The 56,677-nt window shown below is 65.1% G+C and carries 53 protein-coding genes (1 of these 53 cut by a window edge); 21 read left to right on the plus strand and 32 right to left on the minus strand.

The features are described 5' to 3' along the window. Positions 1–94: 94 nt before the first annotated feature. From AC5Y7V_RS23130 to AC5Y7V_RS23155, 6 genes are all read right to left on the minus strand, one after another. Positions 95–1,798, minus strand: coding sequence for a phytoene desaturase family protein (locus AC5Y7V_RS23130; protein ID WP_499882363.1), 1,704 nt, complete (start codon positions 1,796–1,798; stop codon positions 95–97). 265 nt (positions 1,799–2,063) lie between these two features. After that, positions 2,064–3,086, minus strand: coding sequence for an acyl-CoA dehydrogenase family protein (locus tag AC5Y7V_RS23135; RefSeq protein ID WP_499882364.1), 1,023 nt, complete (start codon positions 3,084–3,086; stop codon positions 2,064–2,066). Continuing rightward, complete coding sequence (locus AC5Y7V_RS23140) at positions 3,083–3,850, minus strand: SDR family NAD(P)-dependent oxidoreductase (RefSeq protein WP_499882365.1); 768 nt, start codon at positions 3,848–3,850, stop codon at positions 3,083–3,085. The genes AC5Y7V_RS23135 and AC5Y7V_RS23140 overlap by 4 nt, the downstream gene beginning before the upstream one ends. Positions 3,851–3,874: 24 nt before the next feature. Continuing rightward, positions 3,875–5,068 (minus strand): thiolase family protein, encoded by a 1,194-nt coding sequence (locus AC5Y7V_RS23145; RefSeq protein WP_499882366.1) that lies wholly within the window; start codon positions 5,066–5,068, stop codon positions 3,875–3,877. A 29-nt stretch (positions 5,069–5,097) separates the two neighbouring features. Beyond that, the gene (locus AC5Y7V_RS23150; protein WP_499882367.1) at positions 5,098–5,517 is read right to left on the minus strand and encodes a nuclear transport factor 2 family protein; all 420 of its coding nucleotides are present in this window, start codon (positions 5,515–5,517) and stop codon (positions 5,098–5,100) included. A gap of 52 nt (positions 5,518–5,569) precedes the next feature. Then, the gene (locus AC5Y7V_RS23155) at positions 5,570–6,043 is read right to left on the minus strand and encodes a PaaI family thioesterase (RefSeq protein ID WP_499882368.1); all 474 of its coding nucleotides are present in this window, start codon (positions 6,041–6,043) and stop codon (positions 5,570–5,572) included. A gap of 193 nt (positions 6,044–6,236) precedes the next feature. Between AC5Y7V_RS23155 and AC5Y7V_RS23160 the strand changes: the two genes are divergently transcribed. The 4 genes from AC5Y7V_RS23160 (at position 6,237) to AC5Y7V_RS23175 (ending at position 10,865) form a co-directional block, all read left to right on the plus strand. Beyond that, complete coding sequence (locus AC5Y7V_RS23160) at positions 6,237–7,067, plus strand: mycofactocin-coupled SDR family oxidoreductase (RefSeq protein ID WP_499882532.1); 831 nt, start codon at positions 6,237–6,239, stop codon at positions 7,065–7,067. Positions 7,068–7,091: 24 nt separating this feature from the next. Beyond that, on the plus strand, positions 7,092–8,267 hold the full coding sequence (locus AC5Y7V_RS23165) for a spirocyclase AveC family protein (protein ID WP_499882369.1): 1,176 nt from the start codon (positions 7,092–7,094) through the stop codon (positions 8,265–8,267). A 67-nt stretch (positions 8,268–8,334) separates the two neighbouring features. Then, a complete protein-coding gene (locus AC5Y7V_RS23170; RefSeq protein WP_499882370.1) occupies positions 8,335–10,026 on the plus strand; it encodes a nitric oxide reductase activation protein NorD in 1,692 nt (563 codons plus the stop codon). 14 nt (positions 10,027–10,040) lie between these two features. Continuing rightward, positions 10,041–10,865, plus strand: coding sequence for a CbbQ/NirQ/NorQ/GpvN family protein (locus AC5Y7V_RS23175; protein WP_499882371.1), 825 nt, complete (start codon positions 10,041–10,043; stop codon positions 10,863–10,865). A gap of 10 nt (positions 10,866–10,875) precedes the next feature. Here AC5Y7V_RS23175 and AC5Y7V_RS23180 read toward each other — a convergent pair whose 3' ends face one another. Further along, a complete protein-coding gene (locus AC5Y7V_RS23180; protein WP_499882372.1) occupies positions 10,876–11,502 on the minus strand; it encodes a TetR/AcrR family transcriptional regulator in 627 nt (208 codons plus the stop codon). A gap of 68 nt (positions 11,503–11,570) precedes the next feature. Between AC5Y7V_RS23180 and AC5Y7V_RS23185 the strand changes: the two genes are divergently transcribed. From AC5Y7V_RS23185 to AC5Y7V_RS23215, 7 genes are all read left to right on the plus strand, one after another. Continuing rightward, positions 11,571–12,917, plus strand: a complete 1,347-nt coding sequence (locus AC5Y7V_RS23185) for a protoporphyrinogen/coproporphyrinogen oxidase (RefSeq protein ID WP_499882373.1) — start codon at positions 11,571–11,573, stop codon at positions 12,915–12,917. Continuing rightward, positions 12,914–13,990: a spirocyclase AveC family protein gene (locus tag AC5Y7V_RS23190; protein WP_499882374.1), complete on the plus strand. Its 1,077-nt coding sequence runs from the start codon at positions 12,914–12,916 to the stop codon at positions 13,988–13,990. The genes AC5Y7V_RS23185 and AC5Y7V_RS23190 overlap by 4 nt, the downstream gene beginning before the upstream one ends. Continuing rightward, positions 13,978–15,063 carry a spirocyclase AveC family protein gene (locus AC5Y7V_RS23195; RefSeq protein ID WP_499882375.1) on the plus strand — a complete coding sequence of 362 codons (1,086 nt, stop codon included), beginning with the start codon at positions 13,978–13,980 and terminating at the stop codon, positions 15,061–15,063. Before AC5Y7V_RS23190 ends, AC5Y7V_RS23195 begins: the two co-directional genes overlap by 13 nt. Positions 15,064–15,067: 4 nt before the next feature. Continuing rightward, entirely contained in the window at positions 15,068–15,859 is a 792-nt protein-coding gene (locus tag AC5Y7V_RS23200) for a hypothetical protein (RefSeq protein WP_499882376.1), read from the plus strand. Then, the gene (locus AC5Y7V_RS23205) at positions 15,856–16,977 is read left to right on the plus strand and encodes a spirocyclase AveC family protein (RefSeq protein WP_499882377.1); all 1,122 of its coding nucleotides are present in this window, start codon (positions 15,856–15,858) and stop codon (positions 16,975–16,977) included. Before AC5Y7V_RS23200 ends, AC5Y7V_RS23205 begins: the two co-directional genes overlap by 4 nt. Before the next feature lie 186 nt (positions 16,978–17,163). Next, positions 17,164–18,474: a protoporphyrinogen/coproporphyrinogen oxidase gene (locus tag AC5Y7V_RS23210; RefSeq protein ID WP_499882378.1), complete on the plus strand. Its 1,311-nt coding sequence runs from the start codon at positions 17,164–17,166 to the stop codon at positions 18,472–18,474. A gap of 264 nt (positions 18,475–18,738) precedes the next feature. Further along, positions 18,739–19,344, plus strand: a complete 606-nt coding sequence (locus tag AC5Y7V_RS23215) for a TetR/AcrR family transcriptional regulator (RefSeq protein ID WP_499882379.1) — start codon at positions 18,739–18,741, stop codon at positions 19,342–19,344. 37 nt (positions 19,345–19,381) lie between these two features. Here the strand turns inward: AC5Y7V_RS23215 and AC5Y7V_RS23220 are convergent, their stop codons facing one another. From AC5Y7V_RS23220 to AC5Y7V_RS23230, 3 genes are read right to left on the minus strand one after another with little or no spacing between them, the layout of a single operon-like run. Beyond that, positions 19,382–20,521: an acyl-CoA dehydrogenase family protein gene (locus AC5Y7V_RS23220; RefSeq protein WP_499882380.1), complete on the minus strand. Its 1,140-nt coding sequence runs from the start codon at positions 20,519–20,521 to the stop codon at positions 19,382–19,384. Continuing rightward, the gene (locus AC5Y7V_RS23225) at positions 20,518–21,681 is read right to left on the minus strand and encodes an acyl-CoA dehydrogenase family protein (RefSeq protein ID WP_499882381.1); all 1,164 of its coding nucleotides are present in this window, start codon (positions 21,679–21,681) and stop codon (positions 20,518–20,520) included. The genes AC5Y7V_RS23220 and AC5Y7V_RS23225 overlap by 4 nt, the downstream gene beginning before the upstream one ends. Next, positions 21,682–23,256: an AMP-binding protein gene (locus AC5Y7V_RS23230; RefSeq protein ID WP_499882382.1), complete on the minus strand. Its 1,575-nt coding sequence runs from the start codon at positions 23,254–23,256 to the stop codon at positions 21,682–21,684. It lies immediately after the preceding gene. Between the two features lie 444 nt (positions 23,257–23,700). On the opposite strand from AC5Y7V_RS23230, the gene AC5Y7V_RS23235 reads away from it, so the two are divergent. Beyond that, entirely contained in the window at positions 23,701–24,864 is a 1,164-nt protein-coding gene (locus AC5Y7V_RS23235; RefSeq protein ID WP_499882383.1) for a cytochrome P450, read from the plus strand. Here the strand turns inward: AC5Y7V_RS23235 and AC5Y7V_RS23240 are convergent. The 6 genes from AC5Y7V_RS23240 to AC5Y7V_RS23265 all read right to left on the minus strand — a co-directional run bounded on the left by AC5Y7V_RS23240 (position 24,779) and on the right by AC5Y7V_RS23265 (position 32,077). After that, positions 24,779–26,239, minus strand: a complete 1,461-nt coding sequence (locus AC5Y7V_RS23240) for a protoporphyrinogen/coproporphyrinogen oxidase (RefSeq protein ID WP_499882384.1) — start codon at positions 26,237–26,239, stop codon at positions 24,779–24,781. The two genes, AC5Y7V_RS23235 and AC5Y7V_RS23240, sit on opposite strands and share 86 nt — an antisense overlap. Further along, positions 26,236–27,012: a hypothetical protein gene (locus AC5Y7V_RS23245; protein WP_499882385.1), complete on the minus strand. Its 777-nt coding sequence runs from the start codon at positions 27,010–27,012 to the stop codon at positions 26,236–26,238. The genes AC5Y7V_RS23240 and AC5Y7V_RS23245 overlap by 4 nt, the downstream gene beginning before the upstream one ends. Positions 27,013–27,052: 40 nt before the next feature. Continuing rightward, a complete protein-coding gene (locus AC5Y7V_RS23250; RefSeq protein WP_499882386.1) occupies positions 27,053–28,624 on the minus strand; it encodes a phytoene desaturase family protein in 1,572 nt (523 codons plus the stop codon). Positions 28,625–28,759: 135 nt separating this feature from the next. Further along, the gene (locus AC5Y7V_RS23255; RefSeq protein WP_499882387.1) at positions 28,760–29,581 is read right to left on the minus strand and encodes a hypothetical protein; all 822 of its coding nucleotides are present in this window, start codon (positions 29,579–29,581) and stop codon (positions 28,760–28,762) included. A gap of 37 nt (positions 29,582–29,618) precedes the next feature. Next, on the minus strand, positions 29,619–30,971 hold the full coding sequence (locus AC5Y7V_RS23260; protein ID WP_499882388.1) for a protoporphyrinogen/coproporphyrinogen oxidase: 1,353 nt from the start codon (positions 30,969–30,971) through the stop codon (positions 29,619–29,621). After that, positions 30,968–32,077: a spirocyclase AveC family protein gene (locus AC5Y7V_RS23265; protein ID WP_499882389.1), complete on the minus strand. Its 1,110-nt coding sequence runs from the start codon at positions 32,075–32,077 to the stop codon at positions 30,968–30,970. Before AC5Y7V_RS23265 ends, AC5Y7V_RS23260 begins: the two co-directional genes overlap by 4 nt. 78 nt (positions 32,078–32,155) lie before the next feature. Between AC5Y7V_RS23265 and AC5Y7V_RS23270 the strand changes: the two genes are divergently transcribed. Then, complete coding sequence (locus AC5Y7V_RS23270; protein ID WP_499882390.1) at positions 32,156–32,776, plus strand: TetR/AcrR family transcriptional regulator; 621 nt, start codon at positions 32,156–32,158, stop codon at positions 32,774–32,776. Here the strand turns inward: AC5Y7V_RS23270 and AC5Y7V_RS23275 are convergent. From AC5Y7V_RS23275 to AC5Y7V_RS23300, 6 genes are all read right to left on the minus strand, one after another. After that, positions 32,733–33,992 (minus strand): phosphotransferase, encoded by a 1,260-nt coding sequence (locus AC5Y7V_RS23275; protein ID WP_499882391.1) that lies wholly within the window; start codon positions 33,990–33,992, stop codon positions 32,733–32,735. The two genes, AC5Y7V_RS23270 and AC5Y7V_RS23275, sit on opposite strands and share 44 nt — an antisense overlap. Before the next feature lie 99 nt (positions 33,993–34,091). After that, positions 34,092–34,844 carry a hypothetical protein gene (locus AC5Y7V_RS23280; protein ID WP_499882392.1) on the minus strand — a complete coding sequence of 251 codons (753 nt, stop codon included), beginning with the start codon at positions 34,842–34,844 and terminating at the stop codon, positions 34,092–34,094. Positions 34,845–34,960: 116 nt separating this feature from the next. Beyond that, a complete protein-coding gene (locus AC5Y7V_RS23285; RefSeq protein WP_499882393.1) occupies positions 34,961–35,584 on the minus strand; it encodes a TetR/AcrR family transcriptional regulator in 624 nt (207 codons plus the stop codon). Between the two features lie 68 nt (positions 35,585–35,652). Then, complete coding sequence (locus AC5Y7V_RS23290) at positions 35,653–36,474, minus strand: enoyl-CoA hydratase/isomerase family protein (RefSeq protein ID WP_499882394.1); 822 nt, start codon at positions 36,472–36,474, stop codon at positions 35,653–35,655. A gap of 4 nt (positions 36,475–36,478) precedes the next feature. After that, complete coding sequence (locus tag AC5Y7V_RS23295; RefSeq protein WP_499882533.1) at positions 36,479–37,495, minus strand: DUF7064 domain-containing protein; 1,017 nt, start codon at positions 37,493–37,495, stop codon at positions 36,479–36,481. Positions 37,496–37,508: 13 nt separating this feature from the next. Beyond that, positions 37,509–38,573 (minus strand): phosphotransferase family protein, encoded by a 1,065-nt coding sequence (locus AC5Y7V_RS23300; RefSeq protein WP_499882395.1) that lies wholly within the window; start codon positions 38,571–38,573, stop codon positions 37,509–37,511. Between the two features lie 394 nt (positions 38,574–38,967). Between AC5Y7V_RS23300 and AC5Y7V_RS23305 the strand changes: the two genes are divergently transcribed. Beyond that, the gene (locus tag AC5Y7V_RS23305) at positions 38,968–40,302 is read left to right on the plus strand and encodes a protoporphyrinogen/coproporphyrinogen oxidase (RefSeq protein ID WP_499882396.1); all 1,335 of its coding nucleotides are present in this window, start codon (positions 38,968–38,970) and stop codon (positions 40,300–40,302) included. Position 40,303: 1 nt separating this feature from the next. Here AC5Y7V_RS23305 and AC5Y7V_RS23310 read toward each other — a convergent pair whose 3' ends face one another. Continuing rightward, positions 40,304–41,725, minus strand: a complete 1,422-nt coding sequence (locus AC5Y7V_RS23310) for a cytochrome P450 (protein WP_499882397.1) — start codon at positions 41,723–41,725, stop codon at positions 40,304–40,306. 228 nt (positions 41,726–41,953) lie between these two features. Between AC5Y7V_RS23310 and AC5Y7V_RS23315 the strand changes: the two genes are divergently transcribed. Further along, on the plus strand, positions 41,954–42,706 hold the full coding sequence (locus tag AC5Y7V_RS23315; protein ID WP_499882398.1) for a hypothetical protein: 753 nt from the start codon (positions 41,954–41,956) through the stop codon (positions 42,704–42,706). A gap of 27 nt (positions 42,707–42,733) precedes the next feature. Here the strand turns inward: AC5Y7V_RS23315 and AC5Y7V_RS23320 are convergent, their stop codons facing one another. Together AC5Y7V_RS23320 and AC5Y7V_RS23325 are read right to left on the minus strand one after the other, a co-directional pair. Further along, a complete protein-coding gene (locus AC5Y7V_RS23320; protein ID WP_499882399.1) occupies positions 42,734–44,290 on the minus strand; it encodes a phytoene desaturase family protein in 1,557 nt (518 codons plus the stop codon). Between the two features lies 1 nt (position 44,291). Further along, positions 44,292–45,185: a DUF1295 domain-containing protein gene (locus AC5Y7V_RS23325; RefSeq protein WP_499882400.1), complete on the minus strand. Its 894-nt coding sequence runs from the start codon at positions 45,183–45,185 to the stop codon at positions 44,292–44,294. 137 nt (positions 45,186–45,322) lie between these two features. On the opposite strand from AC5Y7V_RS23325, the gene AC5Y7V_RS23330 reads away from it, so the two are divergent. The 5 genes from AC5Y7V_RS23330 (at position 45,323) to AC5Y7V_RS23350 (ending at position 50,254) form a co-directional block, all read left to right on the plus strand. Then, entirely contained in the window at positions 45,323–46,366 is a 1,044-nt protein-coding gene (locus AC5Y7V_RS23330) for an LLM class flavin-dependent oxidoreductase (protein ID WP_499882401.1), read from the plus strand. A 30-nt stretch (positions 46,367–46,396) separates the two neighbouring features. After that, positions 46,397–47,395 carry an LLM class flavin-dependent oxidoreductase gene (locus AC5Y7V_RS23335; protein ID WP_499882534.1) on the plus strand — a complete coding sequence of 333 codons (999 nt, stop codon included), beginning with the start codon at positions 46,397–46,399 and terminating at the stop codon, positions 47,393–47,395. A gap of 7 nt (positions 47,396–47,402) precedes the next feature. Continuing rightward, positions 47,403–48,725, plus strand: coding sequence for a protoporphyrinogen/coproporphyrinogen oxidase (locus AC5Y7V_RS23340; protein WP_499882402.1), 1,323 nt, complete (start codon positions 47,403–47,405; stop codon positions 48,723–48,725). Positions 48,726–48,861: 136 nt separating this feature from the next. Next, positions 48,862–49,479: a hypothetical protein gene (locus tag AC5Y7V_RS23345; RefSeq protein WP_499882403.1), complete on the plus strand. Its 618-nt coding sequence runs from the start codon at positions 48,862–48,864 to the stop codon at positions 49,477–49,479. Between the two features lie 133 nt (positions 49,480–49,612). Next, complete coding sequence (locus AC5Y7V_RS23350; protein WP_499882404.1) at positions 49,613–50,254, plus strand: TetR family transcriptional regulator; 642 nt, start codon at positions 49,613–49,615, stop codon at positions 50,252–50,254. Here AC5Y7V_RS23350 and AC5Y7V_RS23355 read toward each other — a convergent pair. The 4 genes from AC5Y7V_RS23355 to AC5Y7V_RS23370 form a co-directional block, all read right to left on the minus strand. After that, positions 50,251–51,033: a hypothetical protein gene (locus AC5Y7V_RS23355; protein ID WP_499882405.1), complete on the minus strand. Its 783-nt coding sequence runs from the start codon at positions 51,031–51,033 to the stop codon at positions 50,251–50,253. The genes AC5Y7V_RS23350 and AC5Y7V_RS23355 overlap by 4 nt on opposite strands. Then, complete coding sequence (locus tag AC5Y7V_RS23360) at positions 51,030–51,299, minus strand: cytochrome C oxidase subunit IV family protein (RefSeq protein WP_499882406.1); 270 nt, start codon at positions 51,297–51,299, stop codon at positions 51,030–51,032. Before AC5Y7V_RS23360 ends, AC5Y7V_RS23355 begins: the two co-directional genes overlap by 4 nt. Positions 51,300–51,304: 5 nt before the next feature. Further along, on the minus strand, positions 51,305–51,907 hold the full coding sequence (locus tag AC5Y7V_RS23365) for a cytochrome c oxidase subunit 3 (RefSeq protein ID WP_499882407.1): 603 nt from the start codon (positions 51,905–51,907) through the stop codon (positions 51,305–51,307). An 85-nt stretch (positions 51,908–51,992) separates the two neighbouring features. After that, positions 51,993–52,736, minus strand: a complete 744-nt coding sequence (locus AC5Y7V_RS23370) for a hypothetical protein (RefSeq protein WP_499882408.1) — start codon at positions 52,734–52,736, stop codon at positions 51,993–51,995. 191 nt (positions 52,737–52,927) lie between these two features. On the opposite strand from AC5Y7V_RS23370, the gene AC5Y7V_RS23375 reads away from it, so the two are divergent. Further along, on the plus strand, positions 52,928–53,590 hold the full coding sequence (locus tag AC5Y7V_RS23375; protein ID WP_499882409.1) for a TetR/AcrR family transcriptional regulator: 663 nt from the start codon (positions 52,928–52,930) through the stop codon (positions 53,588–53,590). A gap of 4 nt (positions 53,591–53,594) precedes the next feature. Here AC5Y7V_RS23375 and AC5Y7V_RS23380 read toward each other — a convergent pair whose 3' ends face one another. The 3 genes in view from AC5Y7V_RS23380 to AC5Y7V_RS23390 are tightly spaced (at most 24 nt apart) and all read right to left on the minus strand, a layout consistent with a single transcriptional unit that may run on beyond the window. Continuing rightward, positions 53,595–54,251, minus strand: coding sequence for a TetR/AcrR family transcriptional regulator (locus tag AC5Y7V_RS23380; protein WP_499882410.1), 657 nt, complete (start codon positions 54,249–54,251; stop codon positions 53,595–53,597). Continuing rightward, positions 54,217–55,743 carry a class I adenylate-forming enzyme family protein gene (locus AC5Y7V_RS23385; protein WP_499882411.1) on the minus strand — a complete coding sequence of 509 codons (1,527 nt, stop codon included), beginning with the start codon at positions 55,741–55,743 and terminating at the stop codon, positions 54,217–54,219. Before AC5Y7V_RS23385 ends, AC5Y7V_RS23380 begins: the two co-directional genes overlap by 35 nt. A 24-nt stretch (positions 55,744–55,767) precedes the next feature. Further along, a protein-coding gene (locus tag AC5Y7V_RS23390) for a thiolase C-terminal domain-containing protein (RefSeq protein ID WP_499882412.1) crosses the window boundary here: on the minus strand, positions 55,768–56,677 show its 3' portion. Its footprint extends 257 nt past the window's final position; the window shows 910 of its 1,167 coding nt (coding positions 258–1,167); its start codon lies beyond the right edge, outside the window — the gene reads right to left on this strand; it ends in the stop codon at positions 55,768–55,770.

Consider the following 56,677-nt stretch of genomic DNA (forward strand, 5'->3'; position numbering starts at 1 on the left):
GATCGTTTTGTGTACATATCCCCCACACCCGACGCAGTTTCGATTTGCGCCGATCACTCGGTCGACCGAAGGACTTCCGGACCGATCGGCCCGATCAGAGATCGGCGGGGAAGGGGTCGTTCTGCCCGCTCGAGTACGGGTCCGCATCGGCCTTCTTGCGGCGCGTCACCAGCTCCTTGAGCATGCCGAGCCGGCCACCCTTGTCCTCGAGGTGGAAGTGCTTGAGCATGGTGCGGGCGGCGTTCTGTCCGGGCATGCCGCTGATGCCGGCGACGGGGTGGGTGCCCGACCCGGTGAGGTAGAGGCCCTCGACCGGGGTCTTGTAGCCGGCAAAACCGGCCACCGGCTTGTTCGGGCCGAACCGGCTGATGGTGGGGTCGACGTGGTAGACCGAACCGTCGATGGCCCAGAACCGTTCCTCGATGTCGGGCAGTACCAACGGGCGGACGGCGACTTGCAGGTCCTCGACGCCCTTGTAGTACATGTCCGCGTCTTTGAGGACGCTGTCGGTGATCTTCTTGCGCGCCACATCCCAGCCGTCCTCGGGGAAGGACGGGGTCAGGCCGGTCCAGAACCACCACAGGTCTTTGCCGGGGGGCGACATCGACGGATCGAACGAGTTGGTCACTTGGGCCAGACCGGGAATCGCGTCGGGCACCTTGCCGCGCACACACGCCCGCGCCGCCTCTAGCGCCTGCTCATAGGTGTGATAGCAGTTGCACGCTTGCCGCATGTCGATGCCGTCGCCGCGCCACTTTTCATGCTTTGACATGTCCACCCGCCCCGACAGCGCGACGTTCACCTTGGCGTCGGCAATACCGCGCTTGCGGGTCGGAATGTGGTCGGCGGCGTTCTGCTTCTTGGGCTCGAGCACACCGCGGGGCAGCAGCCTGGTCAATGTGGTTTTCGGGCTGCACGCCGTCAAAACCGCACGGCGAGCCCGGATTTCGGCGCCACCCTTGATCCGGACACCGGTGCAGCGGTTGTTGGTGACGATCAGCTCCTCGACCGGCGAACTGGTGATCACGTCGCCGTGGTTGTCCTTGATGACACCGATCAACGCCTTGGGCAGCGATCCGGTGCCGCCGTGGAACATCGCCACGCCATACTTGCTCAGCACGCCGAGGTAGATCAGCGACCAGCCCGACATGTCGGCATCGAACGGCATGAACGGCAGACTGGCCAGCATCGGCGCGCGGATCATGTCGTGCTCGAAGCTTTCCTCGACCGCTTCGGCCTGCGAACTCGACATCCAGCGGCCGAGAGCGGCCATTTGCTTACGGTTTTTGACGACCGCGCGCGCCGACTTGAGGATGTTCTTGATCTCGGGCTCCACCACATTGGTCTGCATCATCGGCAGGCCGATTTCCACCGCGGCGTCGATCACTTCGTAGAGCTCGAGCAGCGCGCGGGCGTCCTTCTTGGAGAAGTACTCCAGCTCGGCGGCGGTCTTGCGCGGGTCACGCCACAGGCCGAGGGACGCGCCGTCGGCGGCGAGCTGGAAGTGGGCGGGGTCGATGACCGTCTGGCGCAGCCCGTAGTGACGCGACAGCCCGAGGTCGCGGTCGATCGTGGTCGTTCGGAACAGCGACGCCTGGATCGACGCCTCGTTGATCTTGTACTCCGGTGCCTCGGGCGCAAAGGAATTCGTCGACGTCATGCCACCGGCGGTCGGGGAAGCCTCGACCACGAGCACGTCGAGCCCGGCCTTGGCCAAATAGGCAGCTGCGACCAGCCCGTTGTGTCCGGATCCGACGACGACGACGTCGGCTTCACGCGGCGGGGAAGCGACCTTCATGACCAGCCCTTCGAGCACGCGAGCGAGCGCCGCTCGCCTGGGATTAATCTAACTGTCGTTAAAATCCTATCGGAACGAATCGGCAATGTCGATGATCCTGTGGCCAAACTCGGTCGCTCGGCGACGCCTGGAACCGCGCAGACCACCCGCCCGTCTTACTTGTGCAGTATTTAACGTCAATTAGATTTAGCTCGCTCACCTCGTGATGCGGTCGCCTGCGGCGCGTGCCCACCGGCGATGACCCGAGTTCGATCTCCTCACGCGGCTAAACAGCCCCGGCCGATACCAGCGTCTCGCGGGGGTCGGAGTAGGCCGAGGCCATCACCTGAAGGAAGCGGGCGTCGGCGAATGCATGCGAGACGGGGTATTCACGCATGTAGCCGTATCCACCATGCAGCTGCAGGGACTGGTCGACGGCCTGCTCGCAGACCCGGCCGGCGGTGAGGCGGGCGGCCGCCGCGTCGGCGACCTCGAGCGCGCCGCTGCCGCGCGCGTGCACGCAGGAATCGACGAACGCGGTCAGGCCGGCCAGCTCGGCCCAGAGCTCGGCCAGCCGGAACCGGGTGTTTTCGAACTCTGCCAGCGGACGGCCGAACACCTTCCTGGCGTGCACGTAGTCGACCGCCAAGCCCATCGCGTTGTGCGCGCTGGCCAGCGCCAGCACGGCGAACCACAGATCGAGGTCGCGACGCAAGGCCGGGGAGGCCACGGCGGTATCCGCGTCGACCCCGCCGAGTGATACGTCGGCCAGGCCGGCGTCGCGTCCGGCCAGGTTCTGATCGATCGGTGTGACGGTGACGCCCGATTGGTCGAGCGGCACCAGGGCAAAACCGTCGCTGTCGGGCACCAGCAGCGCATCGGCGATGCGCGCGGCGGCGACGTTCGACAAGGTGGCGGGTGCGGGGACGGCAATCAACTCACCGGCGCTGAGCCCGGGTAGCCACTGCTGTTTTTGCGCCGCCGTGCCGTGTTCTAGCAAGAACGGGATTGTGACACCGGCCTGCAGCGCCCAGATCAGCGCGAGGCCGGTCGCCCCGGCCGCGATCGTCTCCTCGATCAGGACGGCGAGGAAGCCGAGATCGTCGGTGCCCCCGCCGCCATACTCTTCGGGAACCGCGGCGCCGAGGAACCCGGCGCCGCCGGCGGCCACGATGATGCCGCGCGGCACGCCATCCGCGCGCCGCCATTCGTCAAGGTTCGGCGCGACTTCCGTCGCGATGAATCGCCTGACGCTGTCGCGGAAGGCGTCGTGGTCGTCGCCGTAGATACGCCGACGGCTCGAAATCACCTGGGTGCCATCCTGATTGCGCCGTCGAGCCGAATCGTCTCGCCGTTGAGCATGCCGTTGTCGATGATGGACAGTGCCAGCCGGGCGAACTCGTCTGGCAGGCCCAGCCGGCTCGGGTGCGGCACGGTCTTCGCCAATGACGCCCGCACCTCGTCGGAAACCTTTGCCAGCAACGGTGTGTCGAACGTGCCGGGGGCGATGGTGCACACGCGGATCGCCTTGGACGCGAGATCCCGCGCGGCGACGATGGTCATGCCGACGATGCCGGCTTTGGATGACGCGTAAGGGATCTGACCGATCTGGCCCTCGAATGCGGCCACCGACGCGGTCAGGATCACCACGCCGCGGTCGCCGTCCAGCGGCTCGTTGGTGGCCATCTGCGCGGCGGCCAGCCGCAGCACGTTGAACGAGCCGATCAGGTTGATACCGATGACCTCGGAATAGGTCTCCAGCGAGCCGGGTGAGCCGTCCTTGTTGACCACGCGGACCGGTCCGCCGCGCCCGGCGCAGTGCACCACCGCCCGAAGCGGCCCAGACTCGGTGGCGGCGTTGATCGCCGCGGTGACATCCTCGGGGCTGCGAACGTCGGCGGCGACGAACTGCACGGTGTCGCCGAGTTCCTTGGCCACCGTCTCGCCGTCGGAGGACGGCAGGTCGGCGATGACCACCTTGGCGGCGCCCCCTCCGACCAGGCGTTCGACCGTCGCGCGCCCGAGTCCGGACGCACCTCCGGTAACGACCGCAGTGATTCCCTCAATCTGCATGCGCTGCTTATCCTTTCGCGGGCTTCATAGCCGTTCGATGATGGTGGCGTTGGCCATCCCGCCGGCCTCGCACATGGTCTGCAGCCCGTAGCGACCCCCGGTTGCCTCCAGTGCGTACAACATCGTGGTGAGCAGCCGGGCGCCCGAGGCCCCCAGCGGATGGCCGAGTGCGATGGCGCCGCCGCGAGGGTTGAGCCTGGCCGGATCGGCCCCGAAATGCTGCGCCCAGGCCATCGGCACCGGGGCGAAGGCCTCGTTGACCTCATAGTGGTCGATGTCGGCCAGCGAAAGTCGCGATCGCCGAAGGACCCGCTCGGTCGCCGGGATCGGACCGGTCAGCATCGTGATCGGATCATCGGCGGCCAGGCCGAACGCGTGGAAGCGCGCCCGCGGGGTCAGGCCCAGCTCGTCGGCGACATCGTCCGCCATGATCAACACCGCCGCCGCGCCGTCGGCGAGTTGCGACGAATTGCCCGCGGTGATGTGCCAGTCGGCGATCTCGGGGAACCGCGCCGCCATCTCGGGGGAGTAGAACGATGACTTGAGCGAGCCCAGTCCCTCGACCGTGGTGGACGGCCGGACGGTCTCATCGGTGATCATAACCGCGCCGTCCGGCGTGGTGATCGGCACGATCTCGGGGGTGAAGTCGGCACGGGCGGCGTTCGTGTGTGACCGGGCGGAGAACTCGTCGATGGACTCGCGGTCGAGTTTCCACCGGGCGGCCACCAATTCGGCCGAGACACCCTGGGGCACAAGCCCGGGCGCATACCGTTCGGTCACCGACGGCCCGTAGGGGTCCTGGCCGATCCGCGCGGTGAACATCGGGATGCGGCTCATCGATTCGACACCGGCCGCCACGACGATGTCGCACGCACCCGCAATAACCGCCTGTGCGGCGAAGTCGGCGGCCTGCTGGCTGGACCCGCAGGCACGATGCACCGCTACGGACGGCACGCTCTCGGGCAGCCCCGCTGACAGCCATGCCCAGCGCCCAACCGGGCCGGACTGCTCGCCGACCTGACTCACGCAGCCGGCGATCACATCGTCGACCCGAGCGGGGTCAACGTCGTTGCGGGCCATCAGCTGGGCGATTACCTGGCCCAGCAGCTCCACCGGATGCACGCCACTCAGGGCGCCGCCGGGGCGCCCGTCCTTGGGTGGCTTGCCCTTCGCCATCGGCGAGCGAACGGCATCGATAATGACTGCGCTGCGCGACATTTGGGTTCTCCTCGAGGCTTCTTGTGGCGTCAGGCCTGCTGCGGCTGAGTGATCGCCGCGGCATCCCAATAGAACGCGCGGATTTCGTGTACCAGACCGTCGGCGAACGACCACACCTCTAGGGCGGAGTTGGGAACGACGTCGTCGGAGCCGGGGTTCTTCCAATCAAAGGTGATCCAGGCGACCACGTGATCGCCGTCGCCGATCGTCCGCAACAGCTTCAGGTTCGTGGCGCCGGCCTGGTTACCCGCCTTAGCGATCCCCGTGAACAGCCCGCGCAGCCGACGGCTTCCTTCGACCCGCCCGCCGTGTGGCAGCGAGGGCGGCCACTCGATCGCGACGTCTTCGGCGAAGTGGGCGTCGATGGCCGCCGCCACCGCATCGGGGTCGGCGCCGGCGAGCGCGGCATAGAAGTCGGCGACGATCTGGGCATTCGGGCGCTGCGACATCGGGCACCTCACTGTTCGGGGTCGGGGAACAATTTAGAACCTTATCGTCTCATTAAGTGCTCGGCAACGGCGGTCCCGACGAGCCGCCGGCGATCATCGTGCCCTGGCTCGTGGCGCAGCGATCGCCGTTGCGGTCCTCAACGACCACTTCGACGAACTTGGTCCGCCGGCCACCGCCCAGCACGGTGGCGCGGAACGTGAGAGGGGCCCCGGCGGGCCGGTGAAACTGGATGTGTAGCGAGCCGGTCGCGGGCAACAGGCCCTTGTCGCTCTGCCGCATGGTAAGCGCGCCCATGATCTGGTCGGCCGCGGCGGCCACGGTACCGCCGTTCACGGCGCCGTTCGGGTTGGGCGTCAGGGTCGAACGTTCCATCCGGAAGGTCGCCGAATCCGCATTCAACTCGACACACACGAGGCCGAGGTCCCGGCAGTATGGCAGGGAGTTGGCCCAGGTCAGCCAGTCGAGCTCCGCGTCAGAGGCTGGGTGCCACCACGCCGTCTCGGGCGCGGTACCGTCGTGGGACATGGTCGGCTCCAATTCCTCGGGTTTCCTTTGCAAATGTAAACGATCGTTTATGCAGCGATGACCGCCGCCCCGGGTGGATGTGACCATTGACACAAATGCGCCGATCGGCAATTATGAGACGTTGAACCTTAAAAAGGTGACCCGTCGGCAGAACGTCCGTTCGGGAGGGACTGAAGACAAGGACAGCTGGGTTATGGGACTCGCCGACAACAAGGTCGCCTTCATTTCCGGGGTGGCGCGGGGTCAGGGCCGTTCGCACGCGGTGCGGCTCGCCGAGGAAGGCGCCGACATCATCGGCTTCGACATCTGCGCCAACGACGACGCGGTTGAATACCCTCTTGCCACCCGCGACGATCTCGATGAGACGGGCAAGCTGATCGAGAAGTTCGGGCGCAAGGCGCTGCTGTCGGTTGTCGACGTTCGTGATTTCGAGGCCGTCAAGCGGGTCGTCGACGACGGCGTGGCCGAATTGGGTCGGTTGGACATCGTCTTGGCGAATGCCGGCGTCATGGCCATCACCGGCCAGCAGCGGCTGCAGCGCGAGGCCTTCCTGGCCGGGATCGACATCATGCTCGTCGGCGTGTTCAACACGGTCATGCCCGCGATCCCGCACCTGCGGGCCGGCGGGCGCGGTGGGTCGATCGTGATCACCAGCTCCACCGCGGGCTTGGTCGGCGGGCTTGGGGACGGGTCGCCGGGCGTGCTGGGTTACACCGCCTCCAAACACGGCGTGGTCGGCCTGATGCGGGCCTGGGCCAATGTGCTGGCGCCGGAGAACATTCGGGTCAACACGGTCCACCCGACGGGCGTCAACTCGCCGATGATCGCCAACGAAGCCTTCGGGCGCTATGTGCAGGAGTTTCCGACGATCGCCCAGAACCTGCAGAACCCGTTGCCGGTGCCCAACGGATTGCTTGAGCCGCAAGACGTTACGGATTCGATCATGCACCTGGTCTCCGACGCGGGCCGCTACATCACCGGCACCACCTACGTGATGGACGCCGGGTTCACCAACAACCGCTAGTCGCTCGTCGAAAGGGGGTCGACGATGACCCAGATGGTCGAAAGGTTGGACCACGCGAGGCATTCGCCGGTTCTGCGCCCAGTCGATGCGACGCCCCGAGCGTCGACGCCGGTGAAGTGGTGGGCGGCCGTCGGCGCCGCCTACCTGGTGTTCATGGTGGCTGTGCTGACCGCGTGGGTGCTGAGCCCGTTGTTCAAGACCGTGCCGGCGGGTCCGACGCCAGTGCCGACATTCATGAAGGTCGCGGTCATTTTTTTCGAGGTCATCTCGATTCCGGCCGTGCTGGCTTGCCTCTATTTCCTGGTCGTGCGGCCCTGGCGGCGTGAGGGCAAGCTCAGCGTGGACGGGGCGCTGACGATCGCGTTCGCGACGGTCTGGTTCCAGGATCCGCTGTCCACCTACAGCGGCACCTGGTTCACCTACAACGCGTGGGCGCTGAACTACGGTTCTTGGACGAACAGCATTCCCTTCGCCACGGGCAAGGCCGCACCCGGTGCGATGCTCGTCGAACCGATCCTGATCGTTCCCGGGGCCTATGTGTATTGCTTTGTTGTCGCGATGTTCGCCGGATCCTGGGTGATGCGCGCCGCGCGCAACCGCTGGCCGCAGATGAGCGCGGTCAAACTCGCCGCCATCTGCGTCGTCGCGATGTGGGGCTTCGACGTCGTGCTAGAGGGCGTCATGTTCATGCCGTTGGGCATCTGGGAGTACGCGGGCGGGCACTTCAACATCTTCCCGAACACGTACCACAAGTTCCCGCTGACCGAGATGATCACGGCCGGTTCGGCGTTCGCGGCCGTCGCTATCTTGCGCTTCTTCAAGAACGACCGCGGCGAAACGCTCGCCGACCGCGGTCTGGAATCGCTGAAGGTGTCGGATCTGCGCAAGAGTGTGTTGCGAGCGCTGGCAATCATCGGTTTCGTCAACATGTTGTTCTTCGTCCTGTACAACGTGCTCAACACGTGGACCGCGACGCGCCAGGCCGAATGGCCGGCGGACTTCCAGAAGCGCTCGTATTTCACCAACGGTCTCTGCGGCGAGGGAACCGACCAAATGTGCCCCGGGCCGGCTGTTCCCCAGTTCCGCAACAATAACCACGACCCCAGCGGTGGATCGGCGCACCTGGACCCCAACGGAAACCTGGTCGTGTCCCCGAACACCGCGCTGCCGAACGTGGTGCCCTTCGACCGCGGGAAGTAGTGCGAGGCGCGACATTTCATCCATCGGTAGGTTCGCAGTCCTCGCGTCCGCAATAGCTTCACGTCCGTTGGCCGTTGAGGAGACGCATACCGAACCCACCCATACCGACGGGCGGAAGGTATTCGTCCCCGCGGGCCTGGATGCCGCGGACGCGCGCGACGCGATCGCGGCGCAGGCCGCGCTGCTGGGCGGCGGCGCGCTGCGCAAAGACCTGATGACGAGGCTTGCACGGCATCGCCCGCGTGTCGCGCAGCGTTACCTCGCCCTGGAACTGGGCCGTATCGCCGAGCGACTCGACCATGTGTTGCCGGCTGCGACGGCACGTCGCATGAAAACCGCTGGGGTGCAGCCGGTCCCGAGCTGCAGCGAAGAGTCATTCGATCGGGCGCTCGGCCACGAGCGCATTCCGTCGTTACCGGAATGGGTCGGCGTGTTGAGGCCGTCCCGGCTGCGCCGGGTGCGCGCCGAAGAACTTCGTGCCTCCCCGACCGACCGGGACCTGGAACGCCTGGGCCAGTTGGAAGAAGATTCCCAGGAGGACGACGAATCGGCGGACGAAACCGACGAGAGCAAGATCATCAACCTGCTCTCGGCCCCCGGGATACCCAACCCTCTTGGCGACGCCCTCCAGAAGCTGCTCGGGATGGGCCGCAGCGGTCTGGACAAGAACCAGGGCTCGGCCGAAATCCCCGTCGCGAAGCAACGCTTCGGGCCGGTGGGGCCCAACGCCACGAAGCGTCGGCTCGGCCAGATCCTTTCCGCGGCGCTGGCGCCGGCTCCGGCGGCGGGCATCCGGTATCCGGAGTGGGACTGCCACAAGGGGACTTACCGTCCGGACTGGTGCGCGGTCAACGAGTACGACCCCGCCGACGTCGAGTCCGCGTCCGAGCGCGTGGCCATCGCGGGGCCGTCGTTGCAGCGGCCGCTGGCGCGGGTCGGAATCGAGCCGGAACGCCACCGCCGACAAGCCGACGGTGACTCGCTGGATCTGTCGGCCCTCTTGGACTACGAGACCGACCGCCGGCACGGCGACAACCCCGACCCGTACATCTATGAAAGCAGCCGCCTGACCAAACGTGACCTGTCGGTTCTCGTCCTGCTGGACTGTTCCGGCTCAACTGCGGAAGCCTCAGGCGGTCACGTCGTCTTCGAAGAGGAACGACGACTGGCCGGCGACGTCACGGTGGCCTTGGAAAGGCTGGGCGACCGGGTCGGGACCTACGGGTTCTATTCGCGCGGCAAGGACGCGGTGCGCTTCTTGAGGATCAAGGGTTTCAACGCGCGGTTCGACACCGCCGCCAAGCGTCGCCTGCAGTCGGTTCAACCGTCCGGCTTCACCCGGATCGGGGCCGCGATCCGGCACGCCACCCATGTTTTGGAGTCGCAGGCGCTGGCAAAGAATATGGTGCTATTGGTGATCGGTGACGGACTGCCCTACGACGACGGCTACGAGGACCGCTACGCGCGCGCGGACGCCCGGCAGGCGATCCAAGAGGCCGTGCGGCGCGGCATCGGGGTCGCCGGAATCGGCATCCGATCGTCGACCGAGGCCCAGGTACTGGAGGACGTGTGGTCGGACGCGTCGTTTCGGGTGATCGGACAAAGCGAAGACATCCGCCGTCACCTGCGCGGGCTCTTGATCAATGCGCTGAGTGCGACGCGTAGCAACGGTCGCCGCCGCGAGCACCTGACCGAAGAACACCACGCCCACCTGCGGTCCCATGCGGCCAGGCGCGGCGCCATGAATACGTACAGTTGAACCGCGAGGTGGGAATGAGCGAATTGACGACGGACCAAACGGATTTGACGCGAGAAGGTGACCGAGAGCAACACGGGTACATACCCGTCGGCGACGAGGTTGAGGTCTTTACCGCCGCGTGGCGGTCCGGTCTTCCGGTCATGCTGAAGGGCCCGACCGGTTGCGGCAAGACCCGGCTGGTCGAGCACGTGGCAAAGCAAGTTGGCGTGCCGCTCTTCACGGTGTGCTGTCACGAGGACATGACGTCGTCGGATCTGTTGGGCCGGTTCGTGCTGCGCGATTCCCACACCGACTGGGTGGATGGCCCGTTGACGCAGGCGGTGCGCCAGGGGGGGATCTGCTATCTCGACGAGGTGGTGGAGGCCCGGCAGGACGCGATCGTCGCGGTCCATTCGCTGTCCGATCACCGCAGGGAGCTGAACATCGAGCGCCTCGGCGGGCTCAAAATCCATGCGGCGCCGGGATTCCAGCTTGTCGTGTCGTACAACCCCGGGTACCAGAGCATCCTGAAGGACCTCAAGATGTCGACGCGGCAGCGCCTGGTGGGCATCGACCTCGGTTTTCCACCGCCGGACATCGAGCGCGAGATTCTGCGGCAGGAAAGCCGGCTGGACTCCGACGTGCTGGAGGACATCATCCGGCTCGGTCAGGCGATCCGGCGCCTCGACGACGCCGCGCTGCGCGAGACCGCATCCACCCGGGCGCTGGTCGCGACCGCCACCCTGGTCCGTGCCGGTTTGCGCCCGCGCGCGGCTGCCGTCTCGGCCATCGCAAGTCCGCTGACCGATGACCCGGAGACCCGTGAGCGGTTGGCCGTGTTGATCGAGTCGTATATCTGAAGGCGACGCCTCAGGACTTGGCGCTAGCCGCGCGAACATACCGCGCGGCGCGCCGCGGCGGCACCCCTGCCATTCGCAGCAACACTTCCGCGCACGCCAGATCGGCCCGGTCGCCGAGCCGCCCGTCGACGATGCCGTGGATCACCTCGAAGGCCGCCGCCATGGACATCGTCAGCGTGGTCTCCAGGTCGTCGATGGCGAAAACACCCTCGGCCACGCCGCGCTCCAGCAATGCGCCGGCCTGGGGGCGGATGATTCGCTCGAAGCGCGCCTCGGCTTGGCTGAGGTTCACCAATAGCCTTGCCAGATCGGGGTCTTCGTAGGCGATCCGCACGATCGCCAGCGTCGACGCGACGTGCGCCTCCGCGGGGTCGGCGAATGCGGGGGAGTCGGCGATCGAGTTCGCCAGGCCGACGAGGGTATCCGCGACGACGGCCTCGACGATGTCGTCTTTGGTCTTGAACTGGTTGTAGAAGGTGCCGAACGCCACGTCGGCGCGTTCGGTTACCTCGCTCACCCGCAGGCTCTCCAGCCCCCGCTCGGCGATGATCTCGCGCGCGGCCCTGATCAGGTCCGCCCTCGTCTTGGCCTGCCTGCGCGCCGTGCGGGACATGCCGGACGCCGTTTCGGTTGTCACAAGGCGAGTCTAGATCTGATTTTGAAATCATTCTTGAATAACGGATCATGAATCGCTACGGTGAAGCGGTGAGCTTCGAGGGGCGGACCGCGATCGTCGGCGCGGGCATAGCCGGCCTGGGCGCGGCGCGGCGAATCCAGCAGTCGGGTGGCACGCCGGTGGTGTTCGACGCGGAGGACCGAGTTGGCGGACGCATCAAGACGATTCGGCGTGACGGCTTCGTCTTCGACGTGGGTGCGTTCATCTATCTCGGCAGCTACGCCGAGGCGGCGCAGGAGATGCGGGACGTCGGACTCGGTCCACAAATGCACAAATTCGACGCATTCGGCGCGATGCCTCGCGGCGGAGAGCTCAACTTCCTCGACCTGAGCAAGCCACTGAGCCTGCTGGGGACCCGTTACGTGTCCGGTCGCGCCAAGCTGAAGCTTGCCAAGCTGCTGTTCTTCCTCGCCCGACACTGGAAGGACCTCAACTACGCCGACGCGTCGGGCGTCGCGGCGATCGACACCGACACGGTCACCTCGTACAGCCGGCGCGAACTCAGCGAGGAACTCTTAGATTACGTTGCGGCCGTGGTGGTCCGGGGACCGTGGCTGTCCGACCCGGCATACGCGTCGGTCGGCCAGCTGCTGTGGACGCTGAAGAACTTCTTCAAGCCCTACTTCTACGGCCTCGACGACGGCATGGACGCCCTGCCGCGGGCGATGGCGGCGCGGCTGAGCGACGTGCGGCTGGCCACGCCCGTCACCAACGTCACCGACGCCGGCGACCGGGTCGAGGTGACGTTCGTCGAATCCGGCCAGGAGCGGACCGAGGAATTCGCCAACGTTGTCATCACCACCCCGACCGGAACCGCGCTGCGCATCTACCCACAGCTGTCCGGATTCGCGCGGGAATACTACGAAAACACCGATTACATCTGCAGCGTCAACTGCCATATCGCGCTGTCGGAACGGCCGTCGAATCCGGCGACCTACATCATGTGTTCGCCGCGCGAGCAGCCCGACCTGTGCGGCGTGATCGTCGACCACCTAAAGGCCGCCAACCGCTGCCCGCCTGACAAGGGTCTGCTGACGACGTTCTGTCGCCATGAGTGGTGCCTGGATAACCTGGACAGCCCCGACGACAAGATCATCGACAGCGTGTTGCAATTTATCGCGCCTTACTACGGCGACTTGAGTTCGCAGATAGTCGATTACGAAATCGGCCGCTGGCGCGACGTCGTGCCGATCATGCGGCAGGGACGGTTCCGCGCGGTTAATCGCTTCATGCGCGAGGTCGACCCGACCGCACGCGTCCAGCTCGCCGGCGACATCGGGCCCATTCCCGGCGTCAACGGGGCCTTGGTGTCCGGGCAGGCGGCCGGTGATCGGATCGTTGACCAGCTGGCCGCAATCAGGAGCGTGGTGGTATGAGTGCCCTTCCGATCAGCCAGGCCACACCGCGGCAGGCGCCCCCCGGGGTGGACGACGAGGTGTCACGTCCCTGGCGCCCCGTGCTCGCGTGGGCGTCCGCCGGGGCGGTGCTGCTGGTCTTCGAAACGGTGGTGCTGGCGCGGTGGGTGTTGGGGCCCAACTTCAAATCCACGCCGCCCGGACCCGATCAGATTTCCGCGGGCCAGCAGGCACTCTTCACCGTGCTGCAGATCGCTGTGCCGCTCGCCGCCGTTGTCGCCCTGTACTTTTGGGTGTTTCGTCCCTGGCGGCGCGAAGGACGGCTGACCACCGACGGCATGCTCACCTTGAGCGCCGGCATGGTCTTCTTCTGGGACATGTCGATGAACTACACGTCGGTGTCGCTGCTGTACAACTCGCACCTGGTCAACCGCGGTGCGTGGGCGAACGGATCGTGGCCGGGGTGGGTCAGTCCCAACGCCAATTACCTGCCGGAGTCGCTGTTCATCACCATCCCTGGGTACGTCGCGTTGGTGTTCTCGCAAGTCGTCCTCGTGTTGTGGATCCTGCGCAAGATCAAGGCGCGGCGGCCACGCCTCGGCGTGGGCGCAAGCGTCGCGATCATCTTCTTCGGCCTGATCCTCGTCGACACGATGATCGAAACCTTGCTGTTGCGCAGCGAAATATACGCCTATCCCGGAGGGATCCGGACCATCACATTGTTCGCCGGCCACACCTACCAGGTTCCCCTGTCGGAGACGGTGCTGTTCGGGGGAGTGGCGCTCGGCGCGATCGCGTGCCTCAGCCACTTCCGCGACGACCGCGGTCAAACGATTGTCGAGCGCGGCCTCGACAAGCTGCGCGTCGGCACGAAGTCCAAACAGCTGATCAAGTTTCTCGCCATCTTCGGCACCGTCCACCTGGCGTTCCTGGTGCTGTACATGGTTCCGCAGCAGTGGTTTGCGGTCCATTCCGGTCCGTTCCCCGCCGGATACAAGTCCTACATGATCAACAACATGTGCGCTGCGGGCGGCGACGGAACAACCTGCCCGGGTCCCGGCGTGCCCATGCCGAGGGGACCATGGCGACCCTAGATCGCGGTCCCTTGGTCGATCGCCAAGTCGCCCAACGCAACACAGCGACCCTGTGGGTTTCCCACGGCGCGCTCTGGTTCGGGCTGATCTGCTATTGCTGGACGGCCTGGGTGGTCAGCGGCGACTTCAAGACCAACACGCTCGGGCGCGGCCAGGAGCCCGGCTGGTACGTGGTATTGATGCGCGGCTGGGAGGTCTTCGCGCTCGTCGTCACCGTTGCCATCCTGTGGGTCTTCGTGATCCGGCCCAAACTTCGAGACGGCCGCCTGTCCTTCGACGGCTTGTTCGTGCTCGCATGCGGCTTGATGTTCTTCCAGGAGCCGTGGATCAACTGGACGAGTTACCAATTCCTATACAGCACCACCTCGATCAACTTCGGCAGCTGGCTGGGCCACATCCCGGGCTGGAGCTCGCCGAACGCCGCGTTGATACCCGTGTCCATGTGGGCGGGCACGGCGTACTTCTGGCTGGTTGCGATCCCCGCGATGGCCGGTTCGCGACTCATGGGCTGGCTGACCCGCCGCACCCCGGGCATCAGCAAGCTGCGCCTGATCGTGTTGACGTACCTGGCGTTTTGCGCATTCGATCTCGTGCTGGAAGCCTTCATCACCAGAACCAATCTGTTCAGCTACGCCAGCGTCATCCCTCAGCTGAGCCTCTTCGCCGGAACGGATCACCAATTTCCGGTGTACGAGACGATCAGCTGGGCGGGCACATACGTGTTCCTATCCAGCGTCCATTTCTTCCGCGACGATCACGGCCGTTCGCTACCCGAACGCGGGATCGACGCCTTTCGGGTCGGTGGTGACCGGCTGAGGACCTTCTTTCGCTTCCTCGCGATCGTCGGCATGTGCCAGCTGTCGATCCTGCTGACCTACAACATCCCTTACCAGCTGTATGCGCTGCATTCGGACATGTCCAGCGTTTACCTGAAGCAACCGTGGCGGCTCGGCGGCGTGTGCGGTCCGAACACCGACTTCGATTGCCCAGGGCCCGGCGTCCCGATCCCGCGGCGGGACAGCAGGACCAACCACATCGACCAGAGCCAGTCCGGCCCCGGCCCGAGGAGATGACGGCATGCTCACGCCCCAACCCCCGCTCGATATGGTCGTCGACAAGACTGCGGAATTCGGCATTACCATCGCCCTGGCCAGCATCGTTGCCGTTGCCCTGGCCTTGTCGTTGATCGATTGGTATCGAACCGGTCGGCCACTCGTGTTGTCTCTCATGGTTTCCGGCGGCGCCATCATGATCTTCGAACCGATGGTCGACACCGTGGGCGGCTGCTGGTTCCCGTCGAATTCCTGGACGGCATTCACCGCGTGGGGCAGACCAATGCCGGTCTGGTTGTGCCTGGCCTACTTCTTCTACTTCGGCATCGCCACCTCCGCCATCTGGACCGCGATGCGCAAAGGCCTGACACAGCGCCAAGTCTGGCTGGTGTTCTGCGCCGCGATGCTGGGGGATCTGGCCTTCGAAACGGTGCTGCTGACCATGAATCCCTACGTCTATTACGGGCATCAGCCCCTGGTGCTCGGCAAGTTTCCGCTGGGGTGGATGGCGGTCAATGCCGCCATCCCGCTGGTCTTGGCCGCACTGATCTACCGGTTCGATTCCTACTTCCGAGGGTGGAAAACCTTGGCGGTCATCCCGTTGGCGCTGACCACCAGCGCGGCGGTAAACGCGGCGGTGGGTTGGCCGTCGTGGCTGGTCGTCAACACCGACGTGGGCTGGGTACTGACGCAGCTGGGCGGGCTGGCCACCTTCGTTGCGGCGTTCTACGCCGTCAAACTGGTGGCCGCCGCGGTGGCGAGTCCGGTCGCCGGTCGTGAGACATTGCCCCACACGACCCGGCAAGTGCCGGCATGAGCGTCACCGCCGCGACCGGAAGCCCAGCGCGTGCCACGATCGCCGCGGACCGCGTGACGGTTCCTGCGAAATGGTGGGCGACGCTTGGCGCGGCGATCCTGGTGTTTCAGGCGTTCGTCTTGATCAGGTGGCTCACCGGGCCATATTTCAAGCACGTCGAGCCCGGGCCGACGCCGCTTCCCGGCTGGATGAAAATCGCCCTTACCTCGTGCCAGATCGTGTTGCCTGTCGCCGGGATCTGTTGTCTGTATTGGTTTGTGGTGCGCCCGTGGCGACGCGAGCGGCGCATCGGACTGGACGGGCTGATGGCGATCGCGTTCCTGACGCTGTCGTTTCACGACCCGCTCAGCGCCTACATCGGCCATTGGTATACCTATAACGCCTGGCAGGTGAACATGGGCTCGTGGCTGCAGAGTGTGCCCGGTGCGCTGTCACCAGGCACCCCGGATAACCAGGTCGCCTACCCGCTGCTGATCGTGCCCGGTGCGTACGTGGTCATCTTCCTGCTGGTGACGAGCTTGGGCGTGGCGATCATGCGGCGGGCGAAGGCACGCTGGCCCGCGATCCCGCGAACCGGGTTGGTGGCCATCTGCTTTACGGTCATGGTGCCCTTCGATCTGGTTTTCGAGGGCATCGTCTTCATGCCCCTTGGCTCCTGGGAATACCCGGGCGGGCACGTCAAGATCTTCGCCGATACGTTCCACGCGTATCCCCTCAACGAAGCGCTCACAACCGGCGCCATATTCACGATGTTTGCCTGCATCAAGTACTTCACCAACGACCGCGGCCAGTCGCTGGCCGAGCGGGGCGCCGAGCGTCTCGGGGGTGGACCCGTGCGCGTCAACGCGGTCAGGGCGCTGGCCGTCATCGGATTGGTCACGCTCGCGATGACGCTGGGCTACACGATTCCGAACACGTGGTTCGGCGCCCATTCCACCGCCTGGAACAAAGACATCCAAACCCGCTCGTATCTGACTTACACGTGCGGCGAAGGGCCGGGCATCGCCTGTCCGTCGCCCGCTATCCCGTTGCTGCGCAACGACAACCGCGACCGGGGCGCCAACGGCGCCGACTTCGGGCGAAACTACCCGCCGCAGTTTCGGTACAACCGCGGATAGCGAACGACAAGGAGCATAAGCACCTAGCCGTGAGCTCGTGCCGCGTCGGCAGGATCGACACCCCGCCACCGGTCTGTGATAGCTTGAGTGTGATAACGATCGTTTACTACTGGCGAATCCGAGCCGAGCGGAGTTGTGCATTATGAATCCTGCTGGGTATCAAATCGAACGCCGGCTCGGTCGGCCGTGACGTCGGCCGTCGTTGTTGGCGCCGGGCTTTCCGGGCTGACTGCCGCTTATCGCCTGCAACAGGCTGGCTTCGCGGTCACCGTGCTGGAGTCCGGCAGCGTGCCGGGTGGCCGCGTGCAAACGGAGCGCCACGGCCCGTACCTCATCGACACCGGGCCGGATGCCCTCACCGCCGGCTATGCAAGCTATCTGCGGCTCGTGGAGGACCTCGGGCTAACCGACCGTCTGGTGGACACCAGCGCGGTCATCGGGTTGGTTCGTGGTGGGCTTCTGATCGACCTCGATCCGGCCAAGCCGCTGAGCCTGCCGTTCACCCCGGCCTTGTCGTTCAGGGCCAAGCGGCGACTGGTGACCGGATTCCTCAAGCTCCGCGGGGCGATCAAGAACGTCGACTCCTATGACATGTGCCGCTCGGCGGCGTTGGACGATCCCGACGTCACGGCCCGCGACTTCGCGGTCCGCCACTTCGGCGCGGAAGTGGCGGAGTACCTGATCGATCCGATGATGCGGCTGACCGCCGGCAGCGGCGCGCGAGAGGCGTCGAGCGTCAACGTGCTTGGCGCATTGGGCGCCTGGTCAAGCACGTTGCGCAACATACGTGGCGGACTGGCCATCGTCCCCACCGCCCTCGCGTCGCGGCTCGATGTGCGCTACGGTGCGACGGTCACCCGGATCGATGAGACCGGTGGCGGGGTGGCGGTGTCCTACACCGACGGCGACGGCGCCCACGAGCTGAGCGCCGAGCACTGTGTCATCAGCGCGATGTATCACAGCGCGACCGAGATGTGGCCGTCGCTGTCGGCCGCTTCGCCGGAATTCGGCGACAAGCTGCGCAACGTCAGGTTGATCAGCATCTCGCTGGGTTACTGGGCACTGACCAACAGCAGGGCCTATCCTGTGCTGGTCCCCACCGTAGAATGTCCCGAGGCGCTGCTGATCTTCCTGCAGCACAACAAGAGTGCCGATCGCGCACCCCGCGACCACAGCCTTGTTACCGTCTACACCGACACCACCGTCACCGATAGGTTTCTCGACTACACCGACACGCAACTGGAGGCGTGGGCGGCGGGCGTCATCGAGCGGATCTGTCCCGAACTTGCCGGGCATAGAGAACTCTGTGTGGTGACGCGTTGGCCATACGCCGGCTACTTGGCAGATCCCGGCTTCTGGCGGCGAGTCAGCGCGTTGCGCGGCGCGCTTCACGAGGGTCCGGTCCACGTCGCCGGCGATCTTTTCGGGGCGGGTTCGATGGAATCCGCTACGCGCTGGGGAGACCATGCCGCCCAGTGCATCCTCGGGCACCGCTGACAGCGAAAGTTCTTCAGCGCCGAAATAGCAGATCGGAAGCTGGCGAGACGAGTTCCTGGCACATCTGCACTGCGCCGCGAGTGTTGACGAGGAGTCGGGCGACGGCGAGGCTCTAAACTCGGCGAGCGGGGGTATACCCCCTCGAAGTGCTCGACACCGAGCGTTGCCACCGGACCGCGTGGGAGGCGAGTGATGGCAGCAGAGTCCACAACTATGAACGGGCGTCCGCGTGGCCGCCCTCGCCTCAGCATCGACCGGGACGCGGTGGCAGACGCCGTCGCCGAGCTCTTTGCCGAGGGTGGCTACGAGGCGGTATCGATCGTCGACATCGCCGAGAAGCTCTCGGTGTCTCGCGCCACGCTTTATCGAACGGTGCCGACCAAGGAAGAATTGCTGGGCATTCTGTTTGAACGCAGCACCCGCGAACTAGCCGATCGGGTCAAAGCCGCGATCGCCGAATTCGACGATCCCCGTGAGCAGTTGATCGAGATGATCAACCTGCATGCGCAGGCCGCGGTGCAAATGCGCAGCTATATGCCGGTCTTCTTCGGGGGCGGCGACTTGCCGCCGGACGTCTACAGGCGCTGGCACACATGGAGCCGCCGATACGAGAAGATGTGGGTCGCAGTGGTCTCCGCCAACATGCGTGCCGGCTCGCTGGACGAGGCCGATCCGCGCGTGTCGACCAGGCTGATTCTGGGCATGCTCATCTGGGTCTCACGATGGTATCGGCCCACCGAGAAGACGACCCCCGCCGAGATCGCCGACGCCGCAATCAGCCTGCTTGGACTGCGAAGACCGCGCCCGCGTTCCAACGCCGGTCGGCCGGCTGCCCGGCGCCGTCGGACGGGCGACGGCCGCCTGGGCTAGGTGGAGCTTGCCGGCCCGCCGGGCAACCGGACACGGGCTACCGCAAGCCCAGCGAACCGCTGATGATTTCGCGCTGGATCTCGTTGGTGCCCGCGTAGATCGGCAGCACCAGCGAGTGACGGACATGGCTTTCCATGTCGTACTCGGTTGCGTAGCCGTAGCCACCCATCATCTGCATGCCCTCCAGCGCGATGCGTTTGGCCACCTCGGAGGTCTTGACCTTGGCCATCGACGTCATGCGCGTCGTCACCGGATCGGGTCCCTGTTCGAGTCTTTCGGCGACCTCGTACGTGAGCAGGCGTGCGCACTCCAGATCGGTGGCCAGATCGGCGATCCGATGCCGCAGCGCCTGGAAAGTACCGATGGCTTTCCCGAACTGCTTGCGCTCCTTGACGTATGCGATCGTGTCGTCCAGCGCGCGCTGACCAATGCCGAGGCCGACCGCCGCGCCGAGCAGCCGCTCGCCATCGAGGCCGGCCATGATCTGGGGGAAGCCGCGCCCCAGTTCGCCGACGACGTTGTCGGCGGGTACGAAGCAGTCGGTGAAGAAGACGTCGTTGACCTCGCGACCGCCCAGCGTCGAGATACGCCGGGTTTCAACGCCTTCGGCATCGCGCGGCACTTCGAAGATGGTCAAACCGGCATGGGGCTTCCCGTCGCGGCCGGTGCGGGCGACCAACAGGATTCGCCCGGCGCGGTGCGCGTAGGAGCACCACGTCTTCTGCCCGTTGAGTACATAGCCGTCGCTGGCCGCATCGGCCCGACACGCGATCGCCGCGACGTCGGACCCCGCGCCGGGCTCGGAGATCGAGATCGACATGATCTCACCGCTCGCGATCGCGGACAGCGCTTCACGCTTTTGATCTTCGGAGCCGAAACGCTTGTAGCACCCGGCGACGGTGTTCGTCGGGCCGAGCGCCTTGACCGGCGCCAGGCCGCGCCAGAGCTCCTCGAACAGAATCGTCTGTTCCACGTACGTGCCGCCGGATCCGCCATATTCCTCGGGGATCGCGACGCCCAGCCAGCCAAGTTCGGCGAGTTTCTTGTACAGGACCGATGATTGGTCTTCCTCGTCGGTGTCGAGCAGCGCCTCGCGTTGGTCGCGGGTGCCGCACTCGCGCGCGCAGAAGTCGCGCACCGCCGTTTGGAAGTCTCGCTGTTCGACGGTGAGGGTCATGCTTGCGAGAACCTTCGATCGGGAAACAGGCCCGCGGCCACGCCGTTGCGCAGTACGGCCGGCGCGCCGCCGGCCACCACGTTGGTGACGCAGTCCCGATGAATGCGCTGGATGGGGAAATCGGTGGTCACGCCGTAGCCGCCGTGCAGTTCCATTGCCTTGAGGGTGATCTGGGGGCCGACCGTGGCGCCGAACAGCTTGGCTTGGGTGACTTCGGCGAGTTTCGGGAATCGCCCTTCGATCGCCGACGACGCGGCGCGGTAGGCGAGCAGCCGCAGGGCCTCGATCTGCACCCACATGTCGGCCAGCGAGTGGTAGACGGCCTGAAAGTCGATGATCTGCTTGCCGAACGCCTCACGCTCTTGGGTGTATCTGGCCGCCTCGTCAAAGGCGGCTTGGCTGAAGCCGAGCCAGAAGCCGCAATTGTGTAGGCGTTCGAGGTTGAACGCGGTCATCAACCTGGCGAACTGGCCGGGGCCGACGATGACGTTCTCGGCGGGCACCCGCACGTCGCGCAGGACCATGTCGCCGTGATGGATCCCGCGGTCGCCGATGTAGACGGGGCCGCGCTGGACCTCGACGCCCGGCATCGACGCTTCCACTACGATCGCACCGATCCCTTTGGCGCCGGGCACGTTGTCGAAGCGCACGAAGGTCGCGTTGAGATCGTTGACGTTCGAGCCGGTCAGAAAGCTCTTGGTGCCGTTGAGGATGTACGCATCGCCGTCGCGGACGGCGGTGGTGCTCAGGTGCGTCAGGGCCGAGCCGGCTTGTGGTTCGGTGAGCGCGATATTGCATGCGCGACGGCCGGCGACGATGTCACGCAGGTACTTCTCCTGGACCGCGTCGCCGCCAAGCAGGAACATCGACGGCCCCGGACCGCTGGTACAGAACACCGGCTCGGGCGGCAGCCAGGACTGCGCATAACGGAACAGTGCCTCAACCACGATCAGGTACTCGACCGCGCCACCACCCTGGCCGCCGTACTCGGTGGGCATGGCGACGCCGAAAAGCCCCTCGGCGCCGACGCGGTCGAAGATCTCACGGTAGGGCGCCTCGTCGGACTCATCCCACTCGCGTGCCTGGTCGGCGAACGACCGGCCGAGCTTCTCGGCGCGTGCCTGCAGGTCCTGTTGCTTCGGTGTCAGGGTGAAGTCCATCTAGCGGCGCTCCTCTTTGGCGACGGTCAGATCCATCGCTTCGAAATCCCATGTCCCCTCGGTGTTCCCGGCGTCACGCAGCTTGTGCTTCAACACGCGGCCCACACCGTTGCGGGGGAGCGCGTCGAGGAAGTCCACATAGCGGGGGATGGCGAAGTAGGGCAGGTTGTTCTTGAAGAAGTCGAACAGCTCGGCCGGTTCGATCGGCGAGCCGGCGACGACGCAGGCCTTGATGTCGTCCTCACCCAGTTCGGAGGGCACGGCGACCACGGCCGACTCGACGATCGACGGGTGGGCGTCGATGGCCTGTTCGAGTTCGAAGCTCGCGATGTTCTCGCCGCGGCGGCGCAGACTGTCCTTTTTCCGGTCGACGAACGCGTACGCCCCACTCGGAAGGCGGCGGCCATAGTCGCCGGTGTGATACCAGAGGCCGCGAAGCGCCTCCAGTGTCGCCGTGGGGTTTTCGAAGTAGCCGTCGAACATGGCGTACTTTGCCTTGGGCCGCAGGCAGATCTCCCCGGTGGCCTCGCCGTTGAGCACGTTGTCCTCGTCGTCGAGGAGGGCTACATCGAGGTCGGGTGCTCCGATACCGCAGCCGTTCGGGTCCCGTCGGTCCGACGAGAGCGGCGTCAATGTGGTTGGCATACATTCGGTCTGGCCGAACACGTCCACCCAAGGTTCCACCCCGAAGCGGTCCCGGAAGGTCGCCTGCGCCTCGAGTGACAGCGGCGCGCACATGATCCGGGTGACCCTGTGGTCGCGGTCGCCCGGCGAGGGCTCCGTCGCGAGGATGGCCGCGCCCATCGCGCCCACGGCGATCATCAGCGTCGCCCCGACCTCCTTTGCGCGCGGGAAGTACGTGCGGGCGCTGAACGTCCCCTGCAGGTAGGTGGGAATCCCGAAGACCAACGGCAGTGTCACGGTCACCAGGCGCGCACCGGCGTGGAACAACGGCAGGCCCGCGAAAAGGACGTCGGCTTCGGTGACCTCGAGCGCCTGGCCGATGAGCTCCCCACTGCGGCAGTAGTAGCCGTGGCTGGCCACGCATCCCTTTGGCAGCCCCGTGGTGCCGGAAGTGTAGAGGATCGACATCGTGTCGTCGGAGGTCAGTTCCACCCGCGGCGGTGCGTCGCCCCGGTCGAACAGGCTCGCATAGGGAATCTCGTCGCCTTCCGCTTCGTCGAGCATGATCACGGCGCGCAGGTCGGGCAGCTGGCTCCGCAGCGGAGCGACCGCCTCGCGGCCCGCGGCGTCGGTGACGAGCAGGCCAGACCGCGACTGGCGCAGCTGATGCAGCAGGAACTCGCCTTTGAGGTATGCGTTGAGCGGCACCTGGGCCGCCCCGGTCTTGGCCGTTCCGTAGAACAGTTCGAGCAACTCGATGCGATTGGGAGCAAGCATGGCGAGCTGCTCACCCCGGCCTGCGCCTAGTCGAGCCAGTCCGGCCGCGAGCGCGTCGGACCGCCGATCCATTTCGGCATAGGTGAAAACGTTCTCGTCCATGGCGCAGCAGACGCGATCGGGCGTGTGTAAGGCGCGCTCGCGCAGGATGTTGCCAATGGCGTCACGAACCATTTCGAAAACCCCTTCTGAGAGCGGGGCTGGCGCGGCGATAGCGGTCGTTGACGCGCCGGCCCGGCGGACCGGCAAGCCTTGGGGGAGAGGTTAGTCGGTGTTGCATGTCTTCCGTCTTCGAGGGTGCGTTAACGTCCATTTACGCCTTTTACTCCGCGGTATCCACGGGTTTGGTGACGCTCTATGAACATTCGCAATTATTTTGAGACAGTACGGCTATAAATTCTGCATGTCAACGGTGCCAACGCGTTACCGAAGCTGGGTCGGGCCGCCATTTCGAGCGGCGCCGTTCGCCGGGCGAGGTCGCTGGCGATGGGCCGAGCCGGTGTGATGCAGGTCACACCGTTTCCAATTAGATCCGTGTCCGATAGCTAGGTACAGCAACACTAAAACAAGGCTACTATTTAACGTTGGTTAACCCAGGTTTCGAGGTCGGAGGAAATCATGGAGGTCGTCTGTCCCACGCTGCCGGCGCTGGAATCCTTGCCCTTCGCGCACGACCGCGACACTGCTTGGCACATGCTCCTGGCGTCCGGCAAAGTCGCGGTGTCCGACGCCGGCGTCTACTTCCTCAGCGGCGCGGACGTCGTCGAGGCGGCGGCCACACATCCCGAGCTGTTTTCCTCTGAGGGCGCTTTCGATCTGATTGGAAGCCCGTTCCCGATGGTGCCGATTGCCTTCGATCCGCCCGAGCACAGCCGCTTCCGGCGGGTGTTGGACAAGTTCTTCGGCCCACGGCGAATGGCCGAGCGCGCACCCGAGTTACGCAGGCAGGTGGGCGAGCTGATCGAACACATCAGGGTCTCCGGCGAGAGCTGCGACGTCATGAGCGCACTCGCCGTCCCGTTCCCGTCCCAGGTCTTTTTGACGCTTTTCGGCCTGCCGCTGATGGATCGGAACCTTCTGATCGGCTGGAAGAATGCGGTGTTGGAGTTCTCTGCCGCAGACGGTTCCGCACCCTCATCGGAAACGTTGGAACGCGGCGCCGAATTGCTGGCCTATCTGAACGGCCATCTTGCTGACCGCCGCGGTGGTGACGGCGACGACCTGCTGAGCAAATTGCTCTCCGACTCCAGCGAGGGCGCGCTGACCGAGCAAGAAATCATCGGACTGTGCTTTCTGTTTTTGGTTGCGGGGCTGGATACGGTGACCGCCGCCACGGGATTCGCGCTTTACGAGCTGGCGCGCAATCCGGCGTTGCGCGCCAGTCTGATCGATGACGACGAAGCGGTCACCCACTTCATCGAAGAGGTCTTGCGAATCGATCCACCGGTCCCATATGTCCCTCGGATGACCACTGCCGAGGTCACGGTCGCGGGCGTGACGATCCCCGCGGGATCGACTTGCTGGCTTGGACTCGGAACTGCTAACCGCGATCCGGAGCGATACCCCGACGCCGACGCCATCCACCAAAAGCGCAGCAATCACTTTGCATTCGGCCGGGGTCCGCACCGCTGCCTGGGCTCGCACCTGGCTCGCTTGGAACTGCGCCTGATCATCGAGGAATGGAACCGGCGGATCCCTACGTACTCGGTGCTGCGCGAGCCCACGGTTGGGTGGCCGTGCGGGACACTCCACTTTCACGAGCTGCACTTGCAAATCGGCTGATTTGGGCCCCGCCGACCGACACCGCGTTGGCCTTCGGCGCCAGTTGGGAGTTGACAATTCTGTTGGCGGCCTCCTGGCCGCTGACCAAAGCGCCATTGAGTCCCGATATCCGGTCCAAATCGGACGCGAACTGGACTCGCGCGGTCCAATCGAGGCGCTTCTGGAAATCGGCGATCCGCGCGAACCGGCCCCTGTCCATGACCGGGACGGATTCGGGCCAGCGTGCGACGGCGTGCTCCTCGAGGGAGTCCACCACACCGCCGTAGTAGCGACGGGCGCGGCCGATCGCGTACTCCAACACCTCGTCATCACTGAGATCCATTGTGCGCTCTAGGTATTCATGCGACAGCAGGACGGTCAGCAGGCCCTTGCCCTCGGGCGCGCGGCCGGGTGCCTTGGCGTGGTCGGCGATCACGGCGATCGTGTCGGGGTCCTCGTGCGGCGACACCATGTAGTAGGTCGCGGGGTCGTTCGGGCGCTGCGACAACCCGAGGCAGATGCTGCCGAGGCGGCGGTAGCGGGTGGTCTCGTACAACCCCCGGTGGTTGTCGTCCATCTGCGGGAACATCGCCAGCGCGTACTGGGCTTGGGTGGCGATGACGCAGGCGTCGAAGGACTCCGTTCGTTGGGCGCCGCCGTCCCCGGGCGCGAAGGTGACCTCCACGGACTGTCCGATGTCCGCGACATTGGCAACGGGGTGCCCCAACCGGACGGGGAGCCGCCGGGCGAGTTCCTCGGGGAGCCCGCTCACCCCGGGGCGGAGGTTGTACATCGTGCTGACGAGCATGTTGCGTATTGTCCAGAGCAACAAGGCGATCGAGGTATCGGCGTCGTCGGCGACCCAGGTACTGCTGACCAGGGGACGGCCCGCCCATTGCAGCAGTTCCTCGTTGAGTTCGCGACGGAAATACTCGCGCACCGTCTCGGTATCCAGCTGGGCGACCTGGTCGTAGGTGTGGTAGCCGAGGCTGCCCCTCGCCGTGACCATCGGCTTGATCAGCTTCAGGGCCTTGAGCTTGCTGCGCGCCGACAATGCCCGGGTGGTCAAACCGGTGCGCAGCAGCTTGCCGTAATCGAGCAGGTGCGCCTCACCCCGCTTCGGCATCACACCCCACACCGGAACCTCGGTGAACAGCGGACCGAGGCCGAGTTCATGGATCAGGTCGATCGATTCGCGATAGGTACCGAGGTAGAACGCGGCACCCAGATCCATGATGTAGTCGCCCTTGCGGACCGTCCATACCCGGCCGCCCACTCGGTCTCGCGCCTCGAACACTGTGACGTCAAACCCGCGTTGTTTGAGTCGATATGCCGCGGTAAGACCGGCCAGCCCGGCGCCGATGACCGCAACGGTTCCCCTGGGTTCGCTGGTCACGTCGCGCTCAGCCCGGGCCTCGCGAGTTCGGGGTTGTTACCGGTGAGCCAGTCGTTCACGCTCGCTTGCTCCTGTGCACGCTCGTCGTCTCGGATGGCTCGCAGTAGCAGTACGACCATCACGACGAACCAACAGAAGTAGACGCACAGCGGGACCCACCACGCGAACAGCCCGTTCCACGCCAGCGGGCCCGTCTTGAAGAACGGAATGATCGCTGCGGGCACCCAGATCATCGAGACCCAAATGTTGAAATACCCGGCCCAGCGCGGAAAGACAGGCTTGGCGCCCTTGTCGAGCAGAATTGCCACGCCCAGCGACGCGACTTGGATGCAGGCCGAGGAGATGATCCCGAGGAACATCAACCAGGCCATGTCGTTGAGCATCTGCACGATTTCGGGACTCCACTCGTGGAGCCGGTACAGCGCGGTCTGCCAGATGGCAAAGGGCGCCAGGAACTCGACGCACAACAGGCCGCCCGAGACCAGCTGCGACTCGGCGAGAACCGACCGCACCCCTTCCATCCGGCGCATCTGGGCAGCGATCACCGCGCAGAACGGCACCAGCAGCGCACAGGCAAACAGGCTGATCACCAGGCCAAGCCGGATCACATTGGTGTGCTCGCCGAACTGGGCGACGAGCGCCGCGCGCGACTTGGCGGGGCTGGGGGGAGGGATGAAGTGGCAGAGGAATGCGAACGCCGATGCCCAGATGGCGATCATGATCGGGCCGCACCATACGCAGAGCCGTTGGGCCGTCACGTTCATGTTCGGCATCGGCCGTCCTCCTCGTTCACATCGAATTGCCTTGTCACGTCTACTCGTTACGCAGCGCGTGCTGGGCGGCCAGCCGTCCCGGCCACCCGACCACCCCGCCGCTCGGATGCGTGCCGGCGCCGGTCTGGAAGAGCGCCTTGATCGGGGTGTCGTAACCACCGAGGCCGGGTGCCGGGCGATTCTTGCCCATCCGGGTGACCAACATGTCGACGTGGAAGTACGCGCCCGCCGGTGCGGCGAAGCGGTTCTCCAGATCCTGCGGGGTTGACACGATCCGACCGATCTCGGTCTCCAGGCCACCGAGGAAGCGCAGGCTCGATTTCCAGATCTGTTCGGTGTAGGCGTCTTTGTTGACGTCCCACCCGTTGCTCGGGTAGGCGGGCACATTCGAGTGCAGGTAAAGCACATCGCCCTCGGCCGATGCGATCGATCGATCCGGAGCGGACAGGATCGCCATGTAGACCGGCGGAGTGTCCACGTTGACCCCTCGCTTCATCGCGTACATCTGCTCGATGTGGTCCTCGAGGGTTCCGGTCATGAAGGTGGTGGTTCGGATGTCCTCGCCGTCGCGCTTGGCCCGGGCCGCTTCGGCCTTCGGGTATCCGATGCGACCCGCCGTCGCGACGTCGATCTTGAATGCGGCGGCGTTGACCGAATTCGCCGGGATCAGAGCGACTTTGGTGCGGTCTTCGCGGGTGAGTTGGTCCTGCGGGACGAGCTTGCCGAGAGTGACTTGTGCGGCCGCGTTTGAGACCACCCCGCGTCGAGCGGCCAGCTCGGTGCCGTCTTCGAGGAGGACTCCGGTGGCGCGGCCGGCGTCGACGAGTATCTGCTTGACCCCGTTGCCGAGCCGCACGACGCCGCCGTGGCTCTCGAGCTTGCCTTTGAAAGCCTCGACCAGGTTCGTCATCCCGCCTCGGGGACGCTGGACACCGAGGTGGCGGTGCACCCCTGCGAAGCCCAGGAAGTAGGCGCCAGAGCCGACCGAGTCCGCCGGGCCCACCATCGACGACCAGTAGGCCCACAGGCCACGCATGGCGTCGGACTCGAACGTCTCCGAGATGAGCTCGAAGACGTTCAGCGCCAGCATGCTTCCCAGGAAGCGACGGGTGGCCCGATCGGGCCGGTGCCTCAGCAGGTACTTGGCGAAGTCAAGCTTGCCCCACGCTGAGGGGTCCTGAACGGTGAGGACGTCGATGAGGTCCATCACCCAGTCGATCGGTCCACGGAGCTGCTCGTAGGTGCGCGCGTCCTTTGGGGAGAAGTAGCGGATGTCTTCGAGCGTGCGGGCGAAATCGCCCCACAGCAACAGCGTGTCGCCGTCCTCGTTCATCCAGCCGTAGGGGTGTGCGAGCGGCACGGTGTCGTAACCGAAGTCGGCCAGTCGCATCTGGCGGGCGAGCGGGGTCTGTGCCATGAAGAGGTCGTCCATCGCCCCGATGCTCAGCTTGTGCTCGGGCGCATCCTGCAGGTAGGGATAGCTCGCCGAAAGACCGCCGAGCACAGGGAGCCGCTCGACGACGCACACCGAGCGGCCCTGCTCGGCGAGGGTCGCCGCCGCACACAGCCCATTGTGCCCCGCACCCACCACGATGTAATCGAACGTTTCCATAAGTCAGAATCCTAGGTCAGTCGGATTGGGCAGTAAAGGACATGGAAACAAAGGCATTCTAGCTGCGATTACTGCGCTTAGCACCGTTTTCCCGAGCCTCCCTGCCCGCTACCAGCATGAACGAGCGTTATGAAACTAGGGCGAGAACGCGTGTGTTCGCCGCTCCGCGAGTGTCTCTGCCGGCTGCGGTGGCAGCAGTCGCCACTCGCCGGTACCCGCCCGGATGAGACCGTCGATCGCGATCACCCCGAGCGCCATGCTCAGCACGGCTGCCGCGATCCGCACACCGGCCGGCATGTCGGTGTTGGTGATCGCGAAGTGCGGCATCGCCAGCACCCAGGACGCCATGTAGGTCGCGAAGGGTACGAAGACGAGGAGTAATTGCCGTGCGCCGGTGAAGAACCACGAGAGACGGACCACCACCACGGCGCCGAACAGCGATCCCAGGCTGTTGATCACCAACCAACTCAGCGGAAAGCCACCAACCGCGAAGGGTTGATAGCCGTAGTACACATACAGACCCGAGCGCAGCATCGGTATCTCCAGCAAGACGTTGAGCACGCCGAAAATCGCGATGCCCAACCACATGGTCCGGTGGCCGGCGCCGCGCTTGAACGCCAGCGCCATCGCGTAGGACAGCCCCCCGAAGAAGACGACGTACGCCAGCACCACCCAGACCGGAATGGGCCGCCCGAAGGCGCTATAGGCGATAACCCCGTCGACAGGGAAGAAGCAATGGCCCAGCACGTCCACCGTCGCTTCGTTGAACGAGCAGACGTAGCCACCGACCAACATGAGGAGGAAGGCCTGCGAGCCGGATCGTCTCCAATCGACCAGGGCGGCAACCACAAAGGCCGCCACGACGACCGCGAGGACGGCGGTGATGATCGTCTGCGCCGTGCTTGGGGTGGTCATCTCCCAGGGTGGCTGAGCGATCGCGAGTACCGAGGTTGTCATCGCTCCTTCCCTCCTTTGCGAAACCGATGAGGTGCGCCTAGCGGACGCCGGCAGACACTTTGTCGGCGAACAGGGCCGAAACGCGCGCGGCCGCCTCTTTGCCGCTGACGAGGCCTCCGTTGAGGCCGGGGATGCGATCCAGGTCGCTGGCGAATTGAACACGCGAAGTGCGGTCGATCTTCTTGCGGAAGTCGGCAATTCGCTTGAACCGGCCCTTATCGAGCACCGGAACGGACTCCGGCCAGCGGAAAAGTGCGTGCTGCTCCAGGTCGCCGGGAAGTTTGCCGTAGTAGTACTTGACCCGTTCCAGCGCGTGGTCGATCAGATAATCGTCGTCGCGGTCGTCGGTCCGGTCGAGATAGGCGGGGGATAGCAGCACCGAGATGAGGCCCTTGCCAGCGGGCGCCCGTCCCGGCGCCTTGTTGTGGTCGGCGATGACGGCGATGGTGTCCGGATCGTCGTAGGGGGAAACCATCGAGAAGGTTCCGGGATCGTCGGGCCGTGCCGAAAACCCAAGCGACACATTGCCCAATCTGTGGTAGCGGGCGGTCTCGTAGAGATTGCGGTGGTTCTCGTCCATCTGCGGATACATGCCCAGCGCGGGCTGGGCCGTCGTCGCTATGACCGCGGTGTCGAATGTCTCGGTTTGTTCTCCGGATGACGGCGTCACGTAGGTGACTTCGACGGCGGAACCGTTGTCGGTGACGTTGGTGACCGTGTGCTCGAGCCTGGTTTCGACCAGCGTCGCCAGTTTTGTCGGCAGCCCGGCCACACCGGAGGTCAGGTTGAACACCGATTTGACCAACATGTTGCGCACCGTCCAGTGCAGCAAAGCCACCGAGGTGTCGTGATCCTCGTGGACCCAGGTGCCGCTGACCAGTGGGGCCGCCACGTAGCGGGCGAGCTCCTCGTTGAGCACCCGGTGGCTGTAGTCGTAGACGGTCTCGTCGTCGATCTCGGCGAGCCCGTCATAGGTGTCGTAGCCCAGGCTCGCCCGATGCTTGACGACATCCGCGAACAGGCGCAGCGCTTTGATCTTGGCCGGCCACGAAATGACCTGCGTGCTCAGGCTCGCGCGGATTGGCTTTGCCAGATCGAGATAGTGCTGCTTGCCTTGTCGCGGCATCCCGAAAATCACTGGAGTTTCGACGAATTCGTTGGTCAAGCCGACCTCATGGATCATCGCGACCGCCTCGCGGTAGGTCCCCAGATACACCGCGGTACCCAGGTCCATCACGAAGTCGCCCTTGCGCACCGTCCAGATTCGCCCGCCCACTCGGTCGCGGGTCTCCAACACGGTGGCGTGGAACCCGGCTTTCATCAGTTCGTAAGCGGCAGCCATGCCGGCGATGCCGCCCCCGATTACCGCGGCCGTGCTGTGCTGTGTCATCGATGCCTTTCTGGTAGGAGCTCCGGCCGATCCGGTGCCGATCGACGCGAGATCGGGAGCTTCGGATCGGGACAGTTGAAGGCGGTCGTGGGGCCACACACCCCACCGTTGCGCCATGCCCGTTCGATGTGCGGTTGGGGCATGGGACCGGAGTGCAAGGCGTAGAACCCGTAGGGGAAATTGAAGGCGATCAGGATCGCCAGCTGTGCCGCGCCGGCGATCGCGCAGAACCTCGCGAAGGTCTTGACCCCTTCGCGTTTGAACGACAGTTTGTCGATACCGCGTTCGGGCCACGACCGGCCGCGGTCATCGCGGAAGAAGTGCAGGCAACTCAAGATGATGAATGTCCCCGGCCAGCTCAGCGGCTCGTAGAGCGGGAACTGGTGATCGGTGCCGGCAAACAATGTCAGCCACGGGATGGTCGACGAGTAGCTGATCAGCCCGGTCCTGGTCATAATCAGCTCGACGATGACGTCGCCGACGATCATCACCAGGTACGTCTGCACGATGAGCCGAAATACGCTGCGCGATGGGTCTTTTCTGCGCTGATAGGTCATGTACCGGGATCCGGCATAGCCCGACATCGCGCACATCCAGAGGTAGGCGGTGAAGTACACCATCGGCACCGGGATCAACTGTCCGTTGCCCGAACTCCAACCCGGGATGTGCGGCAGCCAGCTGCCGAAGTTGACGAACGTCGTGGCGTACTGGAATTGGTAAACGGTCCAATCGATCCACGGTTCTTGGAAGAACATCAACCAGCCGGCCAGGAAAAATAGCCCGTCAAAACTGAACCGGCCGGTGCGCAGCTTCGGCGCGATCACGAAGTGCCACAAGATCCAGCCGGTGATGAGAATCCCAAAGATCACTTCGACGCAGCGAACCAGCACCACGTACCACGTGGGCTCTTGACCCCGACCGAGCGTGTTGGGCGTGAAGTCGCCGCTGGCGACCCACATGGTCCAGCAGTAGGCGATCAGGGCGAGCCACAGGAAGCCGTGCACGATCCAGACCTTCGCCCATGTCCGCTGCGCCGCGTTGGGATCCGGACCCGCCGCGCCGAGCCTCACCGGCCTCGTCGCCGTTAACGGGCGTTCATCGAGCACGTGACGACGTTAACATGTTTATCTGTCGATAAACAGGTACTTATCTGTTTCCGGACAGAATGGTCGTACACTTCTGGGGTGCCCAGTGCGATCAGGCGCCCTCCGAGGACGAATCAGCAGCGTGTCGAGGAATCGACGCTCGCCCTGATCGCCTCGGCGATCCAGCTGTTCGCCCGCCAGGGCTACGAACGCACCACCGCGGTGGAGATCGGCATCAACGCCGGATTCAGCCGCAACATGGTCCGTGACCGTTACGGTTCCAAAGAGGCGTTGCTGCAGTCGGTCTTCGAAACCTTCGCCGAACTCCTGCTTCCCGCCGTGCGGAGCGAGCGGGGCGGCACGGGCTTGGATCGCGTCCTGGGCCAGCTCGACGACCTACTGGACGCGGTCGAGCGGGAACCCGAGACGATGCGGGCGATGATCGTGCTCACGTTCGAGACGCCCGCCGCTTTGCAGAACTTTTCGGGCTGGTTCGACGGTCTCATCGCCCAGTACGAGGCGGAACTCGCCGGCCACCTCGCGGCAGGGCAGGCGGACGGCTCGGTCCGACATGGCCTCGACCCCGCGCGCGAGGCCGAAATCTTCGTGTCCTACGCGATCGGCCTGTGCTTCAGATCTGCGTTGCGCCGCGACGGTTACGACTTCGTCGGGGAGATCAGGGCCTGGCGTGCCCGGCTCGCGCAACATTATTCGGCCTGACGAGTCTGGAAGCCGCCGAAGACTGCTCCAAGGCGCCGAACGAATCCAGGTCGTCGATCATGCTCGTCATGCGCTCGAGGTTGGCCAGCGATACCTCGTCGGGTTGCATAGCCGGCTGAAGCCGGCCGGCACCGATGGTATATAGCCAAAACACCAGTCCGTGAAAAGCCTGCTGGCGGTACGCGAGCCACGCTTCATCGAACGAGAGCGCGGGGCCGCCCGCCGCATGCAGGCGATCGACGTACAACTCGATGAGGTCTCGCTCCCACGCGCGCCGATCATCAACGGTCAAAGCGGAACTGAGCGCATAGGCGACATCCAGGGCCCAAATGCCGCGACTGATCAGCTGCCAGTCGTAGAGGCCCATCCCGCCGTCGGGTGTCAGATACCAGTTGCGCGAATGCACGTCGGAATGCAGCAGCGTGTTGGGTGCCGAATTGTGCATCGCCAGGGAGGCCATCGTCGCCGGGAAGACCTCGGCCCGCCGACGGCGGAACCCGGCGGGGAAGACCGAGGTCGCGCGGTCGAAGCCGATCAGGGTCCGGCGCGGAAAGTCGATCGTCCCGTTGACGTCGGTCTGCCACGTGTAGGCGTCCTTGACGAGCGCCAGGTCACCGGCGAAGCGCGGGCTCTCCCAAAGGGTTCCGTGGAGGGTGGCCAAGGTGCTGACGATCGATTCGGCCCGCGTCCGGTCGATGTAGTGCTTCGTCGGATCGCCAAACGTCGCGTTCTTGGAGCTCGCCACGTCCTCCATCAGGAACATCGAGCGTCCGGATCTGTTGTCCACCGCCATGTAGTAGCCACGGGGTGCCTCGATGTGGAGGGTGGGGCGGATGCGGTCGTAGAACAGGGCCTCGCAGGTCAGCGCCGCGGACGGGACGGTCACGGCTCGCGAGGTGAACTTGGGCGTCGACTTGGTGAACACCGACGTGGGAAGCCCGGCTCGGCGGCCCACATCGTTGTAGTCGATGCTCAGCACTCGCCTGGTGGTCGACCCGTCGCTTCCCGATGCGGTCGAAACCGAGGTCACCCATGCGCCCGGGTGAGCGCGGCACAAGGCGGCCGTCAGCCACTCGGGCGTCAGCGCGTCCACTGACGGCGGGATTTCGGCTAGGGTCGTGGGTCTTGGCCTGCGCAAACGCTCGTTGATGATGTGCGCGCCGATCCGGCCCAATTGGCCGGCGACCCGGACCTTCTGGGTGAGCGATTCGGGCATGAGGTTCTTCCTTCGCGCCGACGAGACCATTCGGTTATTGATACCATTGATATCAAAATTATGCACGCAGATTTCAGCCAGCAGCGGAGCCTCGTTATGTCAGGCGCTGTGCACTGCCGCTGCGGACGAGGCGGGCAGCGGCGGGATGGAAAAGCGCTCGCGGAGCACGGCTCGGCGCAAGACGATGAAGTTGACGATGAAAAAGCCGCTGAAGACGACGACCGGGATCCAGATGCCGAACAAGCCGTTCCACGCGAACGGGCCCTTGCGGAAGAAGAACAGCAGCTGGTCGGGCAGGAGGGTCAACGCCAGCCAGCCGTTGGTGTATCCGCACCAGCGTGGGAAGGCGGGCTCCGGGCTCTTGTCGCACAGCGAAGCAACCATCACCGAGAGCGGCATGGCCAGGTATATCGTTACGCCGCCGAGGAACTGCAGCCACGACATATCGTTCATCAGGTAGATCAGCTCGTCGCGGCGATCGGGTCGAAAGGCCGCGGTCAACCACCAGACCGCGGGGTAGAAGGTCAGCGCCATGTTGCCGGCCGCGCCGAGGAGGAAGGTGTAGGTCAACACGCCGGCGGTTCCCTCGACGCGCGCGATGAACTGCGATGTCACCGCGGCGAAGGGGATGAAGATCAACGCCGCGAGCATGACGACGAGCATCCCGATGCGGATGCGCGTGTAGTCGCCGCGGTAGAGCGCGGCGATCTGGGCGGCGTCGGCCGAGGGGGCCGTCGGTGGCAAGAATCCGGCTATCGCGCCCCAGCCGATGAACAGGGCGGCCAGATAGGCGATGGCACACCAGACACCAAACATTTGGATTCGTGATTTGGTCAGCGGTTCCATCGGCATCTCATCGAGGTTCGCCGGTGGCCGCCGCGACGAAATAGGGCACCCCTGCGAGCGCATCTTCTGCGCGAAGGGTATCCCGGTTAACGAACGTTTACAAGATCGGCCCGGTGATTGCCTCAGGCGGAACGAGGTCTCTTTTGCCGAACGCTCTTCGGTGCGGGCGTGGAGCGCGCCGCGTCGGTGGCCAACCACTCCAGTCCTTGCAAGGCCATCCCGGTCAGGACGTCTTCGAGTCCGGGGGTCCGCAACGACTTCTCGGGCCACATCGACACCGAGTCGATCAGTCCGTGGGTCGCGTGGACGGCGGCGGTCAGCACGTCCTGCGACTGGTTCGGGTAGCAGACATCGAGGCAATCCACCCACCGGTCGATGTAGCGCTTGATCCGGGCGCGCAGCCTCGATCGGTACGCCTTGGGAATCGAATTGCGTTCTCTGGTCCATACGCTCATGAGTTCGCGCTCTTCGAGGGCCCGTTGCACGTGACCGCGCACCAGGTGCTCCAGCTCCTCACGCGGATCGTCGAACTCGCCGCCCGTCGACATCAGCACCCGGTCGATCGCCTCGTCCAGCAGAGTCATCAGGATCTCGTCCTTGCCGCTGAAATAGCGATAAATCGCCGGCCCGGAGACGCCCGCCTTCTCGCCGATGAGATCTACCCCGACGCCGTCGAAGCCACGCTCGTGGAATAGGTGCATCGCGGTGCGCAGGATCTGTTCTGAACGGTCGTTACGGTTGGCCATTCCTCAACGGTAGCGCAACTCGCCCAGCGACCCTGGTATTCGCCCGAAGGTCCAACCGACCTGTGAGGTCAACTAGTCCTATTCGGGGGCGTGCGTTCGGCCAGCCGCGGCGGCCGCTTTTCGGCGAACGCCCGGGTAGCCTCGGCAAAATCGGGTTGCTGCTGGAGCCAACCCTGCGTCTCCGCTTCGTAGTTCAGCTGGCTCGCGAACTCGGCTTCGAAGGTCCGACGGTGCGCTTGTTTGATCGCGCCCACGCTCACCGACAACTCGGCGAAACGCCGGGCCATCGCGACCGCATCGCTCAGCGCCTCACCGTCCTCGGACAGGCGGTTCACCAGTCCCCAGTCGCGCGCCTCAGCGGCCGACAGCCGCCCGCCCAGCAGTGCCAGTTCGTTGGCTCGGCCCAGCCCGACAACGCGGGGAAGCAGCCACGTCAGGCCCGCATCAGGCATCAGCCCAATCTTCGCGAACGACAACTCGAATCGTGCGGACGCGGCAGCGACACGCAGGTCGCACGCCAGCGTCAGCGACACTCCCGCGCCGGCCGCCACGCCATTGATCGCCGCGATGATGGGTAGCTGTAGCGACCGCATCGTCATCACCAGCGGGTTCCATGCCTCCAGCAGCACCTGTCGAGCATTTCCCACATCGCCGGAAATGTCGGCGCCCGCGCAGAATCCCCGGCCGGCGCCGGTGAGTACAACCGCGCGGATGCGGCTGTCGGCCTCCAACTCGAGGAAAGCCGACCTGAGGGTGTCACCGGTCTCCGGGGTAACCGCGTTGAGTCGCGCCGGCCGGTTAATCGTGATCACGCCCACCGTGCCGTCGCGCTCGACGAGCACATCGGCCGTGGGTTGCGCGCGGTCGGTGGTGGGGATCGAAGAAACCATCGGGTTACCGTCCTAAGAACTGTCGAACATAGTCGTGCCACTGGACTTGCTGCAGGTCGCCATAGCAGACCTGCCCTTCGCACTCCCACCGCGCGAGGCAGACCCAGGTCTCCATATTCGGCCACACGGGAATGCGATTGGCGGCGACGACTTCGCCGCATACCTCGTAGTCGCGGGCGTTCGCATCGGTCATCACCATCTCGACGCTGGTTGGCGCCAGCGTCGAGTAGTCATTGCTGACGCGCTTGCGGGTCGAAACGACCGGAATCAACGTGCCCTCGCGGTAGACCCAGCCACCCTTGGTGGGATCGTCCCCGGGCACCTGCAGGTGTCCCTTCCAGTCGGGTTCGAGATCCGGGTGGTCGAACGCGGTACACCCGAACATGAAGTTGTCGTTGAAGACTCCGGTCATCCAGTCGATCGGTGGCGTCGGCGCGTGCTGTTCGCTGCGGCTTTCTCCCCAGGACCGATCGCGGACGTTCGTGCAATCGACTTGGTACGTCTTGCCTCGTAACGTCAATTCGCCGTGCGCGTGCACCGCCTGTTCGAAGTGCTTGCCGCTCTGCAACAGCATCGGCTCCATCAGGGCGTGTGTCTCGATGTCGAACGCGTTCTGTCGGAGCTCGTCGGTGTAGCGCAGCCGATGCCTCTTGAGGGGTTCGATCGTCTGCACGCGATAGCCGTTTTCGAACTCGTAGTCCCACAGGTCATTTGCGACGACATCCTCGCTTGCAAACGAGGTCCAGTTGAACAGCTCCGATTGGAGCACGTGTCGTTTGACGCCCTGCCATACCCAGGCCCCGCCGCTGACGATCCCCAGGTTTGGGTGATGCCACAGATAGGTCAGCGCGTGGATGTTTTCCTCGGGGACACTGAAGCCGAAATACTGCGTTTCGGTCAGGCTCGGGGTTCGATTCGACTCCGTGAACTGCCGATGCAGCAGGTCGTCATCGGGTGTGGCGGTCTTGAACGACGTGTTCTTTTCTTCCCAGAACGCCTTCTCGTGCGTTTCAGTCGACATCACAAACCTCCATTCACGATTCCACGATCTCCCAACACGGCTGCAACAGCGGCGCTTGCGCCTCGCGCTCGGCCTCGGTCAGGTTGCGCTGCAGGGCGCCGACCGCGACCAGGATCATGTAGGCCGCGAACTTCTTGAAGTAGTCGAAGTCGCGCAATTCACGGCCGCCGGCGGCGCGGTACATCGCCAGCCACTCCGCTTCGCTTGGCGGCTGCAACAGACCGCTTTCGGGCGGGGCCGCGAAGATCCGGTTGCTGACGCATTGCAGCGCGAGGTCCGCCTCGGCGCGGCCGAGGCTCGACATCTCCCAGTCCAACACCGCGGCCAACCGCGTGCCGTCGAAAAAATAGTTCTGCAGCGTCGAGTCGCCGTGCATCAGCTCGGGTTCGCCCTCGGGAAGGTGGTCGAGCAGCCAGCCGCGCACCGGAACCAACCGCTCGAACAGCGGTAGACGCACCCACTCCCAGGTCAGCCAGTACCAGTTGATGCAGCGTTCCAGCGGAGCGGCGCCGGGCGCGTTCATCACGAAGTTCTTCAGACCTCGCGCCTCGATATCCGTGTTGTGAATGGCGACCAGCGCCGCCATGATCTTGCCGAGCATCTCCTCCCGGTCGGCGGGTGTGGCCTCCGCGATCGGGCCCTGGATGAAGGCCGCCGGATGCTGACCCCTTCCGCGTGCCCGCACCATCACGTAGCCGGGTGCGCCGAGCCAGCGGCCGTCAGGATCGAGCCAAACCGGTTCCGGCACCGGCACGTCGCTGCCGTAAAGGGCGCGCTGGACGTGAAACTGTCTCGGCAAGTCGTATTCAAAAAACAACCGCTTGTCGCTGACCGGCGCGTGACGCAGCACCAGTTCGCGTGTGACACGGGCCTGGCCGGTGTCGAAGGTTGCGTCGAACAGCACTGTGCCACTTGACGCGCCGACTTCACCGCCGTCGCCGAGCACCGTCACGTCGATTTGGCCGCCGACGGCCGGTTGGTTCTCCAACAACCGGCGAATCTCGTCCGAACCGATCTTGTGAACCGCGGTCTTGCCCGCGCCGATCACCGAGCTGAGCATCGATTGCACGTCAGCCATGGTTGAGCTCCTCATGTCTCACGTAGGGGTGATCGCCGTGGCGCCTCTGCGGGTTCGTCGCCGCACGGATGCCCGGCGCGATGTCACCGGCCAACATGATCCGAGCGGTCGGTCTGACAATCGATGGTCGGGACACGTGTGGCTTCTACGACTCTCGTGACGGAAGTTATTTTGAGACATTAAGTTTATAAATCTTCGGTGTCAACCGTCGTTTACCCGAACTCCTGGGTTGATCGAACAAGAAGCCAGTCTTGTCTGGCCGGTCGCATCGTCCAATATCAGAGCCAAAATGGCGCTCCGAGCGGTAGTGTGTCGATGCGAGAACGCTAACGATCGTTTACCGACTTCGATATACGTCAGCTCGGGGCACCGCGAGCGACTGGGAGGATGCGAAATGCTGTCGACGCAAGGCGGTGTGAGGATGCGCGCCGCCATCGTGGGAGCGGGCCTCGCCGGGTTGACGGCGGCCTATCGGCTCCAGCAGGCGGGCTGGCAGGTCGATGTCTTTGAAGCGACCAATGCGCCCGGCGGCCGGGTGCAAACCGTGCGGCGCGACGGCTACGCGATCGACACCGGCGCGTCGGCGCTCGGTTCGACGTATCGCGGCTACCTGGCGCTGGCCCGAGAGCTCGGCATCGAAACCCGTGGTACCGCACCCTATATCGCCATCCGTCGGGCCGGCTTGACGCACCTGCTCGACATGGACCACATGGTGCGATCTGGGATGAAGACCGGCGTACTGTCGTTGGGCGCCAAACTGCGCGTCCCGCGATTGGCGCTCGACGTGGCGCTGGCCAAAGCGCGCGGCCGGCTGGACTACGCCGACATGCGCAAGGCGGCGCCGATCGACACCGAGAGCGCTCGCGCGTATGCGACGCGCGCGCTGTCGGCCGAGCTCGATAGTTACCTGTGTGAGCCGATCGTGCGCACCATGCTGATCGCCGACTCCGACAAGGTGTCCAAGGTGGAGTTGTTCTCCGGGATCGGCAACATCTTCACTGCCAAGATCCTTGCTGTTGCCGGTGGCCAGGGCAGGATGCCCGAGGCGCTGGCCGAACGCCTCAAGGTGCACCTGCAGACACCGGTCACCGAGGTGCGGCGCACCGAAAACCGGGTCCGGGTGAGCCATTCCGGAACGACCTCGGAGTACGACGCTTGCGTCGTCACTTGTCCGCTGCCCGAGGCGGCGGCGATCTGCGTCGACGACCGCGGCGTCCTTAGCCCGCTTGCCAACAGCCTGGGCTATACCCAATGCGTAAGCGTCGCGGTCGGAACCACCCGGCCACCTGACTGCCCCGCGTTTCTCCTGATGTTCCCGTCGGTGGAGGACCCCGACATCGCGCTGATGTTCCTCGATCACCACAAGGCTCCGGATCGGGCGCCCGCCGGACACGGCTTGCTGAGCTGCCTGTGGGAGACCGGCGCGTCCGAGCGAATGATCGACGCGCCCGACGAGCAGGTCGTCGATCACACCGTGGCCACCGTGTTCGAGGTGTTCCCCGAACTGCGCGGAACCGTCGAGTTCACCCACGTGACCCGGTGGCGAAGGGCATTGCCGTTCACGCGGATCGGCGCCTACCAGGACATCGGGCGGCTGAATGCCCAACTCGATCCGGCGTCACCGGTGCAGTACGCCGCCGACTTCATGTCGGCCGCCGGGCAGAACACCGCGGTGGAATTCGGAAATCGCGCCGCGCGCAATCTGATTGGTGCGGCGGCGCGAGACTGAATCAGCTGCGTGCTGTGGTCGACGAGGCCGCCTTGGCCGGCGTCGTGACCGGGCAACCGGGCATCTCGGCCACTGCGGGCGATGTCGCGACTCGGTCGCGCTTGGCTCGAACAAGGATGCGCGCGCCGTGGTGCGGCACCAGGACGACGTGCTTAACCTTCTGTCGTTCGCCTTTGGCCGTGGTGGTCTTCAACTCGACGCGGCGCAGCACCTCGCGCAGCACGACCCGCATCTCGGCCATCGCGAACGTCGCACCGAGGCAGCGGCGATTGCCGCCGCCGAACGGCAGCCAGGTGGTGGGACTGAGGGTGGCTCCGAGCATCCGATCCGGGTCGAACCGGTCCGGATCCGGGTACTGCTTGGCGCTGCTGTGCACCAGCCCGATGCCAGGAGCGACCATCACACCGGCGGGCAGGCGATAGCCCGCCAGGTCCACCGGTTTCGTCAGGACCCGGCCGACGTCGAAAACCACCGGGCGAATCCGCAGCGTCTCCTTCGCGATCGCGTCGAGGTACTCGTCGCCCGCCGGATCGCCGGCCGCGCTGGCGTCGGCGGCGCGCACCGCCTTCTCGAGTGCGTCCGGATGCCGGATGAGTCGCTCCAGCGCCCACGACAGCGCCGTGGCGGTGGTGTCGTGCCCGGCCGTCAGAAGCGTCATGAGTTGATCACGCAGCTCAGCGTCGGTCATCGTTCGGCCGTCGTCGTGGCTCGCGCGCACGAGCATCGCGAGCACGTCGGTGCGCGCGGCGAGGTCGGGATCGGCGCGGCGATCGGCGATCTCGGCGTACAGCAGCCGGTCGGCTTCGTCCATGCGCCGACGCACGTATCGCCAGGGGCGCCGGCGCTGCAGGTCGGGATTGGCGATCGCCAGCGAGGCCCACGACCCCAGGTTGAGTAGCCGCGGCATCACCTCGCGCAACGAGGCCAGCCGGGCCGGATCGGTGGCCCCGATGACGGTTCGCAGAATTACCTCGAGCGTGATCTCCGACATTCGGGGCGCAACCGGGAACTCCGTTCCCACCGGCCAACGGGCGATGTTGGCAGCGGCGACCTCGGCCATCACAGCGGTCTGCCGCGCAACGGCCTCGCGCTGAAACGGGGCGATCATCAGACGACGGCGGTCACGATGCACGTCGCCGTCGATCACCAGCACGGAGCTCTCGCCCACCGCACCCGCCAGGATCGAGTTGGCCTCGCCGGCGTGGTAAACGGTGGGATCACCGGCAAACACCGTCTTGATATCGGCGGGATCGTCGAGGTAAACCAGCGTTCCCACCGACGCGATCCGGATCGTGAACACCTTGCCGTAGCGGCGCCGGCAGGCGGCCACGAAGCGTGGCCAGTAGCGCAGTAGCAGCGCGGTCTGCACCGACCGGGGTAGTGGGGGGCCGGGCGGCAACGCGCTCAGCGTGGATTCGCTCATGATCGAAGCATACGAGTGGTCGCGGCCGAGGCTATAGCGATTAGGGGGACAAGCGGGGGCAAAGCTGCCCCTCCGGGGCCAGCGGCGGACCGCTACAGCGCACGTTGCGATAGCGCGTTTTCATCAGCCGTTACCCATGTAGAATACGTAAACGATCGTTAATTAGACCGAACGATGCGACAACAGTTGACGCACGTGTGCACACGCCACGTCGGCCACCCCGGCGATGTGGGCCTGCGGGAAGGGGCAACGATGCATAACGCAATTGTCGAGCGCACCAAGCTGATCGGCGCCTGGTGTGGTGCGATCTACATCGTGTCAGTGCTCGTCGGATGGTGGCTGGTGGGGGGATACTTCCCGCTCCACCGCCCCTCGGCTGGAGCTCATGAGGTGGCCGAGTTCTATCGGGGTGACTTGACGCGGATTCGCCTCGGCCTGCTCATCGTGATGTGGGCCGCAGCGGTCTTCCTGCCTTTCGTCGCAACGATGGCCGATGCCGTAGCTCGATTCGAGGGGCGCAACGGTCCGCTCACCCGGACGATGACCATGGCCGGTTACAGCAACGCGATGCTGACTTTCTACCCGCCGCTTTGGTGGCTGATCTGCGCGTTCCGGCCTGCCCAGCGGTCCGCGGATTTGACCTACCTGCTGAACGACATCGCGTGGCTGCAATTCATCGGCGGCGTCTCCCTGGTGGTGCCGATGTATATCACGGCGGCCATCGTCGCGTTGGCGGACAAGAGTCAAGACCCGGTATTTCCCCGCTGGTTCGGTTATCAGAGCATCATGACGTGCATTGGGCTGCTGCCCGACCAAATGTTGTTCTTCTTCAAGACCGGTCCGTTCGCATGGAACGGCATCCTTGGATTCTGGATACCCCTGACCCTGTTCGGCGGCTGGTTCGTCACGGTGTTCGTTTTGCTGCGGCGCGCGGCGCTGCGCGACATGCGTGAACCCTCTGCGGTACCGGTGCCGGCGTAACCGGGAACCGGTTCGCGCGCAACCGGATTACAGCGACCTCAGGACGGTGCGGGCGGTGGTCCGGCCGGCCCAGCCGTGCACGCCGCCCATCGGGTGCGCGCCCGCCCCGGTGTGCCACAGGCCCGGGATGGGTGTGCGGTAGCCGGCCAGCGCCGCGGTCGGGCGATTCGGACCCATCTGATTGAGCGACATGTCGACGACCACGTAGCTGCCGTCGTGGGTCATTTCCCCTAGCTCGTCCGGGCTCTTGACCCAGCTGCCGATGACGGCGTCGGCGAAACCGGGCACCACCTCGTCGACCTTGGCTATCGCCTGAGTGGCGAGGGGCTCGCGGTGCGACGCCCACGCGCTGCCGTCGGCGAAGGACTGCGGCACCGCCGTGCAGAACAGGTACATGGTGTCGCCGGCGCTGCCCGGCGGCACCTGCGAGCGGTCGAAGGCCGACGGCATCAGCGCCCACATCGGGGTCTCGGGCGGAATCGTGCCGTGCACGGCGCCGTCGAGCGCGCGGTCGACGTAGTCCTTGCTGTCGCCGATGAGCATGTAGCTGCCCCACAGTTCAGGCCTGTCGCACAACAACTTTGGTCGCCGCGACACTGCCACGTCGATCTTCGCGTTGTTGATGCCCCACCCATTGACACGGATATTGCGGACCTCGTCGAGCACCTCATCGCGGACGTGGGCGGGGTCGACCAGCGTGCACATCAACGTGATCGGGTCGACCGCCGCGACGACCTGGCTCGCCTGCAGCACTTCGCCGCCGACCAGCCGCACCCCGGTCGCCTGTCCGCCGCGCACCAGAATCTCTTCGACCGCCGCGTCGGTGCGGGCCTCGCCACCATGGTGGCGCAGGCATGCGGCAAGCGCGCGGGTGAACTCGGCCATGCCGCCGACCGGGCGTTTGATGCCCCACCCGATGTGCAGCATGATCACGCCCAGCACCGCGCCCGATCCCGGTTCCCGCAGTGGGGCTTCCGAACCCGAGGCGTAGATCGCCAGCAGCGATTTGACCTCGTCGGACTCGAACATCGTCTCGATGAGCTGATGCGGGGAGGCCATCAGCATGCGTGCGACGGGTGCGAGGTTGCGGCGCTTGCGGACCGCTCGCCAGCCAAGCTCCGCGACCGTCTTCACCCGCGGCCGGGTCGGGTGGTCCATCAGGTAAGGCGCCGCCACATACCAGAAGTCGCACCACATCTCGCACAGCTGCGCGAACTTGGTGGCGTCTCGCTTCGAATACCGCCGGATTTCCTCCACCGTGCGATCGAGCGAACGCCACAGCCCGATCGATTGGCCTTCCGGCCCGAGGTAGGCGCCCCACGGCTCGGGGCTGGCCTGGCGCAGCCCAAACGATTCCAGCCGGAGCTCGCTGATGATGGACGGCTCCAAGTTGGTGAACAGCAGGTCCACCGCGCACGGATTCATCACGAATCCTGGTGCTTCCGAGACCGTTTCACGAGAGTAGGTCATGCCGCCGAGCCATGGCTTTCGCTCCAGGACCACCACGCGCTTGCCGGCGCGGGCCAGATAGGTTGCGCAGGTCAGGCCGTGGTGGCCGCCACCCACGACGATGGCGTCGTACACGTCAGGCGGTGGTCGCTTTGTCGCGCTGCTCGGCCAGCCGGGCCTGATTGCGCGCGATGGCGTCGGCCGACAACGGGAACGGGAGGAAGCGCCGGGTGCGGGCCATCAGCTCCTGGTACTCCGGCCGGACGCCCATGTAGTTGTCCTGGAACGCCGAACCCAGCACCGACGTCAGCATGATCGTGTTGATGATCGGGCCAGCCACCGTCCACCAGCAGGCCGGGTTACCCGCGACGGCCACCAGCCACATGCCCCACCAGACCGTGGCGGTCCCGAAATAATTTGGGTGGCGACTGTGCTTCCACACCCCGGTGTTGAGGTAGCGCGGGCGCTGATCCAGCCCGAGGAAGGCCTGCAGTTGCGCGTCCGCGACGGTCTCGAAGTAGAGGCCGACCATGAACACCACCAGGCCGACGAACGCGAGCAGGCCAATGCCGCCATTGGGCGCCCGGTTCTTCAGGATCCCAACGACGACGGGCATGCCGATCAGCACGATGATCACCGCCTGGGGCTCCATCACCCGGAAGAAGCTCTTCCACCAGTAGCCGGGGGACATCTCCTTGACGAAGTTCAGGTAGCGCGGGTCGCCGCCGTACACGGGCACGTAGCGCCGCCAGCGCGCCGCCAGGTACCAGCCCAGCCGGCCGCCGTGCAGCATCACCATGAGCAGCAGCAGCGCCGCGGTGACCGATTGGGCACCGACGATCAGGTACGCCCACAACGCCGGTACGGCGTAGGCGAATCCGTACCAGCCGTCCATCATCGAGTGGTTGCCCTGAATCAGGCCAACCCCCCACAGGATCGTCACCACCGCGAAGGTGAAGATCGCGCAGAACAGGAAGACGCTGAGATCGCTGGACGGGTTTACGCCCAAGCCGCTGACTAGATCGTTCACGCGGCCATGCTAACAAATTTTGAGAACGATCGGTCACAAAATTTCGAATCGCTGCTATGGTGCTTCACATGCGCCAGTTCCGCTGGGAGTTTACGGTCGTTCAGCTATCACAGACCGGCTGGGAACGGGGCTGACCGATGCGCATCGGGCATGGTCATTTCTTTCAGAACCTCGACGGGCGGGCCGATCACGACGTCTGGCGGACCGAGATGGCACTCGCCGACCGGGCCGAGCACCTGGGCTTCGATTCGGTGTGGGCGGTCGAGCATCATTTCGCCGGCTACTCGATGTCGACGGACCCGCTGCAGTTCCTGACCTGGGTCGCGGCAAGGACCCAGCGCGTGCAGCTGGGCACGATGGTGTCGGTCCTGCCATGGCACGATCCGATCCGGCTGGCTGAGCACGCGTGTGTGCTCGACCATCTGTCGGGGGGACGGCTGATCCTGGGGATGGGCCGCGGTCTGGCGCGACAGGAGTTCGACGGCTTCGGTGTGGAGATGGCGCGGTCGCGACAGCTCTTCGACGAATCCGCGGCGGAATTGCTGGACGCGTTCGAGACCGGACACATCCGAGGCGTCGAGCTGCGGCCGGCGCCGTTGGCGCCGCTGCGCGGGCGCGTGTTCGCCTCCTCGATTTCGCCGGAGTCCGCCGAGGTGATGGCGCGGCTGGGTGCCGGGATCATGATCTTTCTGCAGAAGCCGTGGGAGCAGACGGTCGGGGACCTCGAGCGCTACGGCGAGCACTACCGCCGATACCGCGGCGGCGACCCGCCCAAGCCAATGGTGGTGATCTTCAACGCCTGCCACGAGGACCGCGAGGTCGCCGCCCAGCTGTTCGAGCAGGTCGTCGCCTACTACCGGTCGACGATTGACCACTACGGGTTCGCCGATGAGGCGATGGCCGCCATCCCCGGCTACGAGTATTACGGCAACATCGCCCGCACGATCGCCAAGCACGGCCGCGAGCAGTTCGCGCACTTTCTGGCCGAGTTGCAGCCGTGGGGGACGCCCGAGGAAGTCATCGAGCAGACCCGAGAGATCGTGCGGCGCACCGACGCTGGCGGTCTCATCGTCGTTTCGGCGTTCGGAAACCTGGCTTCCGACGTCGCGGTGGCTAACCAGGAACGCTTTGCGCGGGCCGTCATGCCCGCGTTGTACGAAACCGTCGGCAGTTCGACTTGAGAGGGTAGGGAATTGAAGATCGGCATCACGATGCCCAGTCGCACCGCATCGCTTGCGCGCATACCGGAATACGCGCGAATGGCGGACGAGGCAGGCTTCGAGTCGGTGTGGAGCTACGAGCTGTACCGAAACCCGTTCGCGATGCTATGCATGTCCGCACTGACCACCTCCGATGCGGAGCTGTGCACGGGGCTCGCAACCGCCTTCACGCGCTCCCCGTTCGAGGCGGCCAACGCCGCCGCGGACGTGGACGAATTATCGGGTGGGCGGATGAAACTGGGTCTGGGAACGGGGGTGCCGGAGTTCCTCGGCGCGTTTCACTCGACCGACTTCAAGACCCCGGTCAGGCGCATCGGTGAATACATCGACGCGCTGCGCAGCTCCTGGGCGTACTTGGCGGGTGAGCAGGTGGACGGCTTCTCGGGGGCGCACTATCAGTTCGCCGCGCCGCCGATCAACCCCTGGGGCCTGCGCGAGATGGTCCGGCCACAGATTCCGATCCTGCTCGCCGGCATGCGCCCGGCGCTGCTGAAACTGGCCGGGGCGAAGGCCGACGGATGGATCGGATACCTTTGGACGCCAAAGTTTTTCGACCAGGTCGTATTGCCCAATATCGCGGAGGGCGCGCGCTCGGCCGGTCGTGATCCGGAGGCACTGGATCTGGCGTGCGAGGTCATCTGCTGTGTGCACCCCGACCGCGACGTCGCGCTGGCGCGAGCCAAGAAGCATGTCGGGTTCTACATCGCGCACCCGATCTCCGACGTGGTCGCCGAAATCGAGGGCGTGCAGGACCTGGTCAACGGATTGCGCGTGTCGATGATGCAGAAGGGGCTGGCGGCCTTCGAGGATACGCCCGAAGAGCTCGTCGAGCTGTTCTCCATCACCGGGACACCGGAGGAGTGCCGCCAAAAGCTGGACAACTACAAGGGTTTACCGCATCTGGCCCTGCACACGTCCTACGTGCCGCCGTTCACCGCCGAGGAATCCGAGGACTGTTACCTGCAGATCATCGACGCGTTCAAGCGGTAGGGCTGACATGACGGACGACGTCATCGTCGTCGGAGGTGGTCCCTCGGGATTGGCCGCCGCGCACCGGCTGTCGCGGGCCGGGGTATCCGTCCGGGTGCTGGAGGCCAGTGACCGGGTGGGCGGAAAGATGCGCACCTCGCGCCGGGACGGTTTCGTCCTCGACGAGGGTGCGTTCTTCCTGCCGACGACTCACCGGACGCTGCTGGCCACCGCCGTCGACATCGGAATGACCGACGAGATCGTCCCGGGCGGGTTCGTCCTCGGCGTCGTCCGGGACGGGGCAATCCACGATCTGGATGGCAATCATCTCATTTCCTCCCTGGTGCGCACCCGGCTGCTCTCGATCCGGGCGAAGGCGGAGGCAATCAAGCTCGTTCCGGAATTACTGCGCGCCCGAAAAGCCGGCTACGCGCGGATGCCTGAGGCGGGACGCTATGACACCCAAACGGTTTCGGCGTGGTCGCGCTCGCGGTTGAGTCCCGAGCTCCAGGAGTACCTCGCGGAGACGGTGCTGCGCGGCATCGCCGCCACCAGCGGCGACACGGCGTCGCGGGCCGACTTCTTGGCGATCCTGGCGCTGTTCGGCGGGGCGAAGCTGGTCAGTTTCCGCGGCGGCATGGGTTTTTACACGGACCGGCTGGCCCGCGACGTGAAAACAGAAGTCGGCGCGGAGGTTATCTCGGTCGAGGACAACGGAGGTGGCGTCACGGTCACGTGGACGGACCAGGGGGGCGTCGAGCACGTCGAGGACGCGGCGGCGTGCGTGATCGCAACCCCCGGGCAGACGACCGCCCGGATCGTGCCCGGGCTGGACGACTGGCGGCGGTCGTTTTTCGACCGGGTGCGTAACGGGAAGCTGCTGATCCTCAAGGTCGGCCTGTCCCGTGCTCCGCGTCGCGTGAAGTCGACCTACGTTCTGGTCCCGCGGGCCAGCCATCCGTTTCTCACCGGAATCATGCTGGACCACCACAAGGCGCCCGGTCGCGCGCCGGCCGGCAAGGGTCTGCTCACCGTGGCGGCGCTGGATTCGTGGAGCGCCGAGCAGTGGCACGACGACGACGACCAGATCCGCCGGGCCATGCTCGGCGCCGTCGAGCGGATCCTGCCAGGCACAACCGATCACGTCGAGTTCGCCGATGTGTACCGGTGGCGCGAGGAATACACCACGGTCGGTTTCTACCGCGACCTGGGAAAGTTTCGGCAGCTGTGCGGTCAGGATCGGCGCATCCAGCTGGCCGGCGATTCGCAGGCTTTCCAGAACCTGGAATCGGCGACGATATCGGGTCTACGGGCGGCCGAGCGGTTGCTCTCGAGCCAAGTCCTGTCATGACGATCGCACGGAAGGCGCGGCCATGATGACCGAACGACAACAGCGTTTATGCGTGTGGGGCGGCATTACTTTTGCTCCGCTGTTCTTCGTAGGTTTTTGGCTTTTCGCCGGCTTCATACCGCCGCCCTCACCGGGCATGAGTGCGGACGCGGTAGCGCGGATGTTCGCCGAGGGACGCGGTCGGATCCGAATCGGCATCTGGATCGCCTCGGCCGCCGCGCCCTTCCTGGCGTTCTTCGTCGCGGCGCTCACCCATCAGATCCGCCGGATCGCCGGCGGCGATTCGCCGCTGGCGACGGCGCAGTTGATCGCCGGCTCGTGTCTGATCCTCGAGTTCCTTTTCCCGCAACTGGTTTGGCAGACGGCCGCCTACCGAAGCGGACGCAGCCCGGAGACGATTCAGATGCTCAACGACCTCGCGTGGCTACCGTACGTGGGTATCGTCGGAACGGCGATGGTTCAGATGGCGATCATCGCGATCGTCGTGTTCCAGGATCACCGTCCGCAGCCGCTGCTGCCGCGCTGGTGTGCCTACCTCAACATTTGGACTGCGCTCGGCGTTGCGCCCGGCAGTTTTGTCGTATTCGTCCATGCCGGACCCCTGGCCTGGAACGGAATCCTGGCCTGGTGGGTGCTGTGTGTGTCGTTCTTCGCGTGGATGGTGACCATGACGTGGCTCATGTTGCGCGCCAGCCGCGCCGTTGAGCGCGCGGAAGGGGAGGGCGCGGCGGTATTGCAGGCCGCACCCGGCTAAGGCGGCGAAAACCTGTCGTTATTAGGTTTCTGAGCTCGGTTATTGGTGCTTTTCGCGGCCGATATCCGATAATGTGCTCATGCCTCGCCCCTCCAAGCCGCTGATCCGCCGCGACGCCGTGGTGGAGGCGTCGTTGCGCATCATCGACACGGAGGGCCTGGACGCGCTCAGCCTGCCCAGGCTCGCGCGGGAACTCAACGTGCAGGCACCGTCGCTCTATCACCACTTTGAGGACAAGGCGGCGATCCTCAAAGCGGTAGCGCGGGCGATCGTGGTGGAGACGCGGTTACCCGACCCCACATCGGTGCCGAATTGGATCGAATGGCTTGTCGCGCTGAGTTTGGCCTTTCGCGAATCGATGCTGCGGCACCGCAATGCGGTGCCCCTGCTGCTGCAATTTATGCCGCGTGATGTATTGATTCGCAACTACAACGAGTCCGCGAAGCACCTGATCGAGATCGGGGTGCCCCCGGAGCAAGTGGTGTTGATCCTTGACGGCCTCGACAAGCTGACCTTGGGGGCCGGCATCACCGAGGCAATGCACGGCGACGCCGCCGGAGGCCGCCCATTCGCCAACGCCGATCCCGCCACCGAACCTGCGCTGGTCGCGGCGGTGGCTGCCAACCAGCGATCCGCGGCAGGGGCCTTCGCCGAAGCCATCCGTAGTTTTCTGCGCGGCGCCGCGCCGACCGTGCCGGAGGCGGCGCCGCCGCCGCAGCATTGGGGGCATTTGGACTTGGCAGCAACCGATCTCGAGAAATCGACGGCCTCCTAGCGGACGTCTGCGGTGGCGGAGATCTCTCGACTCAGGTTTCGGTGGATGGTGATCGTCATCGACATTATCCAGACAACGAATCCGGTAAGCGGTATGTAGAGCCCGACAACTCCGGTCCAGGCGAACGGGCCTTGCTTGAAGAACAAGACGAGGCCCGCCGGGATGATGAGCAGCGCCACCCACAAGCTCAAGTATCCGAGCCAGTGCGGAAGCACCGGCTCGGCGCCGCGGTCGATCAAGATGGCGGCGGCAATGGCAAGAAGCTGCAGCCACAGCGACCAGATCACTGTCATGAACAGGATCCAACCGACGTCGTGGAGCGCTCGGGTGACGTCGGCCGCGCGGTCGTCGAAACGGTAGCTGGCCGCCATCCAGATGCCGATCGGCGTGATGAATTCCAGCGACAGCAGGGCGCACGAAACCATCTGCGTGTCCGCAAGGGCCTTGGCGCCATTGATCCGTTTCAGTTGCCCCGAGATCGCGACCGCCCACGGGACCAGCAGAGCGGAGCCGGCCATCGAGATCACCATCCCGACCTTGATGGCGTTCGTGTGGCCTTGATACAGCGCGAATATGTCCGCCGCGCTGGCCTTCGGGGACGACGGTGGGATGAACCCGGCGATAAAGAGAAAGGCGCCGAGCCAGAGGACGATCATCGCCGGCCCCGTCCAGATCAGGACGCGCTGCACTTTAGCTTCCATAGTGACCTCCCTAACCGGCTGTTGCCGATATTCTTGCGTTGACGATGTTGCGGCCTCCGGAATCGTGTTGCGGCTCAAAGGAAGAGGAACACTCCTAACAGCAGCGCGCACACGACGAGGCAGTACGCTTCGAACAACCCTCGCAGGACATTGGGCGCCTCCCGCAGCTCCATGAAGTACATGCCGACCAGGCGGACTTTGATGAACGCGATCAGCAAGATGATCACGCTCGCCAGCGCGTGATTGTGCGTTCCGTGTTGACTTCCGAGCGCCCAGGACACGGCGGTGGCGGTGACCAACACCAACCACACCGCCGTTGCCGGCGTGCGAAGCAAGCTCGTCATTCGATTCACCTGACCAAGAAAATCAGCGGGAAAAGGACCAGCCACAGCAGGTCGACCATGTGCCAAAAGCACGCACCGCCCTCGAAGAAGGCCCACTGGTGCGTGGACAGGCCGGTCTTGCGGGCGAGGACGAACAGCGTGGCGAGCACACCCAAGCCGATGAGCAGGTGGAAGAGGTGTAAGCCGGTGAGTACGAAATAGAGCAGGTAAAAACTATTGGTGGTGGGGATCTGGTGTGCTGCAACCCGTTCGGAGTACTCGAATGCCTTGACGACAATGAACGCCACACCGCATACAAAGGCGCCAACGAACAGGCGTTGCGCGAGCACCCGCTCGTCCACCCTCATCGCGCGTACGGCCAACACGACGAACAGCGAACTGATCAACAGGAAAACCGTGTTGACGGCGCCGAGGTTCTTGTTCAGCGTGGACTGGGATAGATCGAACAGGTCGACATGCTTGCTGCGCTGGATCAGGAAGTAAGTGAAGAAAACGGCGAAAACGCAGATATCGCCGAGGATGAAGATCCAGACGCCCGCTTCGCCGGGGATCTTCTTCGTCTTCTTCGCGGCGGGTGGCGCTGTCGGCTGTGTGGTGGTGGGTTGCACGCGGCTGTGCTTCCTGGTCAAAGGGCGGGCGATCGGTCGTATGGCGACGTGCGGGGGCGGCCTGGGCCACCCCCGCAGCACGACCTCAGACCGCGGCCATCGCAATCTGGTTCTCGGGCCGGCTCGCCTTCTGCCTGTCGATGGCTTGCAGGGTTAGTACCGACATGGCGATCATCCACCCGAAGAAGATTGCGAACGGGATCCAGAACGCGCCGACGCCGTTGTAGGCGAACAATCCGTCGCGGAAGAACACGATCAGCCCGGCGGGGAAGATCAGGATTGCGCACCAGAAGTTGAGATAAGCGACCCAGCGCGGATACAGCGTGGGCACATTGTGGTCCTTGATGATCGCCAGGCCGATCACGGCCATCCACAAAGCGAATGGCGGCCAGGTAAACAGGAAGTCGAACCACACCCAGTCGTTCATGATCTGCATAACCGCGGGGTCGAGCGACTCTGGCCGAAACGCGATGACGCCCCAAGTCATCGGGATCAGAATGAAGAAGACATAGCCGCCGCCCTGCAGTGCGATCGACGAGTACGTCAGGATTGGCCAGCCACGTTCCATCTTTCGGATGAAGACGGTGATCGCCATGCACCACGTCGCCCAAAACGACCAGAAGATGCACTGGATCAAACAGCCCAGACGGATTTCGTTACGTCGGTCGATGAACCTCTGGGCGAGCTCCTTCGCCGACAGCGCGGGCGAGGGTGGTGGGATGAAATGCATCATGAACCCCTGCGCCACGATCATCGCCACGATCAGCGCGATGCCCGACCAGACGGCGGCCTTGGCCAGGCCCGAGTCCAGTTCAATCCGTTTCGCCATCCGTCTCCACTCCCAACTAGACGATGATAAGTGACACTAGCTTAAGTGGTGAGTGGCGCTTACGATAGGGGCAAGTGCACATTCGGCACCGCGCGCCAGGTCATCCCAGACGGGCTGGCCCGGCGCCTGTCGCACGCCGGCACCGCCTAGAAGTTCGGGCCCGAAGACGACTCGGGTTAAAGTCAGTGAAAATGTCGTTCAGTAGGGACAATCCTGTGCCAAATCCTCGAAACGGACGCCGCGGCGGCGACGAGATCAGAGAGCTCGTCCTGAAAGCTGCGCATCGCCTCTTTTCAGAACAGGGCTATCACGGCACCACGACGCGCCAGATCGCCGAGGTGGCCGGTGTCGGCGAATCGGTTCTGTTCCGCAACTTCGGAAGCAAGGCGGAGCTGTTCGAGACGACGATCCTTTCGCCGTTCTCCGACTTCGTCAACAACTGGGCCAAAACCTGGAACGTCAGCGTGACATCGGAAACCGAACCTTCCGAGATCGCGCGCTCGTTCGTCAAAGGCTTCTACGCGCTGGCCTCCGAGCACAAAGAGTTATTTCGCACGCTCGTGGCCGCTCGGGTCAAGGGCGGCGAACCGGCGCTCGCGGAGGCCGCCGCGCGCGTCAGCGGCCACCTCGCGGATAACCTGCGCGCCGTGCAGCTCGTGCTGCGGGAACACGCCGCCGCGCGGCATTTCCGTGAACTTGATGCTCCGGTCACTGTCGCCATGTCCGTCGGGTCGGTGCTGTCGCTGGTGCTGCTCGACGATTGGCTCTTTCCGCCGGATCGGCGCCGTCCGGGCAGAGACAGGCAGATTGAGGAGGTGGTACAGATGCTTCTGTACGGAGTGGCCGGACGCTGACCGGCTACAGCGGCACAAACGCGGGCAACACAAAAGTCTTCAGTAGTGCACGTGTGCCGAGATCGTCGGCCCCGGTGACATCACGGCGCCCGACCATGACGAATTGCACCAGTGCCAGCCACTGACCGACATCCAAAACATCAAGATCTGAACGGATTTCGCCGCGCTCGATTGCCCGCCGGAGCACCGGATCCCACATCTCGGCGGTCAGTTCGGCTGCCAGCGCGGAGCCGTTCACGATCGGACTGGTGACGCCGAGATGTTCGGGGCCCACCAGAATCCGCACGATCGGGTCCTTGCGGCCATGATCGATCAGATACAACAGCCCTTCGACGAGTTGTTCGGCGAAGGACTCGAACCCGAAGATATAGTCACGGGCCCCGTCGAACAGCATCCGCGAGCGCCGCTCGATCAACGCGGCCAGCAGGTTGTCGCGGTCGCCGAAATAGCGATACACCGTGGGACGGGAGACGCCGGCCTGCTTGCCGATGTCGTCCATCGTGGTTTTCGAGACGCCGTAGCGCGCAATCACGCTTTCGGCGGCGGCCAGGATCTGCTGGCGTGCCTCGGCGGTATCGGTGCTGAGAACGCTGCTGTTGCGCCGTCCGGCGCTGGCCCGCCGGGCTTCACCGGGCCCGGGTAAACCGTTGGCCGATGTCACGATATTCCTCTCGCACGGCCTGTTTGGCGATCTTGCCGCTGGGCAGCCGGGGTAGCGGTTCCGACCGCAGCACCACATACCGCGGGACCTTGTAGTCGGCGAGCAGTTGTTCGCAATGCGCGATCACCGCGGCCTCGTCGATGCCCGCGGCGTCCGGCGCCACAGTGATGATCGCGGCGGGCGTCTCGCCGAAGCGCGGGTCCGACGCGGCGATGACGGCGACCTCGGCGACGCCGTCGAGCCCCGCGATGACCGCCTCCAATTCCACTGGCGAGATGTTGATTCCACCGGAAATGATCAAGTCTTTCATGCGATCGACGAAGGTGACGCGCCCGCGTTCGTCGCGGGTTCCCAAATCACCGCTGTGCAGCCAGCCGTCACGAATCGCCGCCGCGGTGGTTTCCGGATCGTCCCAGTAACCCGGTGTGACCCCGGGGCCGCGCACCACGATCTCGCCCCGCTCGCCCGGTGCGGCCAGCGATCCGTCGTCAGCCATCACCGCCACTTCCGTGAAGATCGAACCGATGCCGCACGAATCGGGGTGGTCCAACGCCTCGGCCTTCTGCGTCGCGGTTGCCACGCCTCCCGCCTCGGTCATTCCGTAGATTTGGCGAAGCAACACGCCCTTGTCGGCCCATCGCCTCAGTAGATCCGTCGGCACGGCGGCCCCGCCCACAATAGCGGTCTGCAGCGAGCTCAAGTCGGCGTCGTCGAATCCTTCCGCACGAGAAAGGGATTCGAAGATCAATGGGACACCGAAGATCGCGCGCACCGAGTGCTCTTGGATGAGCTTGACCGCGCGGGAGGGATTGAGTTCTCGTTCGACGACGAGGGTTCCGCCCAGCACCGTGGTGATCAGCAGCCCGTACACCAGGCCCGGGGTGAACGCCAGCGGCAACACCAGCAACGTCACCGTGCCGGGCCGGAAGCCTTCCTCTGTCAGCGTGTTCTCCAGCACGATGGCCAGCAGGGTGTTGCTGGTCAGGATGACGCCTTTGGACAGGCCGGTGGACCCGCTGGTGAAGATCACCGCGATCGGGTCTTCGCCGGCGCGGTCGATACGGAAATCGTCGGGATCGCCGAATCGCTCGGCGTTCACACTGTCAAAGGACAGCACGGCGAATTCGCGGCCTGCTTGCCGTGCCTCGTGTGCGACGGCGGTATGAGAGGGCGCGGCGATCATCAGGCTGAGGCCGGCGTCGTCGGCAATCTTGCGTACCTCGGCGGGCTTGAGGCGCGCACTGAACGGCACCAGCACCGCACCGGCCTTCATGATCGCCAACGCCGCCACGGGCCATTGCAGCGTGTTGGGTGCCAGCAGCCCGACGCGATCGCCGGGTTTGACGCCGTCATCGGCCAGGCGCCGCGCCAACCGGCCGGACCAGTCGTGCAGTTGGCGATAGCTGAGCGCATCGGTTCCGAGGACGACCGCGGGCGCCTCACCCTTGGTTCGTGCCCACCAGTGCAGTGCGGAGCCGACTGTCGCGGCCATCTTCCTCCTCGATTCCCCGGTGCGTCAGATCGTGGCCGCGGACCCGAACACGGTCGAGCTGACCAGTGGGGCCATCGGGCCGCCGATCAGCAGCGAGACATCGGCACCGGCAACGGGATTGGGCGAGCCGCCGCGGATCTGGCGCACCGCCTCGGCCACCAGGCCGATGCCGTGCACGAAACCCTCGGCGATGTTTCCGCCGGCGGTATTGATGGGCAACCGGCCGCGCTCGACGGTCAAGTTGTCCAGGGTGAGTACCTCACCGGCGCCGGGCCCTGGGGGGCACAACCCGTGGTCGATCATCGAGGCCACCGCGGGACCGGTGAAGTTCTCATACACCTGGGCCACATCCACGTCGGCCGCCGCGAGTCCGGCGCCATCCCACAGCCGCTTCACCAATGCGGGATGGAATCCCGCGCTCGTGTACGCGACTTCGTTTTCCACCGACTCGGTCCAGCCCGCCGAGGCGCCCTGCACGCCGGACAGGATATACGCCGGCTCTCCGCAATATTCGCCCACGCGTTCGGCGCTGACGACCAAAACCGCGGTGGCGCCGTCATTTTCACGCGAACAGTCGAAAAGTCGCAGCGGTTCGGAAATCAGCCGGGCGCTACGATAGCGGTCGTGGTCGAGCGGCTGGCCGTACGCCACCGCGCGCGGATTGTTCTGGGCGTGGTGGTAGCCGGCCAGCGCCACCGCCTCCACGGCCGACGGCGGCACCCCGTCGACCTCCAACATCCGCTGGGTGCGCATCGCGCACACCTGGGCGGGGGCGATCATGCCGTGAGCCGCATAGAGGTGACCCATGTGGCCCTTGTTGTAAGCACCGCGCCCGTCGGTGGCCTCCGACAAGCCGCGGTAGACCGCGACGCAGCTGGCCTGCCCGCTGTGCACCGCCGCGGCGGCGCAGTTGACCGCCGCCGCCACCGCGCCG

Source organism: Mycobacterium sp. NGS34 (assembly GCF_059812845.1).

Excerpts from the sequence above, each read along its gene's own strand:
- AC5Y7V_RS23130 (WP_499882363.1), bottom strand. The coding sequence starts at position 1,798 with ATGAAGGTCGCTTCCCCGCCGCGTGAAGCCGACGTCGTCGTCGTCGGA.
- AC5Y7V_RS23140 (WP_499882365.1), bottom strand. The coding sequence starts at position 3,850 with ATGCAGATTGAGGGAATCACTGCGGTCGTTACCGGAGGTGCGTCCGGA.
- AC5Y7V_RS23145 (WP_499882366.1), bottom strand. The coding sequence starts at position 5,068 with ATGTCGCGCAGCGCAGTCATTATCGATGCCGTTCGCTCGCCGATGGCG.
- AC5Y7V_RS23150 (WP_499882367.1), bottom strand. The coding sequence starts at position 5,517 with ATGTCGCAGCGCCCGAATGCCCAGATCGTCGCCGACTTCTATGCCGCG.
- AC5Y7V_RS23155 (WP_499882368.1), bottom strand. The coding sequence starts at position 6,043 with ATGTCCCACGACGGTACCGCGCCCGAGACGGCGTGGTGGCACCCAGCC.
- AC5Y7V_RS23160 (WP_499882532.1), top strand. The coding sequence starts at position 6,237 with ATGGGACTCGCCGACAACAAGGTCGCCTTCATTTCCGGGGTGGCGCGG.
- AC5Y7V_RS23165 (WP_499882369.1), top strand. The coding sequence starts at position 7,092 with ATGACCCAGATGGTCGAAAGGTTGGACCACGCGAGGCATTCGCCGGTT.
- AC5Y7V_RS23175 (WP_499882371.1), top strand. The coding sequence starts at position 10,041 with ATGAGCGAATTGACGACGGACCAAACGGATTTGACGCGAGAAGGTGAC.
- AC5Y7V_RS23190 (WP_499882374.1), top strand. The coding sequence starts at position 12,914 with ATGAGTGCCCTTCCGATCAGCCAGGCCACACCGCGGCAGGCGCCCCCC.
- AC5Y7V_RS23195 (WP_499882375.1), top strand. The coding sequence starts at position 13,978 with ATGGCGACCCTAGATCGCGGTCCCTTGGTCGATCGCCAAGTCGCCCAA.
- AC5Y7V_RS23200 (WP_499882376.1), top strand. The coding sequence starts at position 15,068 with ATGCTCACGCCCCAACCCCCGCTCGATATGGTCGTCGACAAGACTGCG.
- AC5Y7V_RS23205 (WP_499882377.1), top strand. The coding sequence starts at position 15,856 with ATGAGCGTCACCGCCGCGACCGGAAGCCCAGCGCGTGCCACGATCGCC.
- AC5Y7V_RS23220 (WP_499882380.1), bottom strand. The coding sequence starts at position 20,521 with ATGACCCTCACCGTCGAACAGCGAGACTTCCAAACGGCGGTGCGCGAC.
- AC5Y7V_RS23225 (WP_499882381.1), bottom strand. The coding sequence starts at position 21,681 with ATGGACTTCACCCTGACACCGAAGCAACAGGACCTGCAGGCACGCGCC.
- AC5Y7V_RS23230 (WP_499882382.1), bottom strand. The coding sequence starts at position 23,256 with ATGGTTCGTGACGCCATTGGCAACATCCTGCGCGAGCGCGCCTTACAC.
- AC5Y7V_RS23235 (WP_499882383.1), top strand. The coding sequence starts at position 23,701 with ATGGAGGTCGTCTGTCCCACGCTGCCGGCGCTGGAATCCTTGCCCTTC.
- AC5Y7V_RS23245 (WP_499882385.1), bottom strand. The coding sequence starts at position 27,012 with ATGCCGAACATGAACGTGACGGCCCAACGGCTCTGCGTATGGTGCGGC.
- AC5Y7V_RS23250 (WP_499882386.1), bottom strand. The coding sequence starts at position 28,624 with ATGGAAACGTTCGATTACATCGTGGTGGGTGCGGGGCACAATGGGCTG.
- AC5Y7V_RS23255 (WP_499882387.1), bottom strand. The coding sequence starts at position 29,581 with ATGACAACCTCGGTACTCGCGATCGCTCAGCCACCCTGGGAGATGACC.
- AC5Y7V_RS23260 (WP_499882388.1), bottom strand. The coding sequence starts at position 30,971 with ATGACACAGCACAGCACGGCCGCGGTAATCGGGGGCGGCATCGCCGGC.
- AC5Y7V_RS23275 (WP_499882391.1), bottom strand. The coding sequence starts at position 33,992 with ATGCCCGAATCGCTCACCCAGAAGGTCCGGGTCGCCGGCCAATTGGGC.
- AC5Y7V_RS23280 (WP_499882392.1), bottom strand. The coding sequence starts at position 34,844 with ATGCCGATGGAACCGCTGACCAAATCACGAATCCAAATGTTTGGTGTC.
- AC5Y7V_RS23285 (WP_499882393.1), bottom strand. The coding sequence starts at position 35,584 with ATGGCCAACCGTAACGACCGTTCAGAACAGATCCTGCGCACCGCGATG.
- AC5Y7V_RS23290 (WP_499882394.1), bottom strand. The coding sequence starts at position 36,474 with ATGGTTTCTTCGATCCCCACCACCGACCGCGCGCAACCCACGGCCGAT.
- AC5Y7V_RS23295 (WP_499882533.1), bottom strand. The coding sequence starts at position 37,495 with ATGTCGACTGAAACGCACGAGAAGGCGTTCTGGGAAGAAAAGAACACG.
- AC5Y7V_RS23300 (WP_499882395.1), bottom strand. The coding sequence starts at position 38,573 with ATGGCTGACGTGCAATCGATGCTCAGCTCGGTGATCGGCGCGGGCAAG.
- AC5Y7V_RS23305 (WP_499882396.1), top strand. The coding sequence starts at position 38,968 with ATGCTGTCGACGCAAGGCGGTGTGAGGATGCGCGCCGCCATCGTGGGA.
- AC5Y7V_RS23310 (WP_499882397.1), bottom strand. The coding sequence starts at position 41,725 with ATGAGCGAATCCACGCTGAGCGCGTTGCCGCCCGGCCCCCCACTACCC.
- AC5Y7V_RS23330 (WP_499882401.1), top strand. The coding sequence starts at position 45,323 with ATGCGCATCGGGCATGGTCATTTCTTTCAGAACCTCGACGGGCGGGCC.
- AC5Y7V_RS23335 (WP_499882534.1), top strand. The coding sequence starts at position 46,397 with ATGCCCAGTCGCACCGCATCGCTTGCGCGCATACCGGAATACGCGCGA.
- AC5Y7V_RS23340 (WP_499882402.1), top strand. The coding sequence starts at position 47,403 with ATGACGGACGACGTCATCGTCGTCGGAGGTGGTCCCTCGGGATTGGCC.
- AC5Y7V_RS23345 (WP_499882403.1), top strand. The coding sequence starts at position 48,862 with ATGAGTGCGGACGCGGTAGCGCGGATGTTCGCCGAGGGACGCGGTCGG.
- AC5Y7V_RS23360 (WP_499882406.1), bottom strand. The coding sequence starts at position 51,299 with ATGACGAGCTTGCTTCGCACGCCGGCAACGGCGGTGTGGTTGGTGTTG.
- AC5Y7V_RS23370 (WP_499882408.1), bottom strand. The coding sequence starts at position 52,736 with ATGGCGAAACGGATTGAACTGGACTCGGGCCTGGCCAAGGCCGCCGTC.
- AC5Y7V_RS23375 (WP_499882409.1), top strand. The coding sequence starts at position 52,928 with ATGTCGTTCAGTAGGGACAATCCTGTGCCAAATCCTCGAAACGGACGC.
- AC5Y7V_RS23385 (WP_499882411.1), bottom strand. The coding sequence starts at position 55,743 with ATGGCCGCGACAGTCGGCTCCGCACTGCACTGGTGGGCACGAACCAAG.